Here is a 41,699-nt window from a genome sequence, read left to right as displayed (position 1 = left end):
GCCTCCTTGTCGTGCAGGGCGTCGTACACCCAGACCTCGGTGTCGCCGAGGTCCTGCTCGACCCACTCGCCGACCAGCGCGCCGCGTGGGGCGACGCCCCGTTCAGCGCAATCGGCGCAGCGCCTGGTCGAGCCGCTCGACGCCCCGCACGATCTCGTCGGGCGATTCGGCCGCCACGTAGCTGAGCCGAAGGTGCCGCGTCGGTCCGCCCGGGAGGTGGAACGCACTTCCGGGACTGATCGCGACCGAATGCCGCAGGGCTTCGGCCGTGGCTTCGTCGTCTTGCACGCCGTCGGGCAGCGACGCCCAGACGTGGTAACCGCCGGGTCGAGCGGCGTGCACCGTCAGGTGTGGGCAACGCTCCGCCAGGCTTCGCGTCGTCGTCTCCCGGCGGTCCCGCAGCGCGGTCGCCAGCCGGCGCAGATGCGTCGCGTACGACGGCGCCGTCATCAACTCCAGCGCGGTCTCCTGCATCGGCCTGGGGACGAAGAAGCTGTTGACCACATGCGTGGCGCGCAGCCGATCGAACGCGACGCCACGCGCGGTCAGCGCCGAGATCCGCAAGCTCGGCGAGGCCGGTTTGGTCAGCGACCGGATGTGGACGACGTGACCGTCCGGATCATCGGCCGCCAACGGCTGCGGCAGGTCGGGAGCGTCACCGTGCACCAACCGACGCGTGAAGTCGTCCTCGATGACAAACGCGCCGGCAGCTCGTACGGCGTCCATCAGTTGCGCCCGCCGCCCGGGCGCGAGGACAGCGCCGGTCGGGTTCTGGAACAGCGGCTGGACCACCAGCACCCGCGCACCGGAACTCGCGAACACCTCCGCGAGCAACTCGACTCGGATACCGTCCGCATCGACCGGAACAGGGACACAACGCAGCCCGGCAGCACCCGCCGCGGCCAGCGTTCCCGGGTACGTCGGTGACTCGACGAGCACACTGTCACCCGGGTCGGTCAGAGCTCTGAGCGCCGTGACCAGCGCAGTCTGCCCACCCGAGCTGATCAGCACATCGTTCGCACCGAGCGGCCCGTCCCGGCCTGCGATGTCGGCGGCGAACCAGGCTCGTAGCTCGGGGATGCCCTCCGCCGGCGCGCGCGTCCAGGTCCCCGGCCGGCGTCCTGCCCGTGCCATCGCGTCGGCCAGCGCCTTGCTTGGCTGCAAGGACTCGTGTAGGTAACCGGTCGACAGGTCGATGACGTCGTCGCCCGGTGTCGCAAGCATGCGCAGCATCGCGGTGATCGGCGGTCGTTCACCGGTCAGCGCCTGCTCCTGCCACGACAGGTCAGCGGCGGTCTCTGATCGGCGCGGCACTCGGTCGCTGACGAAGACCCCCGCACCGGGCCGTGAGACCACGGTGCCCTCGGCCACCAGCACGGTCACCGCCCGCGAGAGGGTGATCGGGCTGATCCCCCACCGCTTCACCAGCAGCCGGCTCGAGGGCAGTCGATCACCGGGGCTCGAGGCGGCCGCCTGGGCTCGCAACCGTCCGACGACGACATCCAGACTGCTATCGTCGTTCATGACAGCACAGAATAGCGCTATCGCTCCTGGCCGAGAAGCGGTATCGACTCCCCGCGCCGGGACCGTCGCCGCGCTCCTCGGGGTGGCGTCGTTCTCGCTGAGCGCCCCGGCCACCGTCTGGGCCACTCAGGGCATGGGCCCGTGGACTGCGACCGGCGTCCGCGGACTGCTCGCCGGGGTGCTCGCGATAGCGCTCCTGGCCGGCCTGCGTGTTCCGTGGCCGCGCCGCGAGGATCTCCGGGGTCTGCTGGTCGTCACCGGCGGCTGCGTGATCGGCTTCCCGCTGCTGTCAGCGTTGGCATTGCAGACCGCGACGACCGCGCACACCGCGGTCGTCACCGGCCTCTTGCCGATAGCAACCGCTTCCGCGGCGGCCCTGCTGACCCGCCGCTCATTGTCCTGGCGGTTCTGGGCCGCCGCCGTGACCGGCGCCGCGGCCGTCCTGGTGTTCACCCTCACCCGGCACCACGGCGCCGTCTCGATCGCCGACCTGTACCTCGTCGCAGCGCTGGTTGCCTGCGCACTCGGGTACGCCGAGGGCGGTCGACTGGCCGCGCACCTGCCCGGCTGGCACGTCATCGCCTGGGCCGTGGTGCTCGCCCTGCCGGTCAGCCTCGCGATCACGCTGATCGCCGTACCTCGGGAACCGATCGACCTGAACCCGATCAGCATCGTGGGGCTGGCCTACATCGCCGGGATCTCGCAGCTCGGCGGCTTCGTGGTCTGGTACCGCGGGATGGGGATCATCGGCGTGGCCAAGGCCAGTCAGCTCCAGTTGGCCCAGCCGTTGCTGACTCTCGTGTGGTCCGTCCTCCTGATGGGCGAGCACCTGCCGGTGGCGGCTCCGATCACGGCTGTCGTCGTACTGCTGTGCATCGTGGTGACACAGCGATCGCGGTAGCTTCGGGTCATGGGAGCCGCGGGTGAGACGATCTCGATCGACCAGGCGCGGCGGATCGCGCTGACGGCGCAGGGCTTCGCCGAGCCGCGGCCCGGGCGCGTCGACGCGCGGCATCTCCGGCGAGTCATCGAGCGGATCGGCGTCCTGCAGGTCGACTCGGTGAACGTGGTGTGCCGCTCGCACTACCTGCCGCTGTTCGCCCGGCTCGGCTCGTACTCGCGGACCACGCTGGATCGGATGTGCTGGGGCGCGGACCGGGAGCTGTTCGAGTACTTCTGGGCGCACAAGGCAAGCCTGATCCCGCTGAGTAGCTACCCCTTGTTCCGTTGGCGAATGCGGGCTGCCGAGCGCCAGGACTGGGGTCCCGCCGCCGACCTGGATCCGGCGCTCACCGCGCCGTGGTCCGTCGTCACCGGCATGCGCAGGCTGACCGCCGAGCGACCCGGGTACGTCGACGACGTGCTGGCCGTGGTCACCGAACGCGGGCCGGTCACGGCCGGCGAGGCCAACCCGGACGGGGTACGGCGCAAGCGCACCGACCCGGACCCGGATCCGAGCACCGGGAAGATGTGGAACTGGCAGGACGCGAAGATCGCGATCGAGTACCTGTACTGCACGGGTCAGGTGACGATCGCCGGTCGGCGCAACTTCGAGCGGCTCTACGACCTGACCGAGCGGGTCCTGCCACCACAACCCGAGCTGAGCGCCGAGGAAGCGCGCCGGGACCTGGTCAGGATCTCGGCCCGGACGCTCGGGGTCGCCACTGCACGCGAGCTGTGCGGCCAGGGCGGCGGGCACTTTCCGTTGCCGAGAGCAACCGCCAACCAGGTCATCGGTGAGCTGGTCGACGCCGGCGAACTCGTCCCGGTTCGCGTGGCCGGCGTACCGCAGCAGAGCTATCTGTGGTCGGCGGCCGAGGATCGGCCGGTCCAGGCACGGGCGTTGCTGTCGCCGTTCGACACGCTGATCTGGAACCGCGACCGGACCCATCGGCTGTTCGACTTCTTCTACCGGATCAGCATTTACACGCCCGCGGCCCAGCGCATGCACGGCTACTACGTGCTGCCGTTCCTGCTCGGCGACCGGATCGTCGCGCGGGTGGATGTGAAAGCCGATCGCCGGAACTCGGCCCTCGTCGTCCCGACCGTGACCGCCGAGGACGGCGTACCCGGCATCGTGGAACCGCTCAAGGCCGAGCTCGACCTGATGGCCCGGTGGCTGGAGCTCGACCGTGTGCTGGTGACCGCGGACGGCAAGCTCGGCAGGGCCTTGTCCCGTGCATAGCGCCGCAGGTCCGGGGCACCGGGCCGGTAGTGCAGCCGATGTGAGCGGGAGACGAGATGAAGATCGGATACTTCCTGTCCAGTGAGGAGTACACCCCGGCCCAGCTGATCGAGCAGGCACGGCTGGCCGAGGAGGCCGGGTTCGACGCACTGTGGATCAGCGACCACTTCCACCCCTGGAACGACGAGCAGGGTGAGAGCGCGTTCGTCTGGTCGAGCATCGGGGCGATCTCCCAGGTCTGCGAGCTGCCGGTGACCACCGCGGTCACCTGCCCGACGGTGCGGATCCACCCGGCGGTCATCGCCCAGGCGGCCGCGACCAGCGCCGTCTTCCTGAACGGCCGGTTCACCCTCGGCGTCGGGACCGGCGAAGCACTCAACGAGCACGTCCTCGGCAGCGTCTGGCCGACGGTCGACGTCCGGCTGGAGATGCTCGAGGAGGCGGTCGAGATCATGCGGCGGCTGTGGACCGAGGACGGTTTCGTCAGCCACCACGGCAAGCACTACACCGTCGACACGGCCCGGATCTACACCCGGCCGGAGACGCCGCTGCCGATCTACATGTCCGGGTTCGGGCCGGAGGCAACCGACGTCGCGGCGCGAATCGCGGACGGGTACATCACCACGTCGCCGGATGCCGAGCTGCTGCAGCGGTTCCGGGACAACGGCGGTGGCGACAAGCCCGCGCAGGTCGGGTTCAAGGTCAGCTACGCGCCGACCGAGGAAGAGGGGATCGAGCAGGCGCACCGGATCTGGCGGAACTCGGGTCTGCCCGGTGAACTGTCGCAGGTGCTGCCGTCGCCGCGGCACTTCGAGCAAGCCAGTCAGCTGGTGACGAAGGAGTCGACCGCACAGTCGGTCGCCGCCGGGTCGAAGGTGGACACCCACGTGGACGCGTTCAAGCCCTATATCGAAGCCGGCTTCGACGAGATCTACGTGGCGAACATGGGCCCGCACTCGGTCGACATGATGAACCTCTACCGCACCGAGGTGCTCCCCGAGCTACGCCGGATCATGCGCTAGCAGGTTGACGGCGACCCGTAGGTCGTCGACGAACGACGCGAAGTCGCGGCGGTACTCCCTCGACCGGACCACCGCTGAGGGATGCACCGTCGCGACCGCGGACCGGCCGTCCGGCAGTTCCTGCGGCAGACCGCGTTGTTCCGTGACTTTGAACCCGGTTCCGAAGACTGCGCGGGCCGCGACCGCGCCGAGAACAACGACCAGCGTGGGCTTCACCACTTCCAGCTCGCGCTCCAGCCACGGATGGCAGGCGGAGATGTGACCGGCGCCCGGCGTCTTGTGGATCCGGCGCTTGCCCTGCCGCTCGAACCGGAAGTGCTTGACCGCGTTGGTGAGGAACACCGCCGAGCGATCGATCCCCGCCTCCGCCAACGCCTTGTCCAGCAGGCGTCCGGCCGGTCCGACGAAGACATGGCCTTCCTTGTCCTCCACGTCACCAGGCTGTTCACCGATCAACATCATCCGCGCCCGCGCCGGACCTTCTCCCGGTACGACGCGCTCGGCGTCCTCGAACAGGTCGCAGCCACGGCACTCGGGCAACGTCGCGGTGAGCTTGCGCAGACCACCGTCACGCGGGACCCAGTGCGACGCGCCAGTGAACTTCGTCACGGCCCGCCGGTGCCCAGTTCAAACACCTGTAACACCTCGGGGGTTGAAAGCAACGGCTGAGTTTGATCTGGTGGAGCCAAGTGGTTCAGCCTTGACGCCACTCCTGCAGGACGACACACGACGAGGTCCCTCACCGTGACGATCGCACCTGTAACACCTGCCGATTCAAAGCTGCTCATCGCAGAAACCACCCACGACCTGCTGATCGAGGCCGACAGCACCCCTGACCCACGCCACCAGGAACTGCTCGACGAAGTGGTCCTGCTGAACGCGCCGGTGGCCCGGTCGATCGCCTCGCGCTACCGCAGCAAGGGCGTCGACCCCGACGACCTCGAGCAGGTCGCGTACCTCGGCCTGGTGAAGGCCGCGAACGGCTACCGGCTCGACGCGTCCACAGCCTTTCTCTCGTACGCCGTACCGACGATCCGGGGCGAGCTGAAGCGGTACTTTCGCGACTGCGCCTGGACCGTCCGGCCGCCGCGCCGGGTTCAGGAGATGCAGGGCTCGATCGCGGCGGCCGAACCCGAGCTGACCCAACGCCTCGGGCACCTCCCGACGGACAAGGAGACCGCCGAGGCGCTCGGCACCGACGCCGGCGAAGTGGTCGAGGCCGCGTCGGTCCGCGGCTGCTTCACCACCCTGTCCCTCGACGCGCCCGGCACCGTCGACGGCGGCACCAGCCTGCTCGACACGGTCGCAGACTCCGAGGACGGCTACGAACTGGTCGAGAACGTCCACACCCTGACGCCGGCCGTCGCCTCGCTCGGCGACCGCGACAAGCGCATCCTCGAGCTCCGGTTCCGCAACGGCCTCACGCAGGAGGAGATCGGCAACGAGCTCGGCGTCAGCCAGATGCAGGTCTCCCGGTTGCTCCGCGGCATCCTGGACCGCTTGCGCACCGACCTTTCGGCGACGGTCACCAAGTAGCGCCGGTCAGGAGGTCCAGCGCCACTCGCGGACCTCCGGCAGATCCTCGCCGTACCGGGTGACGTGGGCGCGATGCCGCACGCGCTGGTCGGCGAAATGCTGCCGGGTCGCCACCGCGCGGGTCCCGAGCGACGGGACCCGGTCGATCACGTCCATCGCCAGGTGGTACCGGTCGAGGTTGTTCAGCACCACCATGTCGAACGGCGTGGTCGTCGTACCCTCCTCGATGTAGCCGCGGACGTGCAGGTTGTGGTGCCCGTGCCGCCGGTAGGTCAGCCGGTGGATCAGCCACGGATAGCCGTGGTACGCGAAGATCACCGGCTTGTCGGTGGTGAACAACGCGTCGAACTCGGCGTCCGGCAGCCCGTGCGGATGCTCCATCGGGTCCTGCAGCCGCATCAGGTCGACGACGTTGACCACCCGGATCCGCAGCCCGGGCACGTGCTGCCGCAGCAGGTCGACCGCGGCCATCGTCTCCAGCGTCGGTACGTCGCCCGCGCAAGCCATCACCACATCCGGGTCACCTTCGTCGTTGCTTGCGAAGTCCCAGACGCCGATCCCGCGCGCGCAGTGCAGGGCGGCCGACTCCCAATCCAGCCAGCTCGGCTGCGGTTGCTTGCCTGCGACAACGACATTCACGTAGTTCCGGGTCCGCAGGCAGTGGTCCATCGTGGACAGCAGCGTGTTCGCATCCGGCGGCAGGTAGACCCGGACCACCTCGGCCTTCTTGTTCACCACGTGGTCGATGAACCCGGGATCCTGGTGCGAGAACCCGTTGTGGTCCTGCCGCCAGACGTGCGAGGTGAGCAGGTAGTTCAGCGACGGCACCGGCCGCCGCCAGTCGAGCCGGTTGATCGTCTTCAGCCACTTCGCGTGCTGGTTGACCATCGAGTCGACGATGTGCACGAAAGCCTCGTACGACGAGAACAGCCCGTGCCGCCCGGTGAGCAGGTACCCCTCCAACCAACCCTGGCAGGTGTGCTCGCTGAGAATCTCGAACACTCGCCCGTCCGGCGCGAGATGCTCGTCGGTGTCCCGCCGTTCCGCCAGCCACGCCTTGTCCGTGGCCTCGTAGACCGCGTTCAGCCGGTTCGACTCGGTCTCGTCCGGGCCGAACAACCGGAGATTGTCCGGATTCAGCCGGAACGCGTCCCTGAGGTAGGCACCGAACACCTTCGTGGGCTCGCCGTCCTCCGCACCCGGCCGCTTGACGGGTACGGCGTACTCCTCGACCGGCGGCAGTTCGAGGTCACGGCTCTGCTCGTTGCCCTTCGACCCCATCCGGAGGTCCGGGCCGGGCGCGAGGTCCCGCAACAGTTCGACCGGCCGGCCCTCCTCGTCGAACAGCTCCTCGGGCCGGTAGCTGCGCAGCCAGGACTCCAGCTGCCGCAGGTGTTCCTCGTTCGTCCGTACGCCGGACAGCGGCACCTGATGCGATCGCCAGGTGTCCTCCACCGGCTGGTCGTCGACCGTGTGCGGTCCCGTCCAGCCCTTCGGCGTCTTGAGCACGATCATCGGCCAGGCGGGACGTGCCGGGCGCTCGGACGCCGTACGCGCCTCCAGCTGGATCTCGTCGATCCGGTCCAGGCAGTAGTCCAGTGCGGCGGCCAGCGCCTGGTGCACCGTCGCAGGGTCCGAACCATCGACGAAGTAGGGCTCGTGGCCGTAGCCCTGCAGCAGCGCGGTCAGCTCCTCGTCGCCGATCCGGGCCAGCAGCGCCGGGTTCGCGATCTTGTAGCCGTTCAGGTGCAGGATCGGGAGTACGGCGCCGTCGCGCACCGGGTCGAGGAACTTGTTCGAGTGCCACGAGGTCGCGAGCGGCCCGGTCTCGGCTTCGCCGTCCCCGACGACACAGGCGACGACGAGCTCCGGTTTGTCGGCGGCGGCGCCGTACGCGTGGCTCAGCGAGTAGCCGAGCTCACCGCCCTCGTTGATCGACCCGGGCACGTCGGCCGCCACGTGGCTGGGGATGCCGCCGGGGAACGAGAACTGCCTGAACAACCGCGTCATCCCGAGCTCGTCCTGCCTGGTGTTCGGGTACGCCGCCGTCCAGCTGCCCTCGAGCCAGGTGTTGGCCACGATCGCCGGGCCGCCGTGACCCGGCCCGATCACGTACATCAGCTCGCGTTCGCGAAGCCGGATCACCCGGTTGAGGTGTGCGTAGATCAGGTTCAGCCCAGGCGTCGTACCCCAGTGCCCGAGCAGCCGGGGCTTGATGTGCTCGGCCCGCAACGGCTCCTTGAGCAACGCGTTGTCGAGCAGGTAGATCTGCCCGACCGACAGGTAGTTGGCCGCTCGCCAGTACGCGTCGATGCCTTGCAACTCCTCGTCGCTCAGCGGGGTGGCGTCGATGTGTTGCACGAATTCCTCCGGGTCAGGGCGTGAGCAGGACCTTCACCGCGCCGTCGCGCTTCTGCTGGAACATGTCGTACGCCGCCGGTCCGTCCGACAACGGCAGGTGATGGGTGGCGAAACCGTCCACCCGCAAGGGGTCCTCGTCGCCGAGCAGCTCGAGGATCTGGTCCGACCACCGATGCACGTTGGCCTGGCCCATCCGGAGCTGGATCTGCTTGTCGAAGATGGTCAGCATCGGCAGTGGGTCGGCCATCCCGCCGTACACGCCGATCAGCGAGATCGTCCCGCCCCGCCGGACGATGTCGACGGCGAGGTACAGCGCCGCCGGCCGGTCCACGCCGACGGTCTGCATCACCTTGCGCTGCAGGGCGTCCGGAAGGTAGCCGGCCAGCTGCTGGCTGACCTTCGCCACCGGGGAGCCGTGGGCCTCCATGCCGACGGCATCGATCACCGAGTCGGGGCCGCGTCCTTCGGTGCGGTCCTTAATCCGGTCCGCGACCTTGCCGTCGTACCGGAGCACCTCGACGCCGTACTCCTCGGCGCGCGCCAGCCGCTCGGGAACCAGATCGACGCCGATCACGCGATACCTGCGGTGGAGTGCGATCCGGCAGGCCATGTCCCCGATCGGGCCGAGGCCCAGGACGACGAGCGTCCCGCCGGCCGGGATCGCGGCGTACTCGACCGCCTGCCACGCCGTCGGGAGTACGTCGGACAAGTAGACGAACCGCTCGTCCGGCGGCCCGTGCGGCACCTTGATCGGACCGTACTGGGCCTGCGGGACGCGCAGGTACTCCGCTTGTCCGCCAGGCACCTGCCCGTAGAGCTTGGTGTAACCGAACAGCGCGGCGCCCATGCCGTGCTCACGGACCTGGGTCGTCTCGCACTGGGTCTGCAGGTCGCGGCTGCACATGAAACAGGTCCCGCACGCGATCTGGAACGGGACGACGACGCGGTCGCCGGGTTTCAGGTTGGTGACCTCGGGCCCGGTCTCCTCGACGATGCCCATCGCCTCGTGGCCGAGGATGTCACCCGGGTCCAGGAACGGGCCCATCACCTCGTACAGGTGCAGGTCGGACCCGCAGATCCCGGTTGTCGTCACCTTGATGACGGCATCGGTCGGTTCCAGGATCCGCGGGTCCGGCACATCGGTGAACTCGACGGAGCGCTTGCCCTGCCAGGTGAGAGCCTTCACTAGCGGCCCACTGCCTTCTCGAGCTGGGCCTTGCTCATCTTGGAGCGGCCCTTGATGTTCTTCTGCTTGGCCTCGTTGTAGAGCTGTTCCTTGGTGCGGCCCTGCGATCCGCTGTGCGACCGCAGCCCGCCGCGACGACCCGAGGAGATGTCCTGGGTGGAGCTGCGGCTCTTCTCCTTGGCCTCGCCTGCCCTCGCGCGCTCCTTGTTCACGGTGCGCGCCGCGATCTCCTCCGCGGTGTCCTCGCTCCGGCCGCGCTTCTTCAGCCCCGCCTTGATGTGCTCGTACTGCCGCTCACGCTTCCGGTTCGATCCTGCCGGCATCGTCTGCTCCTTTCACGCCGCCCGCCCGGTACCCGATGCCGCCACCGGACAATCAGCTCGGCGGGGCCGGCACCGGGTTCGCGGCCAGCGCCTTCGCGACCGCCACCAGGTTGCTCACCATCGCCCGCCCGGTCTTCGCCGACCACTCGTGCCCCTCGTCGGTCTCGGAGTAGCTCGGACCCGGCCCGGGTCCCTTGTTCCAGTACGTCCAGGCCTGGCCGGGAATCGTGTAGCCGATGTCCACCAGCCCGCCGCTGATCTCGGAGATCACGTGGTGCGCGCCGTCCTCGTTGCCGGTGACGATGACCCCGGCGACCCGGTTGTACGCGACCGGCCGGTTCTCGTCGTCGGTCTCGCTCAGCATCGCGTCCATCCGCTCGAGCATCCGCTGCGCGATCGACGACGGCCGCCCGACCCAGGTCGGCGTGGCGACGATCAGGATGTCGCTGTCCAGCAGCTGCTGGTGGATGCCATTCGTCCCCGGTCCCCTCGTCGCTGCTCACGCCGGGCTTGATGTTCAGGTCGGCCAGCCGGACCCGGTCGACGTCGACCTTCTCCTGCTGAAGCGCGTCGACCACCACATCTGCCAGCTGGTCGGTGTTCGACTCACTCGGTGACGCCTTCAGAGTGCAGTTCAGGACCAAGGCCCGCATCGCGGCTCCTCCCGTTGGAATAGGCCCGGCCGGTGCCCCCTGGGATGCCGTCTATTCGTTCCTGGTGAGCAGCCGTGCCACCGAGCGCTCCAGGGCCTCGCGGGTGTCCTCGTCGTTCAGGTCGTCACCGTGCCGGCCGACCGCCGTCGCGATCGTCCGCCCTTCCTCGTACTGCGTGACGACCCGGGGATCGACGTACGACGCCCTCGCGACGGCCGGCGTGTTGCCGAGGTGGTCGGCGACTTCGGCGAGCATGTCCTTGACCGCGGCGTTCAGAGCCTTCTTGGTGGTCGGTGGGTCGGCCTGAGCGAGGTTCACGGCGGCATGTACGGTCGCGGTCCAGGTGCGCAGGTCCTTCACGGTGAAGTCGTCGCCGACCAGTTCCTGGAAGCGCTCGTTGATCATGGTCGCGTCGATCCCGTGGTACCCGTCCCCGTCCCGGTAGACCAGCAGTTCCGGCTCGCCGTGCCGGGCGCGTTTGAGCGAGGAGACCGCGTCGGCCAGGTGGTCGTCGTCGAGCTCGATCGCCCGGTCCACACCACCTTTGGCGACGAAGTCGAACACCACCTTGCCCTTGCGGACGCGGACGTCGTCGCGCAGCAGGGTCGCCGCGCCGCGACTGCCGTGCTCCTCGGCGTACTCGGAGTTGCCGGTCCGGAAGACGCCGTAGTCGAGCATCCGCAGTGCGACCGCGAGCACCCTTTCGCGGTCGATCCCCTTGCGGCACAGGTCGCGGTCCACCGCCTCGCGGAACTCGGGCAGCTTGCGGGCGAGGCGCCGTACCCGGTCGTGCTTGCCGGCGTCCTGGGTCGTCCGCCAGTCGTCGTGGTACAGGTACTGCCGCCGGCCGGCGTCGTCGGTGCCGGTGGCCTGCAGGTGACCGTTCGGGTACGGGCAGATCCAGACGTCCTTCCAGGCCGGCGGGATGGCCAGCGACCGGATCCGCTCCAGCGTCTCCTGGTCGGTGACCCGCTTGCCGTCCGGATCGAGGTAGCTAAAACCACGGCCGTGGCCCCGCCTGGTCAGGCCGGGGCCGTCCGGATCGCTGCGTCGTAACCGCATATTGTCCGATACCCGCGCGGCATGCATGGATCCTCGGGCTCCCGGGCACCCGGACGGCAAGGGAAAGCCCGAAGCCCGTGAAGGAGAGACCGATGGGTATCGGAGACAAGGTCAAGAACGCCGCCAAGGAAGCCAAGGGCAAGGTCAAGAAGGAGACCGGCGAGGCGACCGACAACCGCGATCTGCAGGCGAAGGGCGACACCGAGCAGTCCGTGGCCGCGCTGAAGCAGGCAGGCGAGAAGGCGAAGGATTCCTTCAAGAAGTAGTCGCCACCACAGCAGCCACTCCGGCGCACAATCCCCCGCGCGCCGGGGTGGTTCTACGGACGGCGCAGTTCCGGTAGCGTCGGTGGCGTGGACTTCGAAGAGGCAGCCGACGCCCTGTACGCGGCTCCGGCTGCCGACTTCATTGCTACCCGCAACGAGCTCGCCAAGCAGCTGAAGGCCGACGGCGACCAGCTCGGATCGACCCGGTTGAAGGCGATGCGGAAGCCGACCGTCGCCGCCTGGGTGACGAACCTGGCCGCCCGCGAGCTGCCCGACGAGCTGGACGACCTGCTGGCCCTCGGGGACGAGTTCCGCGAGGCGACCGCGGACCTGGACGGCGAGCGCCTGCGCGAGCTGACTCCGAAGCGGCACAAACTGCTCGACAAGCTGGCCAAGGACGCCACCAAACTGTCCGAGAAACAAGGGCAGAAGGTCAGCGCGGATGTCGGCCAGAAGTTGCGCGAGACCCTCGATGCGGCGCTGGTGGATCCGGCTGCGGGCGACGCGGTACGGGAAGGACGGCTGAGCAGCGCCTTGCGGCACGTCGGGTTCGGCGTCGTCGACGAGAGCGGCGAGCCGACCAACGTCACGCCTCTCACCGACGAACGCCGGCAGCGGGCCCGCGACCGGCGCAAGGCCGAGACAGCGGCCGAGGAAGAGGAATCGGCTGCCGCCCGCCGCAAGCGGGAGCAGGCCGAGCGCGCGGAAGAGGAACGCGAGGCCAAGGAGAAGGCGAAGGCCAAGCAGGCGCTGGAGGACGCCGTCGCCGCCGCCCAGGAGGCCGAGGCGAAGGTCGAGGACCTGGACAACCAGCTCGACGAGGCCCGTCAGGCGCTGGCCGACGCCCAAGAGCTGGTACGGCGGGTCGGCACCGAGCTCGACGAAGCCCGCCGGGCCGCCCGGGACGCGCAGAAGGAGAGCCGGGAGGCGCGGAAGCGGTACAACCGCCTCTGAGCTGGGTACCGGGCCGGGCGATCTCGGAGAGGAGCGCGCCATGGCACGGTCGATCTGGAGCGGATACATCAACTTCGGGCTGGTCTCGGTACCGGTCGGGCTGTACAGCGCGACCCAGGAGCACGAGGTCGACTTCCACCAGTTCCAGGAGGGCACGTCGGACCGGATCCGGTACAAGCGGGTGAACGAACGCACCGGCCGCGAGGTGGACTACGACAAGATCGTGAAGGGGCACGACGTCGGCGGCGGCGAGCACGTCATCGTCGAGCGCGAGGAGCTCGAGGACATCGCCCCGGGCAAGTCCCGCTCACTGGAGATCTCCACCTTCGTCGACCTGGACGAGATCGACCCGATCTACTTCCAGAAGAGCTACTACCTGGGCCCGTCCGACAAGGAGAACAAGTCGTCGTACGCGCTGCTGCGGGACGCGCTGAAGAAGACCAACCGAGCCGGGATCGCGAAGTTCGTGATGCGCGGCAAGGAGTACCTGGCCACGATCCGGGCCCAGGGCAAGGTCCTGGTGCTGGAGACGATGTACTTCGGCGACGAGATCCGCGACCCGGCCAAGGAGCTCGGCGACCTGCCGGCCAAGTCCAGCGCCGGCAAGCAGCTGACCATGGCCGCCGACCTGATCGAGGCGATGAGCGGCGAGTGGAAGCCGAGCGCCTACAAGGACACCTACACCGAACGGGTGAAGAAGCTGGTCGCCGACAAGCGCAAGGGCAAGGAGATCGTCTTCAACGAGGAGGAGCCGGAGGCCACCTCGTCGACCGATCTGGTCTCCGCGCTGCGCGCCAGCGTCGAGGAGGCCCGCAGCCGCCGTGCCTCCGGAGGCGCCAAGAAGGCGACCGCCAAGAAGTCGGCGCCCAGGAAGAAGGCACCGGCCAAGAAGGCCGGCGCTCGGAAGAAGTCCACCGCCAAGAAGGCGTCCAGCCGTAAGAAAGCTGCCTGACCGCACACCTTTCTTCGCTATAGTCGCCGGTCGTGCAGGTGACTTTTCCGGACGGCAGCAGTACCGAGCTCCAGGTCCATCGCACCGCGGCCGCCGACCCGCTGGTCGTGCTCTGCCTGCCCGCGATGGGTGTCCGGGCCAAGTACTACGAGAAGCTCGCCCACACGCTCACCGAGCAGGGGTGCCACGCCGTACTCGCCGACCACCGCGGCACCGGCCGCAGCTCGGTCCGCCCGTCCCGGAGCGTCTCCTTCGGGTACGCCGATGTGCTCGAGCTGGAGCTGCCGGCCATCGTGGAGGCCGTCTGCCGGGAGTTCGGGACCCAGCGGATCGCCGTGGTCGGGCACAGCCTGGGCGGGCAGCTCGGAGTGCTGTTCTCCGCGGTGTCGGACCGGATCAGCCACATCGTGCTGGTCGCGAGCGGCTCGGCCTGGTGGGCCAAGGTGCCGGGGATCCGCTCGCTGGCCCGGTTCGCGGGGCTCCAGCTGGTGCTTGCGACGACCTTGCTCTGCGGGTACCTGCCGGGCTGGTTCCCCTTCGCCGGCAAGGAGGCGAAGCAGCTCGTCCTCGACTGGGGTCACGAGGCGCTGACCGGCCGGTACAAGGTCGCGGGCAGCCAGGTCGACTACGAGGCGGCGCTGGCCCGGTCGTCGGTACCTGCCCTGTTCATCAACTTCCCCGGCGACAACTACGCGCCGGCGGCCTGTGCGTCGTACCTCGCGAGCAAGCTCCGGTCGGCTCACGTGACCGTGCGGAGCCTGTCGGCCGAGCAGCTCGGGATCACCCGCAGCGACCACTTCCGCTGGGCCGCCCACCCCCAGACCCTCGTCCGCGACACAGTCAAGTGGATCCGCACTCATGCCCGCTGAGCTCCTGCTCGGCGGCATCGTTCTGCTCGGCGCCTCGGTCCAACGGCTGACCGGGATGGGCTTCGCGCTGGTCGCCGTACCTGCGCTGGTCCTGCTGCTCGGGCCGGGTGACGGCGTCGCGCTGGCGAACTGCGCCGCGGGGCTCATCTGCCTGGCCGGACTGACGAGCGGCTGGCACATGGTGCGCCTGCGGGCGATGGTCCCGCTGATCCTCGCGTCCGGGTGCACGGTCCCACTCGGCACCTGGTTCTCGAACCACCTGCCGGAACCGGCCCTGCTGATCACGATGGGCGCTCTGGTGACGGCCGCCGTACTCGTGATCATGCGCGGCGTCCGGGTGCCGTCACTCAGCGGACTCAAGGGGGCCCTCGGCGCGGGCGCGGCCGGCGGCTTCATGAACGCGTCGGCCGGACTCGGCGGTCCGCCGGTCTCGTTGTACGCCGTGAACGCGGGCTGGACGATCCGCGAGTTCGTCCCGAACGCCTTGTTCTACGGCGTCGTGGTGAACCTCTTCTCGGTCGTGACGAACGGCGTCCCCCGGCTCGACGGCGGAACGTGGATCGCGGCAGCCGCCGGCCTCACCGGCGGCGCGATCATCGGCAAGGCCCTGTCCGGCCGGGTCCCCGAGGACCGCGCCCGCCTCCTGGTTCTCCTCCTCGCCCTGCTCGGCGGCATCACCACGCTGGTCAAGGGCGCGCTAGGCGTCTGACGAGTTCGTCACGTACGACGGCGGCCGCGCTGCGTGGGCCCGCGTCCGAGCGGGTGACGAGGTACAGGGTGTTCAGCGGTGGCAGCTCGGGATCGGCCAGGAGGACGAGGTCGCCGGAGGCCAGGGGCTCGGCGCAGAGGTAGGTGGGGAGGACGCTCGCGCCTGCGCCGGCGCGGACGGCGGCCAGGGCGCCGCGGAGGTCTGGTACGACGAGATCCGCCGTACGGGTCAGGCGGGTGTTGAAGACGCTGCGCCAGTACCGGCGGATGATCGGGGCCTCCTCGGCGTACGCGACGAGGGGGATCTTGTGGAGTGGTTCGGGTGACGTGATCGGGGTGCCGGTGGACCAGCGGGGCGCGGCGACGAGGGCGAAAACCTCGTCGTAGAAGGGCGTCACGCGTAGGCCCGGCCGGCGGGGGCGGACCGAGCTGATCACCAGGTCGAGGCTGCGGTTGAGCAGGCGGTCGAGCAGATCGTCCGGCATCCCGAACGTCGTGCGCACCTGCAGACCGTCCGCGAGCCGGTCAGCGAGCGCAGGCAGGACCTGGTGACACAGGAAATCAGCCGGCCCACCGAGGTGGACCGTCGCCGCGACCGGCACCTCGAGCTCGTCCCGCACCAGCCCTTGCAGCGCGTCGATCGGCTCGGCGATCCGGCGCGCCAGCTCGTCGCCCGCGCTGGTCGGCCGGACACCGCGAGGCAGCCGCTCGAAGAGCGGGCGGTCCAGCGCGACCTCGAGTGACTTGAGCTGCGCGGTCACAGTCGGCTGCGACAGGCCGAGCATCTCCGCACCCGCGGTGATCGACCCGGCCCGGTGCACGGCCAGAAACGTCCTGAGCAGGTCAAGCGATGGAGCCATATCAGGAATCCTATGGCTTGCCACCCGGATTCCTATTGGTTTCCGATAGCAGGACCACCCCATCATGGACGGCATGACTCGCGTACTCATTGCTCTCACCAGTCACTCCGAGCTCGGCGACACCGGCCGCAGCACCGGCTTCTACGTGTCCGAGGCGGCCGAGCCGTGGGCGGTGTTCACCGACTCCGGGTTCGACGTCGACCTGGTCTCGGTGGCCGGTGGACGTCCGCCGCTCGACGGGCTGAACGAGGACGACCCGATCCAGCAGAAGTTCCTGGCCGCCGTCGACCTCGACCACACCCCGACCGCGTCCGCGCTCGACGCCTCGTCGTACGACGCGATCCTGTTCGCCGGCGGTCACGGCACGATGTGGGACTTCCCGAACGACGAGGCGCTTGCCTCCCTCGCGGCAGCCATCTACGAGCGCGGTGGCGTGGTCGCAGCCGTCTGCCACGGCCCGTCCGCGCTGGTGAACCTGAAGCTGTCGGACGGTTCCTACCTCGTCGACGGCAAGAACGTCACCGGCTTCACGAACGCCGAGGAGGAGGCGGTCGGCCTGACCGACGTCGTCCCGTTCCTGCTGGCCGACACCCTGACCGCGCGCGGCGCGATCCACCATCCGGCCGCGAACTTCACATCGCAGACGATCACCGACGGTCGCCTGGTCACCGGCCAGAACCCGCAGTCCGCCGAGTCGACGGCCCGCGCGGTGGTGGACGTCATTCGCCAGGCGTAGGAAGCAAGTACGTGCTCGGGTTGGCGGGGGCGCCGGCGTCGATCCAGCGGTGGAAGCCGTCGGGGTTGCGGCGCTCGAACTCGTCGAGGCAGATCCGCCGTACCTCGGCCACTGCCTGGCGGTCGCGCGGCCCGGCGCCCTGAGCGAGCGTGGTGGCGGTCTCGGTCCAGACGCCGCAGAGCTCCTCGATGCTGAGCGGGCACTGCAGGGCGGCGATGAGCCGCTCGTCCTCCTGCAACTGCTCCTCCGCCACCCGCGCGACCTTCCGCTGCCGCCGCGAGGCACGCGCCGGGCGCTCCCGGCGCTCCGGTGTCACGAGCTCGATCGCGATGAACAGCCCGGCGACGACCAGCGCCACCGCGAGCCCGACCGCACCCCACGCCAGCAGCCGCACCAGCCCGGGCAGGCACAGCACCCCGGCAGCCGCAGCCGCCGCGACCATCACTGCAGATTGGTACGGCGCGTCGTCCGCGACATGACGAATCACCGCCGCCAACGGCCACACGAGCGCGAACACGATGACCAGCAGAATCGAGGCGGCCAGCGGGCCGAGCAACAACACCCCGGCGAGCACGCCAGTAGTCCCGACTCCGAGACCACCTGCGATCACGATCCGCCGCAGCAGCGGCGACCGCATCACCGGACCTCACCCAAGACACACCTCACGCGAACCCGCCCCACACCACAGACCTACCCCCAGAACGAACGGCTGCCCGTCACCGTTCCCACCCGAGGGCGTGGCCAATCAGGCGCCGGTCTCCGAATGCGGTGCGTGCACGGGTTTCGACTGTGCCGACCGGCGCTGGCGCAGGTAGATCGACCCACCGACGATCGCGGCCACCGCGAGGAACTCGCTCTGCCAGTTCTGGAACGACTCGTACCAGAACTGCGACGTCTGCAGGTAGTCCCAGGTCGTCACCGACTCGCCACCGTGCAGCCCCTGCTCCTCGCTGTACGCCGCCGCACCCGTCACCGCGTGCAGCCAGAACGACAGCAGGAACACCAGCCCGAAGGCGATCGCCAGCGAGTTCTCGTACAACCACAGCAACGCCCCGGACCCGTGCCGAACCGGCCACGGCGCGTCCCGGTCGGTCCGGTGCTTCCGCGGATCCTCGTCCTGCGGGGCGGCCTCGTCGATCGGCCGGGACTCCGCCGACCCCTTCTGCACCAGGTACGCCGTCAGCAGCACGTACATGCCCATCTGCAGGAACTCGGACTCCCAGTTCTCGAACACCGCCTCACCGAAGGACGACGAGACGACGTACTGACCGAGGCTCTGCGACGGCTGCCCGTGATCGGCCAGCTCGGCGTTCTCGTGCGCGTGCCCGGTGAGCAGCAGTCCCACCAGGAACAGCAGGAAGAGCACGAGGTTGACCGTGAGCAGCGCCCGCAGTCGGATCCATCGCATGCCGCCCCGGTACCCCTTCTCAACCGGTTCAGGCTCAACCGGTTCAGGCAGCGGCGGGCGCCGGCTCCTCGTGGTCGAGCGGGTGCGCGATCTCGTCCGACGGCATCCGGCCGAAGTACACGACCAGGACGGACACCAGCGCCGGCCCGATCCCGGCGACCAGGAACACGGCCGTCAGCCCCAGTACGGCGCCCGCCGGACCGGCCAGCGCCATCGACACGGGCATCAGCAGCAGCGAGACGAAGAAGTCCAGGCTGGCGATCCGCCCACGCAGGTGGTCCGGCACCCGCCGCTGCAGCAGCGTTCCCCAGATCACCATCGCCGCTGAGCTGGTCAGGCCAACGACGGCCGCCCCGGCCATCATGATCCACAGATCGCGGGCGAATCCGAGCGCCGCGAACGGCAGCGACCCGACACCCCACAGCAGCGTCATCACGGTCAGGTACCGCCGCGGCAGCTTCCGCGACGAGATCAGCAACGCCCCGGCCGCCCCACCGATCCCGAACGCGGCCAGCACCAGGCCGAAGTCACTCGGCCCACCACCGAGCTGGTCCCGTACGGCGAACGGCAGCAGCACCTCGAGCGGTCCGAGGATCAGCAGCACGAACACCGTGCCGAACAGCAGCGACGCGAGCAGCCAGCGGGTCCGCCGTACGTAACGCCAGCCTTCCCGCAGGTCGCCGAGAATCGTCCGCGCTTCCGGCGGCTCCGCGGTCTCGTCGACGTCACCCGGCTCGACCGGCTCGAACCCGCTGGACGGGATCCGCATCGCGAGCACGCATCCGGCGGAGAAGAAGTAGGTCAGCGCGGTGACCAGGATCGCGACCCCAGGTGACAGCGCCGCGATCGCCAGACCACCCAGCGCCGGCCCGGTCGCCTGCTGGGCCAGCGGCCGCAGCGTGCCCTCCAGCCCGTTCGCCGCGAGCAACTCCTCGGCCGGCAGCAGCCTCGGCACCAACGCCGTGTACGCCGGAATCAGGAAGGCCTCACCGGCTCCGATCAGCACCGCAGCAGCGGCCAGGTGCCAGATCTCCAGCGTGTCGGTCAACGCCAGACCGGCGACGACCAGCAGTACGACGCCGCGGACGCCGTCCGCCGCGATGATCACGCTGCGCTGGGACAGCCGGTCGGCCGCGATCCCGCCGAAGAGCACGCAGACGACCAGCCCGATGCTGTACGCCGTCGTCACCACCGACAACTGGACGGGGCCACCACCGAGCTCGATCACCTGCCAGGCCAGTGCGACGAGCCAGAGCCCGCTGCCGAGCAGCGCGACCGCCAGACCGGTCCACAGCAGCCGGTAGTCCCGGTGCCGCAGCGGCTGAACCGCCTTCCAGCTCACGTCGCCCTCCCCTAGGTCGTTTCGAGTGAGCATACACAGACAAACAGTTCACATGTCAACTGTTGCGATGCGCATCAGTCGCCGTAGACTGCAGGCATGCCGACGACGATGAGCACTGAGCAGCTCGGCGCCTGGCGGGCGATGTACCGCGCAGACACGCTGCTGTTCACGCATCTCGACAACACCCTGCGCACCCGGCTGAAGATGGGCTACTTCGAGCACGAGGTGCTGCGCATCCTCGACCAGGCCGGCGGCCGGCTGCGGATGGCGCCCCTGGCCGAGCAGCTGATGATCTCCCGCAGCGGCTGCACCCGGCTGGTCGGCAAGCTCGAGGACAAGGACGGCTGGGTGGTCCGCCGGAACACCCCCGAGGACCGCCGGGCCACCTGGGCCGAGCTCACACCGGCCGGCCGGGAGGCGCTCGCGGCTGCTCAACCTGTGGTCGAGGCTGTGGTGTCGACGTTCTTCGCCGATCATGTATCAGATGAGGACCTTCGCCGCGCGAGCAGAATCCTGGACGTCCTGGCCGACGCGAACCCGAACGACGACGGGTTCGACTGCGGTCTCTGACACGCCGGGCTGCCGGTCGTGACCAGCGTCGACGAGCGGTTCGCCGACCGGGTCCGCGGACTCAAGCCGACACCGGGCGACCTCCCGGACGAGCTGCTCCGCAGCCTGTACGACGCCCAACTCGGCAGCCGGCACGCCGACCTGGCCGCCCGCTGGATGCAGTCCCAGGGCCAGGGCTTCTACACGATCGGGTCGGCCGGTCATGAGGGCAACGCCGCCGTCGCCGCGGCCCTTCAGCCCACCGACCCGGCGCTGCTGCATTACCGGTCCGGCGCGTTCTACCTGGCTCGCGCCGAGCAGTGCGGCTCGAAGGAAGGCCTGCGCGACATCCTGCTCGGCGTCGCGGCCGCCACCGCCGAGCCGATCGCGGGCGGCCGGCACAAGGTGTTCGGCCGGCACGACCTGGCGATCATCCCGCAGACGTCGACGATCGCGTCCCACCTGCCGCGCGCGATGGGCGTGGCGTTCTCGATCTCGCGGTCGGCGAAACTCGGCGTGCCGTCGCCGTGGCCGCACGACGCGATCGTGGTGACCAGCTTCGGCGACGCCTCGGTCAACCACTCCACCGCGACCGGTGCGATCAACGCTGCGCTGCACGCGTCGTACCAGGGGCTGCCGATGCCGTTGCTGCTGGTCTGCGAGGACAACGGGATCGGGATCAGTGTGCGCACTCCGGAGGGCTGGATCCGGCAGGCGTACGGGCAGCGCCCCGGCCTGCGGTACTTCGATGCCGACGGCACCGATCTGGCCGCCGCGCTGTCCATGGCGACCGAGGCCGCGACCTTCGTCCGGCGGAACCGGCGACCGGCGTTCCTCCGGCTCCGTACCGTCCGGCTGCTCGGTCACGCCGGCTCCGACGTGGAGGCGGCGTACCGCTCGCCGGGCGAACTGGCCGCGGACGAGGAGCTCGACCCACTGCTCGGTACGGCGCGGCTCCTGCTGGGCGCCGGGTACACACCCGACGACGTGATCGAGCTGTACGAGGACAAGCGGTCCGAGGTGATGCGGATCGCGGCTGAGGTCTCCGGCCTGCCGCAGCTGTCCTCCGCCGAGGCCGTCGCCGCGCCACTGCGCTTCCCTGATGCCCAACGCATCGAGGAGTCGTTGCCTGACCGCCGCCCGACGACTGAGCGGCTGACCCTGAGCCAGGCGATCAACCGGGCGCTGACCGACGTACTCGCGTCCTACCCGGAGGCGATGGTGTTCGGCGAGGACGTGGGCCGCAAGGGCGGGGTGTACGGCGTGACCCGCGGACTGCAGAAGGCTTTCGGGCCGGCACGCGTCTTCGACACCCTGCTGGACGAGCAGTCGATCCTCGGCCTCGCGCTCGGTGCCGGGGTGTCCGGACTGCTGCCGATTCCGGAGATCCAGTACCTGGCCTACCTGCACAACGCCGAGGACCAGTTGCGCGGCGAGGCGGCGTCGCTGAAGTTCTTCTCGCAGGAGCAGTACTCGAACCCGATGGTGCTGCGGATCGCCGGCTACGGCTACCAGAAGGGTTTCGGCGGCCACTTCCACAACGACGACGCGATCGGCGTACTGCGCGACATCCCCGGCATCGTGATCGCGTCACCGTCCCGGCCCGACGACGCGGCCGCGATGCTGCACACGTGCGCGGCGGCAGCCCGCTCGTCCGGCACGGTGTGCGTCTTCCTCGAGCCGATCGCGCTCTACCACCGCCGGGACCTGTACGAAGACGGCGACGACGCGTGGCTGACGCCGTACGGCGATGAACCGGTGCCGATCGGACGCGGCCGGACGTACGGCGACGGGACCGGGCTGACCATCGTCACCTTCGGCAACGGCGCCCCGATGAGTCTCCGTGTGGCGGCGCGCGTGCCCGGAGTCCGGGTCCTCGACCTGCGCTGGCTGGCGCCGCTGCCTGTCGACGACTTGTTGCGCGAGGCAAACGCCACCGGGCGGGTGCTGGTCGTCGACGAGACGCGCCGGTCCGGCGGCGTCTCCGAGGGCGTCCTGGCCACCCTGATCGACTACGGGTACACCGGCCGGCTGGCTCGCGTCGCGAGCTACGACTCCTACGTCCCGCTCGGCGCGGCCGCCCACCAGGTGCTGGTCAGCGAGCGCGAGATCGAGACGGCCGCGCGCGAGCTGCTCAGCTGAACAGCTTCTGCCAGATCGACTTCTTCTGCTCCGGCTCAGGCTCGGGCGTCCGGGCCGGATCAGGCCGTTCGGCGCGCCACTGGTCGAGGACCGCCTCCTCGTCGACGGTGCCGACCGGGACGACCGGTCCGGTGGTGTCGCGGATGCTGACCAGGATCCGCTGGTTCAGGTCGGCCAGGTAGTCGCGGACCTCGGATTCGCGCCGCATCCCACGCACCTTGTCGTGGACCTGCTGCTTCTCCTTGCGGAGCAGGACCGCCGGCGGCAGCAGCGCCTCGGTCTCGATGTTCTCGCGGCGGATGAAGTCCTTCACCCACCAGTCCGGATCGTGCGGGTTGGCGAGCTTGGTCAGCGGCTTGCCCGCCCCGGCCAGGTTGTCGAACTCACCGGCGTTCTGGGCCCGCTTGAGCTGGGCCTCGACCCAGTCCTGGGTACTCATGCCCGGTGGCTTGCGCTCGGTCATCCAGGTACCTCCCGAAAGGGATTCTACCCGCTTGTGAACGCAGTCACAAGGAATTTCGCGGGGCCCGGGTCGCTCAGGGCTCCTCGTGGCGGGGGTCGTCGGCCGGGTTGGTGGGCCAGTTGTCCGGGTCGCACCACTCCGGGTCGTAGCCCTGCTGGATGCAGTACTGGCGGAGCAGTTCCTCACGGCTCGGGGGTGTGCTCGTGCTCGACCGCGGCGGGCGGACGGTCTTCGTCGTGGTCGACGTCCGGGTCGGCGAGGGCTCGGAGCGATCCTCCGACTCCCGCTCGGTGGTCCGCGACTTGGTGGGCTGCCGGGTCGGGGTCTGGGTGGGCTTCCGGGTCGGCGCCACCGTCGTCTTCTGCACGGGCGGCGGCGCCGGCGTCGACTGCGTGACCTTCGGCGGTACGACGATGGGCGTCGGCGAACTGTCGTCGGCGACGTGCACCGCCTGCGTGCCACCCGAGTCCCCGCCGAACAATCCGATCGCGGACAACGCCCAGAAGTTCACGCCGAGCAGCAGCACCATCGCGCCGGCTCCGGCGTACATCGCCCTGCGGGTCGGACCGCCGTACCGGCCGACCGGTCCGCGGACCGGGTTGCCCTTGCCGTCCACCCAGAACCGCCAGCCCTCGGGCGGCGGCGGCCAGGACGGGTCGGGACTCCACGTCTTGGGCGGGGCCCAGCTCCGGCGGGGCGGCGACGGCCAGGTCGGCGGGACCACGAACCGCTTCAACGAACTCCTCCATCTCCGCCGACGAAAGCCTGTATGAGGCTAGTGGACGGCACCTGGGTCAACGACACAGACCCGGCGCAGGCTACTTGCGACTTCGGCGCGGTCCGCGTGTCGCGCTGGCTTTCCCGATCAACCCGTGACTGAGCACGCCAAACGAGTCAGGTTAGGTTACCTTCCTCGACCGACACTTCGGAGGAATGGTCCGCCATGCCGCTGTCTCGTCTTCGATCCGCCGCCCTGCTCGTGGTCGCGGCCCTCACACTCGGCGCCTGCGGTTCGGGCGACACCCAGGACACCCCGTCCGGCGCCGGTAACGCGGGCTTCCCGGTGACGATCGACCACCTCTTCGGCTCGACCACGATCAAGGCCAAGCCGGAGCGGGTGGTCGCGATCGGTGGCGGCGACATGGAGGCCGCGATCGCGCTCGGAGTCGTGCCGATCGGCGGCGCCGACTGGTTCGGCTATCCGGGCACCCGCGGCTGGGTGAAGACGGCGCTGGGCGACCGGCCGGCTCCGAAGCCGCTGCAAGCGTTCGAGCCGAAGTTCGAGGAGATCGCCGCGCTGAAGCCGGACCTGATCCTCTACGTGAACTCGACGAACGACAAGAAGGAGTTCGACACCTTCAACGCGATCGCACCGACCATCGCGGCCCCGGCCGGGACCAAGAACGTGTACGGCGCGACCTGGGAGCAGCAGGTCACCACCATCGCCAAGGCCACCGGTACGACGGCTCAGGGCGAGCAGGTGGTCAAGGAGACCCAGGCGCTGATCACGGACGCCGCCAAGGCCAACCCGGAGTTCGCCGGCAAGACCATCACCGCCGGCGTCTACACGTCGGACAGCCTGCACGCCTGGCTCCCGTCCGATCCGCGGATGCACCTGCTCACCTCACTCGGCTTCAAGCCCAACCCGCAGATCGCCGCGATGGACAACGGTGACTTCTCCGTGAAGATCTCGCCCGAGCACACCGGCAAGATGGACGCCGACCTGATCTACCTGGCCGCGCTCGACGGCTCCGGCAAGCTCGACCCGGCCGTGGTGAACGACAAGCTGTTCAACGCGCTCCCCGCGGTCAAGGCCAAGCACGTCGCCTACTGGGGCGGCCCGCCGGTGATCAACACCGCGACACCGAGCGGCGAGTTCTCCAGCGCCTTCTCGATCGGCGGTCCGCTCGGCATCAAGTACGTGCTGCCGCTGCTGGTCCCGCAGCTGAAGAACGCCGTGGCCGGCCAGGCCTAGAGCACCGACTCCAGCATTCTGGTCAGGTCCTTCCCGAACGGCCGGTCGGCTTCGATCGGCGGTACGACGTCCGCGACGGCGCGCATCAGTTCCTGAAGGCCGGGCGGGATCGTCCGCTTGGACAAGGCGAAGGCCTGGTGGACGGCGAGCAGCTCGCAGGCGGTGACTTCACGAGTCAGGCGCACCGCGTCGGCGAGCACGCCGACCGCTTCCCACGAGAAGCTCTGCACGTCCTCCTGACCGTTCGACGTCTCCGCCGTACTGATTGCCGTGGGCAACGTCAGGCGGCGGAGGGCGTGGCTGGTGGCGACCGCGCGCTTGTGTACGGCGACCAGTCCGGCCTGCGGGCCTGGATCGTGAGCAAGCTGGGCGGGAAGCCCGGTCACCGCCGGATCCAGCAGCCGGTGCAGTCGTGCGGCGGAGACCTCGGCGGAGTGGGCGAGGGCCGCGGTCAGGTGATCACAGTGCGCGGCGAGGTCGATCCCGTGGAAACCCGCGGTGCCGACGAACTCGCCGTCCAGGTAGGCGGGTGAGTCGGTGACCCCGGTGAACGCCCGCTCGACGGCTTCCGCGAGCCGGTCGACGGACCGCCATACGTGCGCATTCACCGGCCCGGCTACGCGGAAGGAGACCGGTGCCTGCAGCGACCGCGGCTCGGGCTCAGGGCCGGCCAGCTCGCGGAGGCGAGCGAGCTCGTCGGCGAGCACTTCGTCGCCACGCGCCGCGAGCGGGTGATAGGGATCGCGGTTCGCGCCGATCACAGCGATCGCCCCGGCGGCAACCGCGGTGAGGTGGTCGGCCAGCCGGCGGGCGCGGGTCACCTGGAGAGCGGCCCGCCCGGTCGCACCCGGGATGCCGGCCAGTAGCGCGATGCCCTCCTTGGGTCCGAGGTCGAGATCGAGCGAGCCGAAGGCGTGGGCCAACGGGATGATCTCGCCGGCCGATCCGGCCCCGGCAACCGGGATCTCGGGCACTCGACCACTGTTGATGTAGGCAACCAACTGCTGAACCAGCTCGACGGAGACGCCCGCGTCGCCGGTCAGGAACGTGCGCAGCCGGCCGATCAGCACCGCGCGTGCTTCGTCCGTTGGCAACCAGGGAGGACCGCCGACCGCGCGGCCCAGCAGCAGGTTACGTTGGTGCACGCGCTGCTCGTCGTCGGTGAGGCGACGCTTGCTCAGGGCACCCATCCCGGTGTTCACGCCGTAGACCGGTTCGCCGGCTGCCAGAGCGGCCAGCAGCTCGGACCGGATGGCGGCGAGGCGGTCGAGGAGCGCGGACGAGAGCTCGATCGGTTCGGGGCTTGCCGGGTCGAGGTCCGCCGGGTCGGTGATCAGCATCAGTGGAACCGGAGCATCGTGCCGGCGTCGGCTGCTTCGGCCTTCCGCAGGATCAGGTGTGCGATCGCGACGTCCAGCAAGGACAGCCCGCGATGCCAGAACAGGGTGCGCTCAGCGTCGTTCTCCCGGCCGGGTTTGCGCCCGGACTGCGCCTCGGCGGACAGGTCGGCGGCGAGCTTCTCGCGGGACTTCGGACGGCGTGACGTCACCCGGATCTCGTCGAGGTCGAACAGGTCGTCGAGCATCGTGACGTTCCACCACGGCTCGAAGCTGGTCCGGCCCTTGCCGTGCTCGCGCAGCGCCGCCTCGACCGCGTCCACGATCGCCAGCCGGATCAGTCCCAGCCCGTCGATGTCCGGACCGCTCAGAAACCGCAGCCAGATCCCGTCCGTCAAGCGCTCCTCCAGTCGTCGTCATTCGATACTAAAGTTTCTCGCCGCCACGCTATGTTCGGGCCATGGGCCCGACGACGCACACTCCCGACCGCACGGTGATCGGGCACTCGACCGTGGACAAGGTCGTCCTGTTCGGCGGGTTCCCGCTGGTCGGGCTGGTGCTCGGGTCCTTCCTGCCGCGGATCGCGGACTGGGCGAGCAGCAAGGACTGGGCGCCGTTCCAGGGACCGTTGAAGCTGATCGCCGGCTGGGACGCCTGGTGGGTCGGCGCGATCTGCATCGTGATCGGGCTGCTGGCCGGCGTGCTGCTCGCCGCGATGGCGCTCGAGGACATGCTGAAGGTGACGATCACCCGGCAGTCGGTGGAGTTCCTGAAGAACCAGAAGACCGTGACGGTGCCGCGGGAGAAGGTGGCGGTCGCGTTCCTGGACGGCAAGGAGATCGTGCTGCAGGACTCGACCTCGCGCGAGCTCGCGCGGGAGAAGCACGACCAGCAGAAGTCCGAGGCCAGGCAGATCCCCGGGGCGTTCCGGGCACAGGGTTACCCGTGGTCCGAGAGCGGTGATCCGCACGCCGACCGGTTCCGCCGGTGGGTGGAAGACGAACCCGAGTTGCCGCCGGCGGTGAACGCCGTACTCAAGGCACGGGCGAAGGCTTTCGACGACGGGGACAAAGGCAAGGCCGATCTCCGTGAGCTCCGGGGCGAGGTGTCCAAGCTCGGCTTCACGCTGAAGGACAGGGACAAGAAGCAGTACTGGAGACCCACGACGCCGAGGTGACGGCAGCACGGAGCTGCAAGGATGGCGGGATGGTTCGCCGAATCGCGGGAGACGGTGCGAGCGAGCGGGGTCGTGGACTGAGGCGCCGGAGCGGGCGGTTCCTCGACGTACACGGCGCGGCTGAGCACAATCTGCGCGATGTCGATGTGTCCTTCGGGCCGGGGCTGACCGCCGTCGTCGGGGTGTCGGGGTCGGGGAAGTCGTCGTTGGCGTTCGACGTGGTCTACGCCGAGGCGCGTCGGCGCTTCGTCGAGTCCTTGGCGCTCGGCGGAAACCGAGCGCGGGTTCCCGCTGCGCAGGTCCGGCGTATCGAGGGCCTTGGGCCTGCGGTGGCAGTTGCCCAGAACGTCCTCAACCGGAACCCGGCCTCGACGCTGGCGACATCGGTCGGGCTGCATCCGTTCTTGCGGATCCTGTACTCGCGGTTCGCCGAGGTCGAATGCCCGCAGTGCCATGTGCCGGTCCGGGCGCTGTCCGCCGAGGAGCGCCTGACCGCCGCGCTGGAGCTGCTCGCCCGCAACGACAGCCTCGACGTCGAGGTCGCGATCGTACGAGGGCTGGTGGGGAGTCACACGCGCCTGCTCGCAGGTGTCCGGGGAGAGTTCGCCCAGGTGACTGTCGACGGACGTCGGTGGGCGGCGACGTCGAGGAGTCGCGTGCCCCGCCTCGACCCGGCGTTGCCGCACGACGTCGTCGTACGAGTGGCCACTCTTCGGCCGGACCTGTCGGCAGCCGAGGTCCGGGCCACTCTCGAGCGGGCCGACGCGTTGGGCCGACCTGAGGTGCTGCTTGGTGGCACACCGGTACTGCGGGCGCCGATCTGCCCGCAATGCGGCAGTTGGGTCCGACCACTCGCGCCGTCGGCCTTCCGCGGGGACGACGACACCTCGTCACATCGCATCGCCGGCGTCACGCTCGCGGAGCTGACCGGTCGATCGGTGACCGAGGTCCTCGAATTCGTGCAGCGGCTCCCACTCGGGTCGCGGGCTCGACGGATCCAGGACGAGGTACTGCGGCGTCTGCGTCCGTTGCAGGAACTCGGCCTTGGCTATCTCGCCCTCGACCGGTCGATGCCGACGCTGTCGCGCGGTGAGGCGCAACGTACCCGGCTCGCTGTCGTTCTCTCGGGGCGTCTCGAAGATCTGCTGCACGTGCTCGACGAGCCGACCATCGGGTTGCACCACAGCGATCTCGGTCGACTGCTCGACGCCATCGTGGCCCTGCCCGGTCCGGTGCTGATGGTCGAACACGACCCGCTGGCTGTCGCCATGGCCGACGAGGTCGTGGAGATCGGCCCTCGCGGTGGAGGCGCCGGAGGACGACTGGTGTTTCAGGGCCCGCCCGCGGATCTGTGGCGGGCGGGCACGGCGTCGGGCATCAGCTTCTCTGCCGGCGCTCGTCGGCATCGATCGCGACGCCCGGCATCCGACGACCGGATCCGCATCACCGGGGCAAGCCTGCGCAACCTCCGCGACGTCGACTGCGAGATCCCGCTCGGATCGCTGACGGTGGTCACCGGGCCGTCAGGAGCAGGCAAGACGACCCTGTGCCACGAGGTGCTGCTGGCGTCGTTGCGCGAGCGTGGGCCAGTCGGGTGTACGACGTTCGAGGCGCCGGCGCAGCGGGCTCGTGCGGTGGATCAGGCGCCGCTGGGCAACAACCCGCGGTCGAACCCGGCGACGTACACCAAGGTGCTCGACCGGATCCGCGACGTCTTCGCGAACGAGACCGGACGCCCCGCGTCGGACTTCACCTTCAACCGGGCCGACGGCGCCTGCCCGGACTGCGAGGGGATGGGGTCGGTGGCGATCGGCATGAGCTATCTCGCGCCGATCTGGGTTCCGTGCGAGGCCTGCGACGGCCGGCGCTACCGCCCCGAAGTGCTGGAGGCGACCTGGGCCGGTCGGTCGATCGCCGATGTGTTGGCGCTCAGCGTTGACGAGGCCCACGCGGTCTTCGCAGAGCATCCCTCGGTGACCCGCATCCTGCGGTCTCTGCAGGAGGTCGGTCTGGGCTACCTGACGCTCGGGCAACCATCTCCGAGCCTTTCCGGCGGGGAAGCTCAGCGCGTGCGGCTGGCCCGCGAGGTGGCCAAGGCGCGGGCCGGTGACCTGGTACTGCTCGACGAGCCCACTACAGGACTGCACCCTGGCGATCTCGATCGTCTGCTCGAGGTGCTCGACCGGCTGACCGACAGCGGCTGCACAGTGGTCGTCGTCGAGCACCAGCCCGACGTGATCGCCGTCGCGGACTGGCGCATCGACCTGGGCCCGGGCGGCGGCCCCGACGGCGGGCGTCTGCAACACTGCGGCCCGCCGGTTGCCGAGAAGCAGCCGCGGGTTCGTCCGCGCGCCAAGCCGCGCACCGACCGACTGTCCAGCGATGCCATCCGCGTACGCGGCGCCCGCGCCCACAACCTGCAGGATGTCGACGTGGATTTCGGCAAGGGCCGGTTCACCGTGGTGACGGGCGTGTCGGGGTCGGGCAAGTCGTCACTGGTCCACGACGTCGTCGAGTCCGAGGCGACCCGGCGGCTGCTCGAGTGCCTGTCGGTGTACGAGCGGCAGTCGGTCCGTGAGGGACCGGAGGCTCCGGTCGATTCAGTCACTGGCCTCGGCCCGACGATGGGCATCGAACCGTCCGGCCGGATCTTCGACGGGCGCGGGCCGGGCTTCTACGTCTGGGATGCCGACCGGGTCACCGTCGGCCGGTCCAGCGACCTCGACCGCCTGCTCGCCGTGATCATCGCCCGGGCCGGTGTCCGCACCTGCCTCGCCTGCGGCCGCGGGACCATGCGGCGAACGTCCCCGAAGCCCGAAGCAGCGTGGATCTGCGACGGCTGCGCCACCAGCGCGGTGCCGATCGAGCCACGGCATCTGGTGGGCTCTCCGGCGTCGACCTGTCCGCAGTGCCTGGGACTCGGAGTCGAGCACGAGTTCGACTTCTCCAAACTGATCGTCGACCCGGATGCGCCCCTCTCCGGCGGCGTCTTCGGCGGCAGTCTGGCCTGGTTCGGCACTACCCGCGGCGAGGAGCCGCCGATGGGGTCGCTGGCCGAGCGCTACCGGTTCGACTTGGACCGCACCCCGTGGGCAGAGCTGAGCGCCGAGGCCCAGCAGGCCGTCCTGTACGGCGACGCGTCCTGGCGCGGGCTCAACGCCTGGGCCCTGAACGACGTCGGCGGCCAGGACTCGACCAGGTCTCCGTGCCGGGAGTGCGGCGGTCGGCGGCTTCGTGCGCCGTACCTGGCGATCCGCCTCCACGGACACGGGCGAGATGAGCTCTTCTCGCTTCCGCTCGCCGAAGTGGAAGCCATCCTGACCGCGATGGACGTGCCCGGCGATCGGCAGGCAGCAGAGGCCCGGACCGTCGCGCTGCGCCGACTCGGCTTCCTGCGTGCCGTTGGGCTGGGCTATTTGCAGCTGAACCGGACAACCTGGACCCTGTCGGCCCTCGAAGCACAACGCATCAAGCTGGCATCGGTGCTCGGCGCGGGACTGGTCGGCATGACTGTGCTGCTCGACGAACCCTCCCGGGGCCTGCACCCGTCGGAAGTGACCGCCCTGGCCGGGACACTGACCGAACTGCGGGCCGCCGGCAACACCGTCATCGCGGTCGAGCACGACCCGATACTCATCCGCGCGGCCGACGACGTCATCGAGATCGGCCCCGGTCCGGGGAGATCGGGCGGTCGGGTCGTCAGCTTGGACAGCCCTCAGTCGGTGACGCGGGCGATTCTGGACGGAGCCGGCCCGGCGATTCACCGCGACCACCGCCGGGAGCCGGCAGGCTGGATGCAGATCACCGGAGCGCGGGAGAACAACCTCGATGGACTCGACGTTCGCGTTCCCCTCGGCGTGCTGGTCGGCGTCTGCGGGGTGTCCGGGTCCGGCAAGTCATCGCTCGTCGCCGACACCATCGCGCTGGGCCTGACCCGACCGAAGACCACCATCCCTGGCCGCGGCGTGATCCGCGTCCGGCCCGGTGATCACGACGCCATCTCGGGCGCGCCCGAGAGAACGGTCGTGGCCGACCAGTCCCGTGCCGAGATCACCTCACCGGGAATGTTCCTCGGGCTCATCAGCGCCGTCCGCAAGGAGTTCGCCGCGAGCGAGTCGGCCATCGAGCAGGGCCTCACGATCAAGAACCTGACCTATGGCTGCGACGCCTGCAAGGGCAAAGGCGTGTGGCAGCAGGAGATGTCGTTCCTGCCGTCGGTGCCCCAGACCTGCGACGCCTGTGGCGGATCCGGGTATCGCCACGAGACCGCCAACCTGCTTCACCGGGACCGAAGCCTCGCCGACATCGAAGGGCTCACCATCGCCGAGCTGGTCGACGAGTGGGGCGACCTCGACACCGTACGCCGGGTCGGCGGCGCCGCCGTCGCACTCGGGCTGGGCTACCTCGCCGTACGCCAACCGGGCTGGAGCCTATCGGGCGGCGAAGCGCAACGGCTCAAGCTCACGAAGGAGTTCGCCCGTCCGGCGAGGGCAGCCGCCCTCTACGTGTTGGACGAACCGACCGTCGGCCTTCAAGCCACCGACGTCGCAGTGCTCGTCCGTGCGCTCGACACTCTCATCGCCGCCGGCAACAGCGTGCTCGTCGTCGAGCACGACCCGGCAGTCCTCGCCGCGTGCGACTGGCTGATCGAGCTCGGCCCGGGCGCAGGCCCGGACGGGGGCCGGATCGTCTTCGAGGGCCCACCCAACGCTCTCGCCGAGGCCGACACCGCCACTGCACCCCATCTCGCCGCGGTGCTGCCATGAACATCGGCGCCCTGCTCCTCGGAGACCCGTCCCCGTCGCTGCGCTGGCGGGCCGCCCGCGAACTCCAGGGCGCCGGCGACGAGGACCCCGAGGTCGCCGCGTGGCGTAGCGAGATCGATCGGAGCGCGGAGGTCGACGTACTCGTCGCGCGGCTGAGAGCAGCCGAGGCCCACCCGTACGCCGCAGGCTATCTGCTCTGCCAGCTGGCCCACCTCGGCTACCGTGGGCCCGCCATGACGGCCGCGATCGAGAAGATCTTCGACGACCAGCAGCCAGATGGTTCATGGTCGATGACACCGACCGGCCCTGGCCCGCTCGAAGGTCACCGCTTCATCACCATGCACACCGCGGTACCGCTGCGCGGGATCGCCGCCGCCGGCCTCGCCACCGACCCCCGTGCCGAGCGCGCGTACGAATGGCTCCTCGGTGTTCGCCTCGACGACGGATCCTGGCCGGCCGGCCCGAAAGCCGACCTCGGTCAGGCGGGTAGTCCGGCCCCGCCCGAGAAGGAGTACCGCCGGCTCACCCGCGGGCTCGGTTGCCGATCGGCGACGACCGGCGCCGTTGCCTGCCTGGCGATGCACCCGGAGCGACGGCGATCGGACGTCGCCCGAATCGGCGTCGACCACCTCCTCGCCCGCGAGACCCGGGACGCGGCAACGCTCGGTTGGGAGGTCTCTCGGCTGGTCGGGCTCGAACCGGCGATGGGACAGGTCACGTTCCACGCCACCTTCGATCTGGCGTTCCTGCTCGACCTTGCTTCTCGTTGTGGCTTGTCCGCGCAGGACCGCCGGGTCCATGACCTGGTCGACTACCTGGAGACGCTGCGCGGCCCCTACGGCCTGTGGCAACACCCCGCACATCCGCAGCTCGCCGGCTGGCTGTCCTTCGACCTCGAGACCAGCCGTCGCCGCCTGGCCGAAGGCGACTGGATCGGCAACGAGGAGCCCGCCACCTTCGTTCCCTACCGTCGCGGCCCGCGCCGCTACTGACGTGACGCGTCGTGGTTGTCAGGCGCCCAGGAGGTGGATGACTGCCTTGGCGTAGGCCTGCTCGGCGTCGTCGGCGGAGTGGGAGCTGTCGGAGAGCCCGACCCGGTAGCCGCCGGGGACGGCCTCGAGGGTGCGGAAGTGGTCGCCGAGGAGGGCGCGGAGCTGCTCCTCGCGCGGGAGCCAGATCACCTCGCGCTGCTCGATGCTGTCCAGGGCCCACTCCGTGGTGCCGTTGAAGCCGATCACCTTGCTGCCCTGGTAGTCGTGCACCTCGACGGTCATGTCGCTCACCACGAACACGTCCTCGTCCATGTCCCGGTCCGGCACGACGAATCGATCCCCGGCCGCGGGCGCCCACAGCACCCCGGCCTTGCGCAGTCGCCCGGCCTGCTCGATCGTGATCACGTCTCCATCCTCCCCAAGCCGATCAAGCCCCGCACCTCAGCCGCGAGCCGCGGGGCCGGCCTGGACAGTTGGTTCAGCGGTTCAGGGCGGCGCGCAGCTCGGCAGCGCGGTGCGCGATCCGGTCCCGGCACTCGGTGGTCAACGGCAGGTCGACCAGCGTGCTCGCCTGCAGTTGGCTGAGTCCGAGCCGCTCCCGCAGCCGCCGTACGACGGTTGCCCGGTCCGCCGAGCTCTTCAGCACCTCGCCGACCTCGTCGCGGCGCTCGAACGCGGCCAAGACGCCGTCGTAGATCTCCAGCTGCGTGTGCGCGGACCGATCCGGCTCCGGCACGGTCGTCTCAGCTCCCTGCTCGCTGCCGCCGATCACCTGGCGCCACAACGCCGGGACGGTCAACCGGGTGCGGGTGTAGCGCCGGGGTAGCGGCTGCGCGTAGGTCATGGTCATGGTCGGCTCCTGTTCTCGGGTGTCGGTTCAGTCGGCGACTGGCCGCGCGTACGGTTCGCGCGGCGGGCACTTCTTGCCGGGGGTGCTCAGCGCTTCGAAGTGCCAGGGTTCGTTGTCGTAGCGGCGGCAGACGCCGTAGCGCCAGCCGTTCTTGTTCAGCCACTGCATGGCGGCCGCCGGACCGATGTCCACGGCCTTGCCCTCGACGTGCGCGGAGTACTTGGGCGGCAGCACCCAGCGGGTCGCGGCCTTGTACGAGCCGTACTTCTCGACCGCCTCGTCGAACAGCCGCTGCTGCTTGGCCTTGGACCGGCGGCCGGAGGTGATCCGCAGCGTCACGCCGTCGGCCTTCGCGGCGGTCATCGTCTTCTTCAGCCGGGATTTCAGCGTCGGCGACAACCCGTTGATGCTCTCCTCGCCGTACGTCGGTTTCGTCGGCGACTTGGTCGGAGTCTTGCTCGGCGACCTGGTCGGAGTCTTCGTCGGCGTCTTGACCGGCTTCCTGGTGGGCGTCGGGGTGACGAGGATGACCGGCGGCTCGGAGACGGCGGGCGCGTTGACGCTCGAGACGACCGGCTCCTTGTCCGCGGCCAGCCCGAACAGCTCCCCCATCTGGCCGTGCCACAGCAGCAGCGACCCCACCGCCAGCGCCACCACCCCGAACCCCGTCACGGACAGCAACCGCATCCGCACCGAGCCGGTCCGGCGCGGCGGCTGTTCGCTTCTCATGGGTAGAGCCTCTCGGATTCCGGCGGCGGTCGCATCGGCCCCAGGGACCGTCATCGGGACCCGGAAGTAGGCCCTGAGTATCAATTCGGACGCTCAGCCTCCTCCAAAAGTTGGAGAGGCCGCCCGTCCGGGCAGATGAAGCTTCGGCAAACACAGTCTGACTACGCTGGGCGACGTGTGGAGTGCCTGGCGCCGGTTACCGCAGTTGCAGCAGGATCTGTTGCTCGCTGCGGTCATCGGGCTGGGCTGGTTCGCGGCGCTGAGCCTGATCAACGACAGCGGCCTGCGCCCGCAGAACCCGATGGTCTCGGTGGTCACCGGCATCTTCCTGGTCGCCACGGTCGCCTTCGGCCGGCGGACGCCACGCACGATGCTGGTGATCGTCTCGGTGCTCTACCCGTTCCTGTACGCCGCGGTCGGCACCGGCCTGGCCGCGCAGGTCGGGCTGACGATCTTCGGCCAGCCGCAGATCAGCGACGCCGCGCTGCAGTCGGAGATCCACCTGGTCCCCCTGCTGGTCGTCGGGTACCTGGCCGCGTCGAGCGGCGTGCGGCGGTTCACCTGCCTGTTCTTCACCATGGGCAGCCTGGCCGGGCTGATGATCGGCCTGCCGACCGTGGTCGCGATCGTGCTCGGCAACGCGAACCGGGCGATCCTGTACGGCGACCGGTACCGCAACCTGCCCAGCGACCTGCCGAGTCTCTACAGCTACATCGACGTCTCGCTGTTCGTGTTCGCCGAGGCGCTGATCTGCGGCATGGTGCTGCTCGGCGCGGACGCCCGCCGGCGGCGCAAGAGCGTCGCCCTGCTGGAGCACCGGAACGCCGAGCTGGTCCGGCTGCGCGCGGTCGAGGCCGAGCGGGCCGCCGTCGCCGAGCGGACCCGGATCGCCCGCGACCTGCACGACGTGATCTCACACCACGTCAGCGCGGTGGTGATCCGGGCCCAGGCTGCCGACCGAGTGGCCGACCAACGGCCCGAGGTGCTGCGCGAGGCGATCCGCTGGATCATTGCCAGTGGCAAGGAAGCGCTGACCGCGATGCGGGAGACGGTCCGGGTGCTGAACACGGCCTCGCCGGCGGCCGGCGAGGTTCCGGCCGGGTCCGGAGGCGGGACCACGCCGGTGCCCGATCTGGCCGACGTGGCGCGGATGGGCGATCGGCTGAAGGCGGTCGGGGTGGACGTGACGATGACGCTGCCCGCCCGGCAGCGGCAACTCACGTCGGTCACCGACCTGACCGCCGTACGGATCATCCAGGAGGCGCTCACCAACGTGATGGTGCACGCGAAGGCGACCGCGGCTCAGGTGACCTGGCAGAGTGGACCGCAGGGTGAGCTCCTGACCATCGACGACAACGGCAGCGGCGGACCGCCGCCGGTGAACGTGCTGGAGACCGCCCGGCGGAGCGAGAGCGGCCGCGGCAACGGGCTGATCGGGATGCGGGAACGGGCGACGGCGGTCGGCGGCACGCTGGCCGTCGCGGCCGGACCACTGGGTGGATGGAGGGTGCAGGCATGGCTGCCGCCGCAGACGTGACGGACGACATCAAGGTGCTGGTCGCCGACGACCAGGGTGTGATCCGGATGGGCCTGGCGATGATCCTCGACCACGAGCCCGACCTGACCACGATCGCCCAGGCCGAGAACGGCGAGGAGGCCCTGCGGCTGATCGACCGGTACGACCCGGACGTCGTACTGATGGACATCCGGATGCCGGTGATGGACGGGCTGGTCGCGACCGAGCGGATCACGACGGCGAACAAGGCGGCCGGGCGGTCGCGTCCCGCCGTACTGGTGCTGACGACGTTCGACGACGAGGCCTACGTGCTGAGTGCGGTGCGTGCGGGGGCTTCTGGGTTCTTGTTGAAGGACACTGATCCGGATCTGCTGGTGTCGGCGGTGCGCGCGGTGTACCGAGGCGACTCGCTGGTCGACCCGGCGTCGACGCGGGTGCTGCTGGAGCGGTGCATGGAGCTCGAGCGCCAGGTCGGCGGTGGTACGACGGCGGCCGCCGTACCGCAGCCCGATGGTCGCTGGACCGGGTTGCTCGGCCAGCTGAGCGAACGCGAACGCGAGATCCTGGTCTGGATGGCCCGCGGCCTGTCCAACCGCGACCTCGCCACGAAACTCTTCGTCAGCGAGACCACGGTCAAAACCCACGTCAGCAGCGTCCTGTCCAAACTGGGCCTCTCCAGCCGGGTCCAAGCCGTAGTAGTCGCCTACGAAGCCGGCGTAGTCCGCCCCGGCGAAGCCGACCTCCGCTGGGACAGCTGAAGTCCCCCACCCGCTACGCGAACAGGTAGACGGCCAGGGCGCCGGCTGCCAGGAGGACGAGGACTGTCAGGAGTTGGGTTTCGGCGGACGCCTGGCGGCGGTGGGGTAGGAAGTCTCCGGTCATACCTCCAGGGTGCTTGGCGAAGAGCCCTCGCCCATCGGTCCTGAGGACGGTTTCGGTCTACTACCTGAGGATGAGGTGGTTGCCCTCGGCCCCTGACTACCGGAGGTGGTCGTCGCGGGGGCACCACGGGGGTGAGTCGTCGGGGACGCCGCAGACCAGGGTCGCGGTGGGGACTGGACGCCCTCGCGCAGCCGCTCGGCCAACTTGGTCAGTATTGCGGGACCAGCCGGTCGGACCCGTGCAGCGTCCCGGCTCTCGTCGCCCGTGCCTCGCCCCCAGCTCCTCATGTCGGCGAAGGATCAACCTAGCGGCATTCCGTGTCGCGACGACAGCAGTCCGTGACCGGGACGTGATCCAGCCGTGAGCTGACGGTGTCAGTCCTCGGCGAAGTAGGCGGCGCGGACCTTCTTTGGCACGCACATGGCCCAGGCGTCCAGGATCAGCTCGCGGAGCTCGTCGTACTCGAGGGCTTCGAGGCGGACCTGGATCCAGCGGTAACGCTCGTCGGCGGGGCGCGGGGGAAAGAACTTGTGCGGCTCGGCGGCCAGCGCGGCCTCGCGTTCCTCCTTGGGGAAGGCGATCCCCATCGTCTTCTCGTCGCGCGACAGCGCCAGGTAGACGAGCTGCCCGACGCGGAACTTGATCTGGTCCCGGACCAGCACCTCGTAGCTGCGCGGCAGGTCCGCCGTCAGCTCCCTGATATCCGTGAGATCGACCACGGTCCAACGATAGACGGCGATCACTGACAGGGGATGTCAGTGATTCCGCCTGTACGGTGGTCTGATGCCCAGTGTGGTGAGCGCGGTCGAAGGCGCCGAGGTGGTCTTCCGCCTCGGTGACGCTTCGCATGCCTTCACCGGGGTCAAGTTGTGGCAGGAGCTGGGCCTCGAGGCCGAGCTGCTGGAGTTCAAACCGGTCGACTACGGCTGGGAGCTGCGGTTGCCGCGACCGTCCGTGCACCGGATGGAGTACCTGTTCGACATCGCCGACCTGGGGATGCGCACCGATCCGACCAACCCGCGCGTCGTCGGCGGCGCGTTCGGCGAGCACTCCTGGCTCCCACTGCCCGGGTACGTCGAGCCCGCCTGGATCGCCACGCCGCCGATCGCGTCCACGCTGACCCCGCAGTCGGTCAGCTCCCCGGTCGGCCAGATCGACGTCCAGGTGTGGGCCCCCGAGGGCATCGCGCCGACCTTCGAGTTGCCGCTGCTGCTCGCCCACGACGGCCCCGAGTTCGCCGCGTACGCCGGCCTGACGCACTACGCCGGCGCGATGGTCGCCGACGGGACCCTCCCGCCGTTCCGGCTCGCCCTGATCCACCCGACGTCGCGGAATCTCTGGTACGCCGCCAATCCGCAGTACGCCGAGGCCTTGACACAGCACGTGCTGCCTGCGATCCAGACGCAGTACCGGAGCCGGAGGCCGGTGATCACTGGCGCCAGCCTGGGCGCCCTCGCGGCGCTGCACGCGGAGTGGAACCACCCCGGGACGTTCGACGGGCTGTTCCTGCAGTCAGGCTCGTTCTTCACGCCGGAGACCGACCCGCAGGAGTCGAAGTTCGACTTCTTTGCCCAGGTCACCGCGTTCGTGAAGCAGGTGCTGTCGGCAACCACGGCCCCGGGGACGCCGCTGGTCGGGATGACCGCGGGCAGCACCGAGGAGAACGTCCACAACAACCGGGTGATGGCCGCCAAGCTGGCCGAGCTCGGCCTGCGGGTGGAGTTCGGCGAAACGCCGGACATGCACAACTTCACAGCCTGGCGTGATGTGCTGGATCCTGATCTCACGGATCTACTGCGACGCGCCTGGGGTGAGGCTGATGGAGCGGGAACAGGTCGAGCTGGAGGCGCCGGGGCTTGACCGTCCCGGCACGGTGATCCGCTACGGCCATTTCGGCCGCCCGGTGCTGGTCTTCCCCAGTGAGCAGGGCCGCGCCTGGGACTACGAGAACAACGGCATGGTCGACGCGGTCAAGGACCTGATCGAGGCCGGCCGGGTGAAGCTGTACTGCGTCGACTCCTACGACCACGTCAGTTGGTCCGACCGCAGCATCCAGCTCGAGGACCGGGCCCGGCGGCACGGCCTGTACGAGTCGTGGATCGTGAACCAGGTGGTGCCGACGATCGGCGCGGACTCCCCCGGCGCCGGCGACATCATCACCACCGGCTGCAGCCTGGGCGCCTTCCACGCGCTCAACTTCGCGTTCAAGCGGGCCGACCTGTTCCCGGTCGCGATCTGCCAGTCCGGCAACTACGACGCGGCCAGCTGGCACGCATGGGGTGAGCGCGGCGACGCGACCTACTTCAACAACCCGGCCGACTACCTGCCCAACCTGGACGGCGACCACCTGGACTGGCTGCGGCAGCGGATCTTCATCCTGCTCACGGTCGGCCAGGGCGACTGGGAGACGCACCCGACCGGCTCGTTGCCGTCCGCGCGGGCGACGGCCGCCGTACTGGCCGAGAAGGGCATCCCGCATGAGCTGGACCTGTGGGGGTACGACGTAGCGCATGACTGGCCCTGGTGGCGGCAGCAGCTCGCCCACCACCTCCCCCGATTCTGCTAGGAGTCCACCCACCTCCCCTCCCTTCTTTCCTTCCTTGACGTTAAGGAGCACCATGGCTGACCGTCCGCGTCATCTGATCGGGTTGTTGCTGGGGGCCGAGGAGGACTGGCCGCAGGCGTTCGAGGCGCTGCTGCAGCGGGTCGGGCCGGTGACGATCGACGGGACCGAGCACGAGTTCGGGTCCCGGCGGCTGACCATCGAGCCGTTCGACCTGACCGACCCGGTCCGGGTCGGGCTGGTGATCGACCGGCTGGCGTACTGGTACTACCACCCGCGCGAGTGGCTGAAGAAAGCCGCGCTGATGAACGGCACCTACCTGCTGAACTCGCCGTTCACGTTCCAGGCGATGGAGAAGCACAGCGCGTACTGCGCGATGCTGCGGCTCGGACTGAAGATCCCGCGGACCGTGCTGGTGCCGTACAAGAACCCGGTCGACAACGTGCGCTGGGCGTACACGTCGGCGAAGTACAACAAGGGTTTCGACCTGGACGCGATCGCCGAGGACCTCGGCTACCCGCTCTACATGAAGCCGTTCGACGGCGGCGGCTGGCGCGGGGTGTCCCGGATCAACAACAAGGTCGACCTGCACCGCGCGTACGACCAGTCCGGCGAGATGCTGATGCACCTGCAGGCCACGATCGAGTACGACGTGTTCGCCCGGGCGCTGTCGATCGGCGCCGAGACGATGGTGATGGACTTCCGGCCGGACGAGCCGATGCACAACCGGTACGCCGTCTCGCACGACTTCCTCAGCCCGTCCGCCGGACACCAGGCGGTGGCGATCAGCCGGATCGTGAACGCGTTCTTCGGCTGGGAGTTCAACTCCTGCGAGATGCTGGTGAAGGGCGACTCGGTGCACCCGATCGACTACGCCAACGCCTGCCCGGACGTCGCGGTCACCTCACTGCACTACTACTTCCCGTGGGCGATCAGCGCCCTGGTCAAGTGGTCGGTCTTCTCGCTCGCGACCGGCCGGCGGAGCAAGGTCGACCTGCACACCGAGCGGTACTTCGAGATCGCCGACGACGAGTCGCTCGACTACGACGCCAAGCTGAACGGGTACCTCGCGCTGGCCGACGAGCACTTCGAGACCGCGAAATACCACGAGTGGTGCGCGGAGCACCTGGGCGAATTCGACGCCCGGCTCCGCGACTGGGTCGCCGGCCCCGACTTCGACCGCCTGCTCCGCGACACCGTCACGACCACCTACCCCGAGCACGAGCACGACCAGTTCTTCGCCCACTTCCGCGGCCTCACCAACCTCTGGCTCGCCGATCAGTCCAACTGATCCAGCGCGACCAGAATCCCCTGCAACGCACTGACCCGAGCCGGAGGGATCGCGAAGACCCCGCGGCTCGGGTTGTGCAGCCAGCCCTCGGCGCTCAACTGCCGCAGATGGTGGTAGATCTGCCCACTCGTGCCGAGCCCGTCCAGCGCGGCCAACGCGCCGACGGTGGCGTGACCGCGCACGATCTCGCGCAACAGCGTCAGCCGCACCGGGTTCCCGAGCGCCGCCAGCGTCGGCGCCACCCCTGACCACTCCGGCCTGTCCCGCAGCGCCTTGAGCGCCCGGGCCCCTTCGGCCTGCCCACGCCCCGGCCGGCGTCTCACGCCCGCTGCGGATTCCAGCGCCGCGATGCGCCGTTCCAGCTCGGCGAGCCGGTTATCCACAGGGTCTTCCACACTGTGGATAGTACGTAGTTACGTAGCTTCTGAAAAGCGGAGCGCTACTCAGACGAAGATCCGGATCCCGGCGGTGATGGCGATGCCGGCGGCGACGGCGAGCAGGAGGGGGACTCTGAGGACGG

General features: G+C 69.6%; 43 protein-coding genes (1 of these 43 only partly in view). 22 read left to right on the top strand and 21 right to left on the bottom strand.

Features of this window, described 5'->3' with window-relative positions:
• Positions 1 to 102 precede the first annotated feature (102 nt).
• On the bottom strand, positions 103 to 1,524 hold the full coding sequence (locus AB0H36_RS08690; RefSeq protein ID WP_360518802.1) for a PLP-dependent aminotransferase family protein: 1,422 nt from the start codon (positions 1,522 to 1,524) through the stop codon (positions 103 to 105).
• On the opposite strand from AB0H36_RS08690, the gene AB0H36_RS08685 reads away from it, so the two are divergent.
• Genes AB0H36_RS08685 through AB0H36_RS08675 form a run of 3 tightly spaced genes read left to right on the top strand, consistent with a single transcriptional unit; the run spans position 1,523 to position 4,731 of the window.
• The gene (locus AB0H36_RS08685) at positions 1,523 to 2,425 is read left to right on the top strand and encodes a DMT family transporter (protein WP_360518799.1); all 903 of its coding nucleotides are present in this window, start codon (positions 1,523 to 1,525) and stop codon (positions 2,423 to 2,425) included. The two genes, AB0H36_RS08690 and AB0H36_RS08685, sit on opposite strands and share 2 nt — an antisense overlap.
• 9 nt (positions 2,426 to 2,434) lie before the next feature.
• A complete protein-coding gene (locus tag AB0H36_RS08680) occupies positions 2,435 to 3,709 on the top strand; it encodes a crosslink repair DNA glycosylase YcaQ family protein (RefSeq protein WP_360518796.1) in 1,275 nt (424 codons plus the stop codon).
• A 56-nt stretch (positions 3,710 to 3,765) separates the two neighbouring features.
• The gene (locus tag AB0H36_RS08675) at positions 3,766 to 4,731 is read left to right on the top strand and encodes a TIGR03557 family F420-dependent LLM class oxidoreductase (RefSeq protein ID WP_360518793.1); all 966 of its coding nucleotides are present in this window, start codon (positions 3,766 to 3,768) and stop codon (positions 4,729 to 4,731) included.
• Here the strand turns inward: AB0H36_RS08675 and AB0H36_RS08670 are convergent.
• On the bottom strand, positions 4,711 to 5,340 hold the full coding sequence (locus tag AB0H36_RS08670) for a UdgX family uracil-DNA binding protein (protein WP_360518790.1): 630 nt from the start codon (positions 5,338 to 5,340) through the stop codon (positions 4,711 to 4,713). The genes AB0H36_RS08675 and AB0H36_RS08670 overlap by 21 nt on opposite strands.
• A 135-nt stretch (positions 5,341 to 5,475) precedes the next feature.
• On the opposite strand from AB0H36_RS08670, the gene AB0H36_RS08665 reads away from it, so the two are divergent.
• Positions 5,476 to 6,267 (top strand): sigma-70 family RNA polymerase sigma factor, encoded by a 792-nt coding sequence (locus AB0H36_RS08665; RefSeq protein ID WP_360518787.1) that lies wholly within the window; start codon positions 5,476 to 5,478, stop codon positions 6,265 to 6,267.
• Between the two features lie 6 nt (positions 6,268 to 6,273).
• Here the strand turns inward: AB0H36_RS08665 and AB0H36_RS08660 are convergent, their stop codons facing one another.
• From AB0H36_RS08660 to AB0H36_RS08645, 4 genes are read right to left on the bottom strand one after another with little or no spacing between them, the layout of a single operon-like run.
• Positions 6,274 to 8,628, bottom strand: a complete 2,355-nt coding sequence (locus tag AB0H36_RS08660) for a phosphoketolase family protein (protein ID WP_360518784.1) — start codon at positions 8,626 to 8,628, stop codon at positions 6,274 to 6,276.
• Between the two features lie 13 nt (positions 8,629 to 8,641).
• On the bottom strand, positions 8,642 to 9,814 hold the full coding sequence (locus AB0H36_RS08655) for a zinc-dependent alcohol dehydrogenase (RefSeq protein ID WP_360518781.1): 1,173 nt from the start codon (positions 9,812 to 9,814) through the stop codon (positions 8,642 to 8,644).
• Complete coding sequence (locus AB0H36_RS08650) at positions 9,814 to 10,137, bottom strand: plasmid stabilization protein (protein ID WP_360518778.1); 324 nt, start codon at positions 10,135 to 10,137, stop codon at positions 9,814 to 9,816. Before AB0H36_RS08650 ends, AB0H36_RS08655 begins: the two co-directional genes overlap by 1 nt.
• 52 nt (positions 10,138 to 10,189) lie before the next feature.
• The gene (locus AB0H36_RS08645) at positions 10,190 to 10,573 is read right to left on the bottom strand and encodes a hypothetical protein (RefSeq protein ID WP_360518811.1); all 384 of its coding nucleotides are present in this window, start codon (positions 10,571 to 10,573) and stop codon (positions 10,190 to 10,192) included.
• On the opposite strand from AB0H36_RS08645, the gene AB0H36_RS08640 reads away from it, so the two are divergent.
• Positions 10,563 to 10,754 (top strand): hypothetical protein, encoded by a 192-nt coding sequence (locus tag AB0H36_RS08640; RefSeq protein WP_360518775.1) that lies wholly within the window; start codon positions 10,563 to 10,565, stop codon positions 10,752 to 10,754. The two genes, AB0H36_RS08645 and AB0H36_RS08640, sit on opposite strands and share 11 nt — an antisense overlap.
• An 87-nt stretch (positions 10,755 to 10,841) precedes the next feature.
• On the opposite strand, the gene AB0H36_RS08635 is transcribed toward AB0H36_RS08640, so the two are convergent.
• Positions 10,842 to 11,879 (bottom strand): DNA topoisomerase IB, encoded by a 1,038-nt coding sequence (locus AB0H36_RS08635; RefSeq protein WP_360518772.1) that lies wholly within the window; start codon positions 11,877 to 11,879, stop codon positions 10,842 to 10,844.
• A gap of 65 nt (positions 11,880 to 11,944) precedes the next feature.
• Here AB0H36_RS08635 and AB0H36_RS08630 point away from each other — a divergent pair, with 65 nt between their 5' ends.
• The 5 genes from AB0H36_RS08630 (at position 11,945) to AB0H36_RS08610 (ending at position 15,602) form a co-directional block, all read left to right on the top strand.
• Positions 11,945 to 12,118 carry a CsbD family protein gene (locus tag AB0H36_RS08630; RefSeq protein ID WP_360518769.1) on the top strand — a complete coding sequence of 58 codons (174 nt, stop codon included), beginning with the start codon at positions 11,945 to 11,947 and terminating at the stop codon, positions 12,116 to 12,118.
• Positions 12,119 to 12,205: 87 nt separating this feature from the next.
• Complete coding sequence (locus AB0H36_RS08625) at positions 12,206 to 13,072, top strand: hypothetical protein (RefSeq protein ID WP_360518766.1); 867 nt, start codon at positions 12,206 to 12,208, stop codon at positions 13,070 to 13,072.
• A gap of 40 nt (positions 13,073 to 13,112) precedes the next feature.
• A complete protein-coding gene (locus tag AB0H36_RS08620) occupies positions 13,113 to 14,024 on the top strand; it encodes a Ku protein (RefSeq protein ID WP_360518763.1) in 912 nt (303 codons plus the stop codon).
• A gap of 32 nt (positions 14,025 to 14,056) precedes the next feature.
• Positions 14,057 to 14,893: an alpha/beta fold hydrolase gene (locus tag AB0H36_RS08615; protein WP_360518760.1), complete on the top strand. Its 837-nt coding sequence runs from the start codon at positions 14,057 to 14,059 to the stop codon at positions 14,891 to 14,893.
• A complete protein-coding gene (locus AB0H36_RS08610) occupies positions 14,883 to 15,602 on the top strand; it encodes a sulfite exporter TauE/SafE family protein (RefSeq protein ID WP_360518757.1) in 720 nt (239 codons plus the stop codon). Before AB0H36_RS08615 ends, AB0H36_RS08610 begins: the two co-directional genes overlap by 11 nt.
• On the opposite strand, the gene AB0H36_RS08605 is transcribed toward AB0H36_RS08610, so the two are convergent.
• Complete coding sequence (locus AB0H36_RS08605) at positions 15,580 to 16,461, bottom strand: LysR family transcriptional regulator (RefSeq protein ID WP_360518754.1); 882 nt, start codon at positions 16,459 to 16,461, stop codon at positions 15,580 to 15,582. The two genes, AB0H36_RS08610 and AB0H36_RS08605, sit on opposite strands and share 23 nt — an antisense overlap.
• Positions 16,462 to 16,534: 73 nt before the next feature.
• On the opposite strand from AB0H36_RS08605, the gene AB0H36_RS08600 reads away from it, so the two are divergent.
• On the top strand, positions 16,535 to 17,197 hold the full coding sequence (locus tag AB0H36_RS08600) for a type 1 glutamine amidotransferase domain-containing protein (protein ID WP_360518751.1): 663 nt from the start codon (positions 16,535 to 16,537) through the stop codon (positions 17,195 to 17,197).
• On the opposite strand, the gene AB0H36_RS08595 is transcribed toward AB0H36_RS08600, so the two are convergent.
• The 3 genes from AB0H36_RS08595 to AB0H36_RS08585 form a co-directional block, all read right to left on the bottom strand.
• Positions 17,181 to 17,834 carry a hypothetical protein gene (locus AB0H36_RS08595; protein WP_360518748.1) on the bottom strand — a complete coding sequence of 218 codons (654 nt, stop codon included), beginning with the start codon at positions 17,832 to 17,834 and terminating at the stop codon, positions 17,181 to 17,183. The genes AB0H36_RS08600 and AB0H36_RS08595 overlap by 17 nt on opposite strands.
• 108 nt (positions 17,835 to 17,942) lie before the next feature.
• A complete protein-coding gene (locus AB0H36_RS08590) occupies positions 17,943 to 18,605 on the bottom strand; it encodes a DUF6766 family protein (RefSeq protein WP_360518745.1) in 663 nt (220 codons plus the stop codon).
• Positions 18,606 to 18,648: 43 nt separating this feature from the next.
• Positions 18,649 to 19,947 (bottom strand): MFS transporter, encoded by a 1,299-nt coding sequence (locus AB0H36_RS08585; RefSeq protein WP_360518742.1) that lies wholly within the window; start codon positions 19,945 to 19,947, stop codon positions 18,649 to 18,651.
• A gap of 96 nt (positions 19,948 to 20,043) precedes the next feature.
• Here AB0H36_RS08585 and AB0H36_RS08580 point away from each other — a divergent pair, with 96 nt between their 5' ends.
• Together AB0H36_RS08580 and AB0H36_RS08575 are read left to right on the top strand one after the other, a co-directional pair.
• Positions 20,044 to 20,517, top strand: a complete 474-nt coding sequence (locus AB0H36_RS08580) for a MarR family transcriptional regulator (RefSeq protein WP_360518739.1) — start codon at positions 20,044 to 20,046, stop codon at positions 20,515 to 20,517.
• Between the two features lie 18 nt (positions 20,518 to 20,535).
• The gene (locus tag AB0H36_RS08575) at positions 20,536 to 22,638 is read left to right on the top strand and encodes a thiamine pyrophosphate-dependent enzyme (RefSeq protein WP_360518736.1); all 2,103 of its coding nucleotides are present in this window, start codon (positions 20,536 to 20,538) and stop codon (positions 22,636 to 22,638) included.
• Here AB0H36_RS08575 and AB0H36_RS08570 read toward each other — a convergent pair.
• On the bottom strand, positions 22,631 to 23,101 hold the full coding sequence (locus AB0H36_RS08570) for a DUF1992 domain-containing protein (protein WP_360518733.1): 471 nt from the start codon (positions 23,099 to 23,101) through the stop codon (positions 22,631 to 22,633). The genes AB0H36_RS08575 and AB0H36_RS08570 overlap by 8 nt on opposite strands.
• 73 nt (positions 23,102 to 23,174) lie before the next feature.
• Positions 23,175 to 23,837, bottom strand: coding sequence for a hypothetical protein (locus AB0H36_RS08565; protein WP_360518730.1), 663 nt, complete (start codon positions 23,835 to 23,837; stop codon positions 23,175 to 23,177).
• A 207-nt stretch (positions 23,838 to 24,044) separates the two neighbouring features.
• On the opposite strand from AB0H36_RS08565, the gene AB0H36_RS08560 reads away from it, so the two are divergent.
• A complete protein-coding gene (locus AB0H36_RS08560) occupies positions 24,045 to 25,076 on the top strand; it encodes an ABC transporter substrate-binding protein (RefSeq protein ID WP_360518726.1) in 1,032 nt (343 codons plus the stop codon).
• Here AB0H36_RS08560 and AB0H36_RS08555 read toward each other — a convergent pair.
• Together AB0H36_RS08555 and AB0H36_RS08550 are read right to left on the bottom strand one after the other, a co-directional pair.
• Entirely contained in the window at positions 25,073 to 26,416 is a 1,344-nt protein-coding gene (locus AB0H36_RS08555; protein ID WP_360518723.1) for an aromatic amino acid lyase, read from the bottom strand. The two genes, AB0H36_RS08560 and AB0H36_RS08555, sit on opposite strands and share 4 nt — an antisense overlap.
• Positions 26,416 to 26,811 carry a hypothetical protein gene (locus AB0H36_RS08550; RefSeq protein WP_360518720.1) on the bottom strand — a complete coding sequence of 132 codons (396 nt, stop codon included), beginning with the start codon at positions 26,809 to 26,811 and terminating at the stop codon, positions 26,416 to 26,418. The genes AB0H36_RS08555 and AB0H36_RS08550 overlap by 1 nt, the downstream gene beginning before the upstream one ends.
• 62 nt (positions 26,812 to 26,873) lie before the next feature.
• Here AB0H36_RS08550 and AB0H36_RS08545 point away from each other — a divergent pair, with 62 nt between their 5' ends.
• Genes AB0H36_RS08545 through AB0H36_RS08535 form a run of 3 tightly spaced genes read left to right on the top strand, consistent with a single transcriptional unit; the run spans position 26,874 to position 33,348 of the window.
• Positions 26,874 to 27,590 (top strand): hypothetical protein, encoded by a 717-nt coding sequence (locus AB0H36_RS08545; protein ID WP_360518717.1) that lies wholly within the window; start codon positions 26,874 to 26,876, stop codon positions 27,588 to 27,590.
• Positions 27,591 to 27,619: 29 nt separating this feature from the next.
• Positions 27,620 to 32,356 (top strand): ATP-binding cassette domain-containing protein, encoded by a 4,737-nt coding sequence (locus AB0H36_RS08540; RefSeq protein ID WP_360518714.1) that lies wholly within the window; start codon positions 27,620 to 27,622, stop codon positions 32,354 to 32,356.
• The gene (locus AB0H36_RS08535; RefSeq protein WP_360518711.1) at positions 32,353 to 33,348 is read left to right on the top strand and encodes a hypothetical protein; all 996 of its coding nucleotides are present in this window, start codon (positions 32,353 to 32,355) and stop codon (positions 33,346 to 33,348) included. The genes AB0H36_RS08540 and AB0H36_RS08535 overlap by 4 nt, the downstream gene beginning before the upstream one ends.
• 18 nt (positions 33,349 to 33,366) lie before the next feature.
• Here the strand turns inward: AB0H36_RS08535 and AB0H36_RS08530 are convergent, their stop codons facing one another.
• The 3 genes from AB0H36_RS08530 to AB0H36_RS08520 form a co-directional block, all read right to left on the bottom strand.
• Positions 33,367 to 33,753, bottom strand: coding sequence for a pilus assembly protein CpaE (locus tag AB0H36_RS08530; protein ID WP_360518708.1), 387 nt, complete (start codon positions 33,751 to 33,753; stop codon positions 33,367 to 33,369).
• 73 nt (positions 33,754 to 33,826) lie between these two features.
• Entirely contained in the window at positions 33,827 to 34,198 is a 372-nt protein-coding gene (locus AB0H36_RS08525; RefSeq protein WP_360518705.1) for a hypothetical protein, read from the bottom strand.
• Positions 34,199 to 34,225: 27 nt separating this feature from the next.
• The gene (locus AB0H36_RS08520) at positions 34,226 to 34,927 is read right to left on the bottom strand and encodes a D-alanyl-D-alanine carboxypeptidase family protein (protein ID WP_360518702.1); all 702 of its coding nucleotides are present in this window, start codon (positions 34,925 to 34,927) and stop codon (positions 34,226 to 34,228) included.
• Positions 34,928 to 35,102: 175 nt separating this feature from the next.
• Here AB0H36_RS08520 and AB0H36_RS08515 point away from each other — a divergent pair, with 175 nt between their 5' ends.
• Positions 35,103 to 36,464 (top strand): histidine kinase, encoded by a 1,362-nt coding sequence (locus AB0H36_RS08515; protein ID WP_360518699.1) that lies wholly within the window; start codon positions 35,103 to 35,105, stop codon positions 36,462 to 36,464.
• Positions 36,461 to 37,201: a response regulator transcription factor gene (locus AB0H36_RS08510; protein WP_360518808.1), complete on the top strand. Its 741-nt coding sequence runs from the start codon at positions 36,461 to 36,463 to the stop codon at positions 37,199 to 37,201. Before AB0H36_RS08515 ends, AB0H36_RS08510 begins: the two co-directional genes overlap by 4 nt.
• 498 nt (positions 37,202 to 37,699) lie before the next feature.
• On the opposite strand, the gene AB0H36_RS08505 is transcribed toward AB0H36_RS08510, so the two are convergent.
• A complete protein-coding gene (locus AB0H36_RS08505; protein WP_360518696.1) occupies positions 37,700 to 38,044 on the bottom strand; it encodes an MmcQ/YjbR family DNA-binding protein in 345 nt (114 codons plus the stop codon).
• 64 nt (positions 38,045 to 38,108) lie between these two features.
• On the opposite strand from AB0H36_RS08505, the gene AB0H36_RS08500 reads away from it, so the two are divergent.
• Genes AB0H36_RS08500 through AB0H36_RS08490 form a run of 3 tightly spaced genes read left to right on the top strand, consistent with a single transcriptional unit; the run spans position 38,109 to position 41,179 of the window.
• Positions 38,109 to 39,185, top strand: a complete 1,077-nt coding sequence (locus tag AB0H36_RS08500; protein ID WP_360518693.1) for an alpha/beta hydrolase-fold protein — start codon at positions 38,109 to 38,111, stop codon at positions 39,183 to 39,185.
• Entirely contained in the window at positions 39,145 to 39,891 is a 747-nt protein-coding gene (locus tag AB0H36_RS08495; protein ID WP_360518690.1) for an alpha/beta hydrolase-fold protein, read from the top strand. Before AB0H36_RS08500 ends, AB0H36_RS08495 begins: the two co-directional genes overlap by 41 nt.
• A gap of 52 nt (positions 39,892 to 39,943) precedes the next feature.
• Positions 39,944 to 41,179: a hypothetical protein gene (locus AB0H36_RS08490; protein ID WP_360518687.1), complete on the top strand. Its 1,236-nt coding sequence runs from the start codon at positions 39,944 to 39,946 to the stop codon at positions 41,177 to 41,179.
• Here AB0H36_RS08490 and AB0H36_RS08485 read toward each other — a convergent pair.
• Together AB0H36_RS08485 and AB0H36_RS08480 are read right to left on the bottom strand one after the other, a co-directional pair.
• Positions 41,167 to 41,574, bottom strand: coding sequence for an ArsR family transcriptional regulator (locus AB0H36_RS08485; RefSeq protein ID WP_360518684.1), 408 nt, complete (start codon positions 41,572 to 41,574; stop codon positions 41,167 to 41,169). The genes AB0H36_RS08490 and AB0H36_RS08485 overlap by 13 nt on opposite strands.
• A 48-nt stretch (positions 41,575 to 41,622) precedes the next feature.
• Positions 41,623 to 41,699, bottom strand: partial view of an AzlD domain-containing protein gene (locus AB0H36_RS08480; protein ID WP_360518681.1) — the 3' portion only. It continues 220 nt past the right edge of the window; only the last 77 of its 297 coding nucleotides appear in the window; the start codon falls outside the window, past its right edge; it ends in the stop codon at positions 41,623 to 41,625.

The sequence above is a fragment of the Kribbella sp. NPDC050820 genome, assembly GCF_040653975.1.
Lineage (GTDB): Bacteria > Actinomycetota > Actinomycetes > Propionibacteriales > Kribbellaceae > Kribbella.
This window is presented reverse-complemented; position numbering and strand designations above follow the sequence as displayed.

Excerpts from the sequence above, each read along its gene's own strand:
- AB0H36_RS08560 (WP_360518726.1), top strand. The coding sequence starts at position 24,045 with ATGCCGCTGTCTCGTCTTCGATCCGCCGCCCTGCTCGTGGTCGCGGCC.
- AB0H36_RS08600 (WP_360518751.1), top strand. The coding sequence starts at position 16,535 with ATGACTCGCGTACTCATTGCTCTCACCAGTCACTCCGAGCTCGGCGAC.
- AB0H36_RS08490 (WP_360518687.1), top strand. The coding sequence starts at position 39,944 with ATGGCTGACCGTCCGCGTCATCTGATCGGGTTGTTGCTGGGGGCCGAG.
- AB0H36_RS08680 (WP_360518796.1), top strand. The coding sequence starts at position 2,435 with ATGGGAGCCGCGGGTGAGACGATCTCGATCGACCAGGCGCGGCGGATC.
- AB0H36_RS08630 (WP_360518769.1), top strand. The coding sequence starts at position 11,945 with ATGGGTATCGGAGACAAGGTCAAGAACGCCGCCAAGGAAGCCAAGGGC.
- AB0H36_RS08540 (WP_360518714.1), top strand. The coding sequence starts at position 27,620 with ATGGTTCGCCGAATCGCGGGAGACGGTGCGAGCGAGCGGGGTCGTGGA.
- AB0H36_RS08500 (WP_360518693.1), top strand. The coding sequence starts at position 38,109 with ATGCCCAGTGTGGTGAGCGCGGTCGAAGGCGCCGAGGTGGTCTTCCGC.
- AB0H36_RS08525 (WP_360518705.1), bottom strand. The coding sequence starts at position 34,198 with ATGACCATGACCTACGCGCAGCCGCTACCCCGGCGCTACACCCGCACC.
- AB0H36_RS08620 (WP_360518763.1), top strand. The coding sequence starts at position 13,113 with ATGGCACGGTCGATCTGGAGCGGATACATCAACTTCGGGCTGGTCTCG.
- AB0H36_RS08570 (WP_360518733.1), bottom strand. The coding sequence starts at position 23,101 with ATGACCGAGCGCAAGCCACCGGGCATGAGTACCCAGGACTGGGTCGAG.
- AB0H36_RS08635 (WP_360518772.1), bottom strand. The coding sequence starts at position 11,879 with ATGCATGCCGCGCGGGTATCGGACAATATGCGGTTACGACGCAGCGAT.
- AB0H36_RS08495 (WP_360518690.1), top strand. The coding sequence starts at position 39,145 with ATGGAGCGGGAACAGGTCGAGCTGGAGGCGCCGGGGCTTGACCGTCCC.
- AB0H36_RS08690 (WP_360518802.1), bottom strand. The coding sequence starts at position 1,524 with ATGAACGACGATAGCAGTCTGGATGTCGTCGTCGGACGGTTGCGAGCC.
- AB0H36_RS08605 (WP_360518754.1), bottom strand. The coding sequence starts at position 16,461 with ATGGCTCCATCGCTTGACCTGCTCAGGACGTTTCTGGCCGTGCACCGG.
- AB0H36_RS08610 (WP_360518757.1), top strand. The coding sequence starts at position 14,883 with ATGCCCGCTGAGCTCCTGCTCGGCGGCATCGTTCTGCTCGGCGCCTCG.
- AB0H36_RS08535 (WP_360518711.1), top strand. The coding sequence starts at position 32,353 with ATGAACATCGGCGCCCTGCTCCTCGGAGACCCGTCCCCGTCGCTGCGC.
- AB0H36_RS08685 (WP_360518799.1), top strand. The coding sequence starts at position 1,523 with ATGACAGCACAGAATAGCGCTATCGCTCCTGGCCGAGAAGCGGTATCG.
- AB0H36_RS08520 (WP_360518702.1), bottom strand. The coding sequence starts at position 34,927 with ATGAGAAGCGAACAGCCGCCGCGCCGGACCGGCTCGGTGCGGATGCGG.
- AB0H36_RS08555 (WP_360518723.1), bottom strand. The coding sequence starts at position 26,416 with ATGCTGATCACCGACCCGGCGGACCTCGACCCGGCAAGCCCCGAACCG.
- AB0H36_RS08595 (WP_360518748.1), bottom strand. The coding sequence starts at position 17,834 with ATGCGGTCGCCGCTGCTGCGGCGGATCGTGATCGCAGGTGGTCTCGGA.
- AB0H36_RS08545 (WP_360518717.1), top strand. The coding sequence starts at position 26,874 with ATGGGCCCGACGACGCACACTCCCGACCGCACGGTGATCGGGCACTCG.
- AB0H36_RS08675 (WP_360518793.1), top strand. The coding sequence starts at position 3,766 with ATGAAGATCGGATACTTCCTGTCCAGTGAGGAGTACACCCCGGCCCAG.
- AB0H36_RS08580 (WP_360518739.1), top strand. The coding sequence starts at position 20,044 with ATGCCGACGACGATGAGCACTGAGCAGCTCGGCGCCTGGCGGGCGATG.
- AB0H36_RS08590 (WP_360518745.1), bottom strand. The coding sequence starts at position 18,605 with ATGCGATGGATCCGACTGCGGGCGCTGCTCACGGTCAACCTCGTGCTC.
- AB0H36_RS08650 (WP_360518778.1), bottom strand. The coding sequence starts at position 10,137 with ATGCCGGCAGGATCGAACCGGAAGCGTGAGCGGCAGTACGAGCACATC.